This is a genomic window from Herbaspirillum sp. WGmk3 (assembly GCF_023952535.1).
Lineage (GTDB): Bacteria > Pseudomonadota > Gammaproteobacteria > Burkholderiales > Burkholderiaceae_D > Herbaspirillum > Herbaspirillum huttiense.
On sequence record NZ_JAKYWT010000002.1, the window covers coordinates 1184461 to 1242131 of the forward strand.

General features: G+C 60.6%; 54 protein-coding genes and 2 tRNA genes (1 of these 56 running past the window's edge). 13 read left to right on the top strand and 43 right to left on the bottom strand.

Annotated elements, in window-relative coordinates; all coding sequences use genetic code 11:
* The first annotated feature begins 147 nt into the window (after positions 1-147).
* Positions 148-223 (top strand) — tRNA-Lys (locus MKD49_RS11225).
* Positions 224-443: 220 nt separating this feature from the next.
* On the opposite strand, the gene MKD49_RS11230 is transcribed toward MKD49_RS11225, so the two are convergent.
* The 6 genes from MKD49_RS11230 to MKD49_RS11255 all read right to left on the bottom strand — a co-directional run bounded on the left by MKD49_RS11230 (position 444) and on the right by MKD49_RS11255 (position 6893).
* A complete protein-coding gene (locus MKD49_RS11230; protein ID WP_252696305.1) occupies positions 444-1808 on the bottom strand; it encodes a hypothetical protein in 1365 nt (454 codons plus the stop codon).
* A 54-nt stretch (positions 1809-1862) separates the two neighbouring features.
* Complete coding sequence (locus MKD49_RS11235; RefSeq protein ID WP_121039241.1) at positions 1863-3350, bottom strand: hypothetical protein; 1488 nt, start codon at positions 3348-3350, stop codon at positions 1863-1865.
* Between the two features lie 107 nt (positions 3351-3457).
* Positions 3458-3835: a GtrA family protein gene (locus MKD49_RS11240; RefSeq protein WP_039787343.1), complete on the bottom strand. Its 378-nt coding sequence runs from the start codon at positions 3833-3835 to the stop codon at positions 3458-3460.
* On the bottom strand, positions 3835-4770 hold the full coding sequence (locus MKD49_RS11245) for a WxcM-like domain-containing protein (RefSeq protein ID WP_121039238.1): 936 nt from the start codon (positions 4768-4770) through the stop codon (positions 3835-3837). Before MKD49_RS11245 ends, MKD49_RS11240 begins: the two co-directional genes overlap by 1 nt.
* Positions 4771-4782: 12 nt before the next feature.
* Entirely contained in the window at positions 4783-5727 is a 945-nt protein-coding gene (locus MKD49_RS11250; protein WP_121039235.1) for a glycosyltransferase family 2 protein, read from the bottom strand.
* Positions 5727-6893, bottom strand: a complete 1167-nt coding sequence (locus MKD49_RS11255) for a DegT/DnrJ/EryC1/StrS aminotransferase family protein (protein ID WP_252696306.1) — start codon at positions 6891-6893, stop codon at positions 5727-5729. The genes MKD49_RS11250 and MKD49_RS11255 overlap by 1 nt, the downstream gene beginning before the upstream one ends.
* A 280-nt stretch (positions 6894-7173) precedes the next feature.
* Here MKD49_RS11255 and MKD49_RS11260 point away from each other — a divergent pair, with 280 nt between their 5' ends.
* Positions 7174-8787 carry a hypothetical protein gene (locus tag MKD49_RS11260; RefSeq protein ID WP_252696307.1) on the top strand — a complete coding sequence of 538 codons (1614 nt, stop codon included), beginning with the start codon at positions 7174-7176 and terminating at the stop codon, positions 8785-8787.
* 283 nt (positions 8788-9070) lie between these two features.
* Here MKD49_RS11260 and MKD49_RS11265 read toward each other — a convergent pair whose 3' ends face one another.
* Positions 9071-9553 (bottom strand): helix-turn-helix domain-containing protein, encoded by a 483-nt coding sequence (locus MKD49_RS11265; RefSeq protein WP_227022613.1) that lies wholly within the window; start codon positions 9551-9553, stop codon positions 9071-9073.
* A gap of 56 nt (positions 9554-9609) precedes the next feature.
* On the opposite strand from MKD49_RS11265, the gene MKD49_RS11270 reads away from it, so the two are divergent.
* A complete protein-coding gene (locus MKD49_RS11270) occupies positions 9610-9804 on the top strand; it encodes a hypothetical protein (protein WP_034330238.1) in 195 nt (64 codons plus the stop codon).
* A gap of 57 nt (positions 9805-9861) precedes the next feature.
* Here MKD49_RS11270 and MKD49_RS11275 read toward each other — a convergent pair whose 3' ends face one another.
* The 6 genes from MKD49_RS11275 to MKD49_RS11300 form a co-directional block, all read right to left on the bottom strand.
* Complete coding sequence (locus tag MKD49_RS11275) at positions 9862-10668, bottom strand: alpha/beta fold hydrolase (RefSeq protein WP_252696308.1); 807 nt, start codon at positions 10666-10668, stop codon at positions 9862-9864.
* A gap of 234 nt (positions 10669-10902) precedes the next feature.
* On the bottom strand, positions 10903-11631 hold the full coding sequence (locus MKD49_RS11280; protein ID WP_034330243.1) for an ABC transporter ATP-binding protein: 729 nt from the start codon (positions 11629-11631) through the stop codon (positions 10903-10905).
* Positions 11632-11633: 2 nt separating this feature from the next.
* Complete coding sequence (locus MKD49_RS11285) at positions 11634-13601, bottom strand: ATP-binding cassette domain-containing protein (protein WP_121039223.1); 1968 nt, start codon at positions 13599-13601, stop codon at positions 11634-11636.
* Positions 13602-13605: 4 nt separating this feature from the next.
* On the bottom strand, positions 13606-14496 hold the full coding sequence (locus MKD49_RS11290) for a branched-chain amino acid ABC transporter permease (protein ID WP_039786681.1): 891 nt from the start codon (positions 14494-14496) through the stop codon (positions 13606-13608).
* Positions 14497-14672: 176 nt separating this feature from the next.
* Positions 14673-15824: an ABC transporter substrate-binding protein gene (locus tag MKD49_RS11295; RefSeq protein WP_209580973.1), complete on the bottom strand. Its 1152-nt coding sequence runs from the start codon at positions 15822-15824 to the stop codon at positions 14673-14675.
* 156 nt (positions 15825-15980) lie between these two features.
* Positions 15981-16406, bottom strand: a complete 426-nt coding sequence (locus tag MKD49_RS11300) for a thioesterase family protein (protein WP_034337696.1) — start codon at positions 16404-16406, stop codon at positions 15981-15983.
* Between the two features lie 432 nt (positions 16407-16838).
* Here MKD49_RS11300 and MKD49_RS11305 point away from each other — a divergent pair, with 432 nt between their 5' ends.
* Complete coding sequence (locus tag MKD49_RS11305; protein ID WP_121039214.1) at positions 16839-18515, top strand: electron transfer flavoprotein-ubiquinone oxidoreductase; 1677 nt, start codon at positions 16839-16841, stop codon at positions 18513-18515.
* A gap of 79 nt (positions 18516-18594) precedes the next feature.
* Here the strand turns inward: MKD49_RS11305 and MKD49_RS11310 are convergent, their stop codons facing one another.
* From MKD49_RS11310 to MKD49_RS11410, 21 genes are all read right to left on the bottom strand, one after another.
* Positions 18595-19170 carry an NUDIX domain-containing protein gene (locus tag MKD49_RS11310; protein ID WP_134135085.1) on the bottom strand — a complete coding sequence of 192 codons (576 nt, stop codon included), beginning with the start codon at positions 19168-19170 and terminating at the stop codon, positions 18595-18597.
* 110 nt (positions 19171-19280) lie between these two features.
* On the bottom strand, positions 19281-19595 hold the full coding sequence (locus MKD49_RS11315; protein ID WP_121039208.1) for a DUF2818 family protein: 315 nt from the start codon (positions 19593-19595) through the stop codon (positions 19281-19283).
* 12 nt (positions 19596-19607) lie between these two features.
* Positions 19608-21116, bottom strand: coding sequence for an NADH-quinone oxidoreductase subunit NuoN (gene nuoN / locus MKD49_RS11320; RefSeq protein WP_121039205.1), 1509 nt, complete (start codon positions 21114-21116; stop codon positions 19608-19610).
* Between the two features lie 155 nt (positions 21117-21271).
* Positions 21272-22762 (bottom strand): NADH-quinone oxidoreductase subunit M, encoded by a 1491-nt coding sequence (locus MKD49_RS11325; protein WP_039786695.1) that lies wholly within the window; start codon positions 22760-22762, stop codon positions 21272-21274.
* Positions 22763-22784: 22 nt separating this feature from the next.
* The gene (gene nuoL, locus MKD49_RS11330) at positions 22785-24875 is read right to left on the bottom strand and encodes an NADH-quinone oxidoreductase subunit L (RefSeq protein WP_034337678.1); all 2091 of its coding nucleotides are present in this window, start codon (positions 24873-24875) and stop codon (positions 22785-22787) included.
* A 114-nt stretch (positions 24876-24989) separates the two neighbouring features.
* Entirely contained in the window at positions 24990-25298 is a 309-nt protein-coding gene (gene nuoK, locus MKD49_RS11335) for an NADH-quinone oxidoreductase subunit NuoK (protein ID WP_013233782.1), read from the bottom strand.
* An 18-nt stretch (positions 25299-25316) separates the two neighbouring features.
* Positions 25317-25979 (bottom strand): NADH-quinone oxidoreductase subunit J, encoded by a 663-nt coding sequence (locus tag MKD49_RS11340; protein ID WP_034337675.1) that lies wholly within the window; start codon positions 25977-25979, stop codon positions 25317-25319.
* A gap of 144 nt (positions 25980-26123) precedes the next feature.
* Positions 26124-26612, bottom strand: a complete 489-nt coding sequence (nuoI, locus tag MKD49_RS11345; protein WP_008327661.1) for an NADH-quinone oxidoreductase subunit NuoI — start codon at positions 26610-26612, stop codon at positions 26124-26126.
* Positions 26613-26633: 21 nt separating this feature from the next.
* Positions 26634-27704, bottom strand: coding sequence for an NADH-quinone oxidoreductase subunit NuoH (gene nuoH, locus MKD49_RS11350; protein ID WP_121039202.1), 1071 nt, complete (start codon positions 27702-27704; stop codon positions 26634-26636).
* Between the two features lie 2 nt (positions 27705-27706).
* Positions 27707-30034, bottom strand: coding sequence for an NADH-quinone oxidoreductase subunit NuoG (nuoG, locus tag MKD49_RS11355; protein WP_121039200.1), 2328 nt, complete (start codon positions 30032-30034; stop codon positions 27707-27709).
* A gap of 82 nt (positions 30035-30116) precedes the next feature.
* A complete protein-coding gene (gene nuoF / locus MKD49_RS11360; RefSeq protein WP_008327658.1) occupies positions 30117-31412 on the bottom strand; it encodes an NADH-quinone oxidoreductase subunit NuoF in 1296 nt (431 codons plus the stop codon).
* Positions 31409-31900, bottom strand: a complete 492-nt coding sequence (nuoE, locus tag MKD49_RS11365; RefSeq protein ID WP_006712943.1) for an NADH-quinone oxidoreductase subunit NuoE — start codon at positions 31898-31900, stop codon at positions 31409-31411. Before nuoE ends, nuoF begins: the two co-directional genes overlap by 4 nt.
* 88 nt (positions 31901-31988) lie before the next feature.
* The gene (locus MKD49_RS11370) at positions 31989-33242 is read right to left on the bottom strand and encodes an NADH-quinone oxidoreductase subunit D (protein ID WP_034330584.1); all 1254 of its coding nucleotides are present in this window, start codon (positions 33240-33242) and stop codon (positions 31989-31991) included.
* Entirely contained in the window at positions 33242-33838 is a 597-nt protein-coding gene (locus MKD49_RS11375; RefSeq protein WP_034330585.1) for an NADH-quinone oxidoreductase subunit C, read from the bottom strand. The genes MKD49_RS11370 and MKD49_RS11375 overlap by 1 nt, the downstream gene beginning before the upstream one ends.
* Positions 33839-33847: 9 nt before the next feature.
* Positions 33848-34324: an NADH-quinone oxidoreductase subunit B family protein gene (locus MKD49_RS11380; RefSeq protein WP_006712940.1), complete on the bottom strand. Its 477-nt coding sequence runs from the start codon at positions 34322-34324 to the stop codon at positions 33848-33850.
* 3 nt (positions 34325-34327) lie between these two features.
* A complete protein-coding gene (locus MKD49_RS11385; RefSeq protein ID WP_006712939.1) occupies positions 34328-34687 on the bottom strand; it encodes an NADH-quinone oxidoreductase subunit A in 360 nt (119 codons plus the stop codon).
* Positions 34688-34806: 119 nt separating this feature from the next.
* Positions 34807-34891 (bottom strand) — tRNA-Leu (locus tag MKD49_RS11390).
* Between the two features lie 109 nt (positions 34892-35000).
* A complete protein-coding gene (secG, locus tag MKD49_RS11395; protein WP_204725295.1) occupies positions 35001-35375 on the bottom strand; it encodes a preprotein translocase subunit SecG in 375 nt (124 codons plus the stop codon).
* An 88-nt stretch (positions 35376-35463) separates the two neighbouring features.
* Complete coding sequence (gene tpiA, locus MKD49_RS11400) at positions 35464-36213, bottom strand: triose-phosphate isomerase (protein WP_252696309.1); 750 nt, start codon at positions 36211-36213, stop codon at positions 35464-35466.
* Between the two features lie 111 nt (positions 36214-36324).
* On the bottom strand, positions 36325-37302 hold the full coding sequence (locus MKD49_RS11405) for an NAD(P)H-quinone oxidoreductase (protein WP_252696310.1): 978 nt from the start codon (positions 37300-37302) through the stop codon (positions 36325-36327).
* Positions 37303-37338: 36 nt separating this feature from the next.
* Positions 37339-37911 carry a winged helix DNA-binding protein gene (locus MKD49_RS11410; RefSeq protein WP_252696311.1) on the bottom strand — a complete coding sequence of 191 codons (573 nt, stop codon included), beginning with the start codon at positions 37909-37911 and terminating at the stop codon, positions 37339-37341.
* 196 nt (positions 37912-38107) lie between these two features.
* On the opposite strand from MKD49_RS11410, the gene pxpB reads away from it, so the two are divergent.
* The 6 genes from pxpB to MKD49_RS11440 all read left to right on the top strand — a co-directional run bounded on the left by pxpB (position 38108) and on the right by MKD49_RS11440 (position 43589).
* Entirely contained in the window at positions 38108-38761 is a 654-nt protein-coding gene (gene pxpB / locus MKD49_RS11415; protein ID WP_252696312.1) for a 5-oxoprolinase subunit PxpB, read from the top strand.
* Entirely contained in the window at positions 38758-39792 is a 1035-nt protein-coding gene (locus MKD49_RS11420; RefSeq protein ID WP_252696313.1) for a biotin-dependent carboxyltransferase family protein, read from the top strand. The genes pxpB and MKD49_RS11420 overlap by 4 nt, the downstream gene beginning before the upstream one ends.
* A 9-nt stretch (positions 39793-39801) precedes the next feature.
* Positions 39802-40542 carry a 5-oxoprolinase subunit PxpA gene (gene pxpA, locus MKD49_RS11425; protein ID WP_204725291.1) on the top strand — a complete coding sequence of 247 codons (741 nt, stop codon included), beginning with the start codon at positions 39802-39804 and terminating at the stop codon, positions 40540-40542.
* 260 nt (positions 40543-40802) lie between these two features.
* Positions 40803-41528 carry a DUF969 domain-containing protein gene (locus MKD49_RS11430; protein ID WP_013233768.1) on the top strand — a complete coding sequence of 242 codons (726 nt, stop codon included), beginning with the start codon at positions 40803-40805 and terminating at the stop codon, positions 41526-41528.
* Positions 41525-42511, top strand: a complete 987-nt coding sequence (locus MKD49_RS11435) for a DUF979 domain-containing protein (RefSeq protein ID WP_252696314.1) — start codon at positions 41525-41527, stop codon at positions 42509-42511. The genes MKD49_RS11430 and MKD49_RS11435 overlap by 4 nt, the downstream gene beginning before the upstream one ends.
* Positions 42512-42584: 73 nt before the next feature.
* Positions 42585-43589 carry a DUF2891 domain-containing protein gene (locus MKD49_RS11440; RefSeq protein WP_252696315.1) on the top strand — a complete coding sequence of 335 codons (1005 nt, stop codon included), beginning with the start codon at positions 42585-42587 and terminating at the stop codon, positions 43587-43589.
* Positions 43590-43671: 82 nt separating this feature from the next.
* Here the strand turns inward: MKD49_RS11440 and MKD49_RS11445 are convergent, their stop codons facing one another.
* The 3 genes from MKD49_RS11445 to rpsO form a co-directional block, all read right to left on the bottom strand.
* Positions 43672-44964, bottom strand: coding sequence for an NAD(P)/FAD-dependent oxidoreductase (locus MKD49_RS11445; protein WP_252696316.1), 1293 nt, complete (start codon positions 44962-44964; stop codon positions 43672-43674).
* A 307-nt stretch (positions 44965-45271) separates the two neighbouring features.
* Positions 45272-47407, bottom strand: a complete 2136-nt coding sequence (gene pnp / locus MKD49_RS11450) for a polyribonucleotide nucleotidyltransferase (RefSeq protein WP_252696317.1) — start codon at positions 47405-47407, stop codon at positions 45272-45274.
* A 336-nt stretch (positions 47408-47743) separates the two neighbouring features.
* Positions 47744-48013 carry a 30S ribosomal protein S15 gene (rpsO, locus tag MKD49_RS11455; protein WP_006712917.1) on the bottom strand — a complete coding sequence of 90 codons (270 nt, stop codon included), beginning with the start codon at positions 48011-48013 and terminating at the stop codon, positions 47744-47746.
* A gap of 219 nt (positions 48014-48232) precedes the next feature.
* Here rpsO and MKD49_RS11460 point away from each other — a divergent pair, with 219 nt between their 5' ends.
* Positions 48233-48757, top strand: a complete 525-nt coding sequence (locus MKD49_RS11460; protein ID WP_121039164.1) for a hypothetical protein — start codon at positions 48233-48235, stop codon at positions 48755-48757.
* 116 nt (positions 48758-48873) lie between these two features.
* Here MKD49_RS11460 and MKD49_RS11465 read toward each other — a convergent pair whose 3' ends face one another.
* From MKD49_RS11465 to MKD49_RS11480, 4 genes are all read right to left on the bottom strand, one after another.
* Positions 48874-50226: a GntP family permease gene (locus tag MKD49_RS11465; RefSeq protein ID WP_252696318.1), complete on the bottom strand. Its 1353-nt coding sequence runs from the start codon at positions 50224-50226 to the stop codon at positions 48874-48876.
* Positions 50227-50414: 188 nt separating this feature from the next.
* Complete coding sequence (locus MKD49_RS11470) at positions 50415-50798, bottom strand: RidA family protein (RefSeq protein WP_017450656.1); 384 nt, start codon at positions 50796-50798, stop codon at positions 50415-50417.
* A gap of 111 nt (positions 50799-50909) precedes the next feature.
* On the bottom strand, positions 50910-52400 hold the full coding sequence (locus MKD49_RS11475; RefSeq protein ID WP_252696319.1) for an amidohydrolase family protein: 1491 nt from the start codon (positions 52398-52400) through the stop codon (positions 50910-50912).
* A gap of 1 nt (position 52401) precedes the next feature.
* Positions 52402-53286, bottom strand: a complete 885-nt coding sequence (locus tag MKD49_RS11480) for a MurR/RpiR family transcriptional regulator (protein ID WP_039786740.1) — start codon at positions 53284-53286, stop codon at positions 52402-52404.
* Positions 53287-53443: 157 nt separating this feature from the next.
* On the opposite strand from MKD49_RS11480, the gene MKD49_RS11485 reads away from it, so the two are divergent.
* Positions 53444-54736: an amino acid deaminase gene (locus tag MKD49_RS11485; RefSeq protein WP_252696320.1), complete on the top strand. Its 1293-nt coding sequence runs from the start codon at positions 53444-53446 to the stop codon at positions 54734-54736.
* A gap of 35 nt (positions 54737-54771) precedes the next feature.
* On the top strand, positions 54772-55695 hold the full coding sequence (locus MKD49_RS11490) for a sugar kinase (RefSeq protein WP_252696321.1): 924 nt from the start codon (positions 54772-54774) through the stop codon (positions 55693-55695).
* Between the two features lie 28 nt (positions 55696-55723).
* On the opposite strand, the gene MKD49_RS11495 is transcribed toward MKD49_RS11490, so the two are convergent.
* Both MKD49_RS11495 and MKD49_RS11500 read right to left on the bottom strand, forming a co-directional pair.
* Positions 55724-57055: a tetratricopeptide repeat protein gene (locus tag MKD49_RS11495; RefSeq protein WP_252696322.1), complete on the bottom strand. Its 1332-nt coding sequence runs from the start codon at positions 57053-57055 to the stop codon at positions 55724-55726.
* Positions 57056-57185: 130 nt separating this feature from the next.
* Positions 57186-57671 carry the 3' portion of a PLP-dependent aminotransferase family protein gene (locus MKD49_RS11500; protein ID WP_371925465.1) on the bottom strand. It continues 1017 nt past the right edge of the window, so the window shows 486 of its 1503 coding nt (coding positions 1018-1503); its start codon lies beyond the right edge, outside the window — the gene reads right to left on this strand; it ends in the stop codon at positions 57186-57188.

The window sequence follows — 57671 nt, forward strand, 5'->3', positions numbered from 1 at the left end:
GGGCGTTAGCTCAGCTGGTAGAGCAGCGGACTCTTAATCCGTAGGTCCACAGTTCGAATCTGTGACGCCCCACCAAAATTTCAAAAGGCCTCTCAACCCGAGGCCTTTTTCACTTCCCGGTTGGCCTGATCGTTTCAGGAACACCACGGGGCGTTAGCTCAGCTGGTAGAGCAGCGGACTCTTAATCCGTAGGTCCACAGTTCGAATCTGTGACGCCCCACCAAACTCAAAAGGCCTCGCTTCGCGAGGCCTTTTTCTTTTTCCAGCCGAACTGAATGCAGCGCCTCGGTTCACGCTATTCAGCTGCAGTCATCTCCCCGTCGGCACCCTCCTCATCTTTTTCGCCCAGGAAGGGCCAACCTGCTGAAATCTGGCAGCCATACGTAGCGTCGTATGGCTGCAGCATTCGATTCGATCAGCTTGACTGTGGCACGTAAAGCCGATCAACCATTGGGTAAAACGACCAGTGACGAAATCGTGTAAGACACCCATGCGGCAAAGATGAGATAGCAGCAGAACAACGACCCGTACAGGATCAAGCTACGTCTGTTCTCCCACCGGTGTCCGATCAGTGCCCAGGCTGCCAGCGGAAGCAAGATCGCAACCATGGGCAATGAGAACCTGTTTTCAACGGCGGAAATCGAGGTGACCGCACACCAGCCCAATACTGCCGCAAGAAGCAACGCCATGAACACAACGCTTGCCCTGGGCTTCGTACCACCGCGTTGCTCCCAGACCCGGATATCTCTTGCCGCAGCAAAAAAACCGACAACGCCCCAGAACAAGACGGTTTGGGAATACAAGAAAAGCACTGGACGGTATTTCGGACGCAGGTCGTAGATGTAGCAAAACAGATAGTCGAAATCGAGCGCGCTGAAGAGATGCAAGAACATCGTGCGCACACCCAGCCACGGATGGAGGAAGTACCAGGACAGGTCGGGTACCGCGTTATTGAACCAGATATTCGGGTACACCATGGCTGGCGGTCCGTTCCCGGTCATGTTCGTTCCATATTTGATCATCAATATTCCTGACCTGATCTGAAACGAACCAAGCTTGAAGACCGGAAGGAACGTAAGCTCATCGAAAAAGTGATAGTTGATGATGATCTGCGGCAGCACTGCAAGGAAGAAACCCAGCAGCAAAGCTGCGCCGAAACGCAGGAGATGCCACCCGCGACCTTGACGTTCACTCCATGCGAACAAGCCAAGCAAGACCACGGGCATGGCCAGCCAATAAAGATTGGCCGGGCGCACCATGATGCCCAATCCGAGCAGCACGCCCATCAGGAATACCCGGGCTGCACTCAACCCTGACGATTGCATGTGGACGATCAACGCGGCGATAAAGATCAGAAGGCTTACGGACATGCCGTCGGACAGAGAAATGGCGAGATACGGATAAAGAAATACATTTGCTGTCAGAGCAAAGAAAACCAGATTTCCTACCCGCAGCGAAACCAGTTTTGTCAGGTTTCCCGATAACAGAATCACCGCCGAAAAATAGACTGCCAACTGCACCGCGAACAGCGCGATTCCCTGGTCAACTGCAAGCCAGCTGGCCGCGATATCAACAGCGGCAATGAACAAGGGATAAGCGTAAAGACGTAGCTTGCTCCATTCGTGCAGCGCAAAGCCGTGCTCGGCATAGAGCTGACCTATTTTTGTATAGGCGTAGGCATCGGCGCAATTGCAAGGATCGAAAATGGCGCGGTATTGCTGAGTGAAAGCAAAATAGGCAAACCCGATCGCCATGAGGAGCACCGCAGACTTCAGCAACAGGATTTTGCTGGCAGAATTGTTTAACATCGATTTTGTATTTTTCCCAAAAGGTTCTGACGTTCCGTAAGCGCCGTTTTCAGTTCAGCGATACATGTCCGGGGATGCATATTGCCTGGTACCCATGGTCGAAGAGGTAATCGCGACTTGGGACGCCAACATCACCAGCAGCACCGACCAGACAAACCATTTCCGCAACCGCATTGTCTTCCACGCATCCGGCAGAATGACATTGAATGCAATACTGCAATAGAAAAGCAATTGGAGCGGCAAAAAGAAGCGGGTCTCGACCGCGCCCGGAATGATCGCCATTACCGGCAACAAAATGATTCCAATCCAGATCCAAGGTGATTTCTCTTGAGTGATATGGGGCAGCATCCCATCTTCGGCACTCGCGTCCGGCGCAGCACGGCAATGAAGACGGTGGCTAAAAAAACCGTACAGCGCTGCCAATACCACCAAAAAATTCAGGAGGGAAATGATATTCCCTTCGCTCTTCGCATCTCTTACATAGACTTCGCCATCGCGAAGATCGAGGCCGTTGATAAAGTGGCGAACGTAGATCCCTGCAAACTCGACAGGATACTTTCGGACAATCGCGAAGTAGTTGCTCAACGCAATCTTGTCCTTGGCAATCATTTCCAGCTCGGCAATGCGCCGCCCTGCCGGGTCAACATAAAAACGCGATGGTGTAACAGAAGGATCGATTACCGTTTCATAGCGCTGCAAGGTGATCCCCCACATCAGCTGCAGCGCAAACAATGACTTGCCGCCGTTATCGGTCAACACCATCGGTGTGAAGGTTTTCTTGGAATGCAGATTGACCAGCGCCTGCGGCAAGCTCACCAGACTCACGCCGATAAAAAATGCAGAGAGCATCCAGGCCTTGGTTTTCATTCCCTCGTGGCGGAAGAACGCAAAGGGAATGGCCACAACGACACACAACATGGAAAACAGATAGATGGTACGCGTGTTGTAAGCCGCACCAATCATCATGCCGGCCATCACCAGGCTAAACAACTTGCGTTTGCCGAATTGATTTTTCGATGTTGCAAACACCAGCCAGCTGAGCCCGCCGAAGAGCAAGAGGATGGCGGGCAAATCCGCCAGCGGATAAACGATCACACCGGGAAACAAGAGTGCGACCAGAACAGGCACGACCATTCGCCTGTAGAAATTCACCCGGCCACCGACGATACGGATGTAGAACGCTGGGAGAATGATTGTCAGCGCAAAGCCATACACCAACGAAGTCAGGATGCGAAACGCCGGGAGGGCAGCCTCCGCGCCAATATGTTGAAACCATCTTGCCGGCAGCAAAAGCAGAGGCCAGAAGTATCCACGCGTTGTCGCAGGAAAATCAAAGAAAGTGGACGGATTCGCAAGCGCCCAATATTCTCCTGCATCGTAGGGGAAAACCCTGACATTCATGCTCCAATGAAGGAACAGGAACAAGATGGCCGCGAGCGCGAATGCCCACCACTCTTGATGGCGATCCAGTGCTTCATGGATCGCCGCGCATCGACGGCAATGCAGCGACGCAAAACGCCTACCCTCGTGAAATCGGCTCATTATTCCCCCGCAGACGTTGCTGCTCTTTTTTCATGTGGAATCAGCCCAACGGCATATCACGATGAAGCTGCCATCAGACAGTTCAACAGTGAATGCCGCATCAGCTCTCAACGCTTCAGGATGCTTCGGCTAAGCAGGAAGCTGACTGGCAATGTGAGAATGATCACCAGCAAGGGAGAAACGCTTGGCGACAAACCCAGCGTTTCGACAAAGAACGCCAAAAGCACCGCACCCAAGCCGTATTGGACAACGTAGACCAATGGAAACCTGACGAACGTCCGCAATGAGACCGGTTTCTCAAAAACAAATAACGTGCTCAGGAAGTAAGCGAAAACGATCCCGCATACGTAAGAAACAAAATAGGCCACTTGATAAGCAATGACCAACTTCAACGCGAGATACAAGACATAAGTCGCAAGCGTGTTGAGCCCGCCAGTGAAGAGGAAGCGGAGAAACCGGTTCTGCCTGAGTGCGGAAAAACGCATCATCCGTTGCTGAGCAAAGCGAGGAATTCGTCGTAGTCACGGATGTAATCCGACGCATCGTAATAATCGGAAGCGAACACGAGCAGGATGGCATCTTCAGAGTACTTGTACTGTATGCCCCAGGTCATGGGCGGCAGATAGACCCCGGTAGCAGGCGAATCCAGCATCACCTCCTGGCGGGAGGTACCGTCATCGGCCACGACGGCACATCGTCCACGCACACAAATCAGAAATTGATGACATGACTTGTGCGCATGTTCGCCACGCGTCTTTTCGCTGGGAACATCAAATACCAGAAAATAACGTTTGGGAACAAATGGGATTTCCCGCTCAAACTCCCCGACCGACAAGTCGCCACGCAGATCCTTGACATGATTGAATCGGTGCAGCGTGACGCCTTTCACGTTGGTTGGCGTCACCGGGCCTTTGCTGACGACGCCGCCGCTGTCGCTTGACGTAACCTCCTCGACCGAATTGGCGTAACCAGTAATACGGGCAGGGTTGCCTACCACGATCGCGTAGGGGGGAACGGACTGTGTAACGACTGCACCTGCGCCAATCATTGCCGATCGTCCAATGACCAGCCCGGGCAAGATGGTCGCATTGGCCCCGATGGAGGCACCTTCGCAGACCAGCGTCTTCTCGAAAGACGCAGGATACTGCTTGCTTCGGGGCCTGAGATCATTGGTAAATGTCACATTCGGACCGACGAAGACATCGTTCTCCAGATGGACGCCATCCCATAACTGTACGCCGCATTTGATGGTGACCCTGTCGCCCACCACCACATCGTTTTCAACGAATACACCGTCGCAGATATTGCAGTCGCTACCAATGACAGCCTGCGGAAGGATGTGTGCAAATGCCCAGATCCTGGTGTTTTCTCCGATTTGAGCAGACTCGCACAACGCATTCGGGTGCACATAAAATGACATCAGTAATTCCTTTTATTTTTGGAGCGGACCGGCAGGGAATTTCAGATCACGCAAAACGATGGCCAGTGGACGCCGCTTGGTATTTTCGTAAGCGCGCCAGGCGTATGAGCCGACCAGCCCAAGGCCCAGTGTATTGGCTCCGCCAAAGAAGAGCACGATCAGCACCGTGGTTGCGTAGCCCGGGACATGCAGAAAACCCGATATCCGTGCAAACAGGACCACCAACCCCAGTGGAATCGATACCGCAAGTCCGGCAACGCCCAGTGCCAGCAACAGCTTGATGGGCAAATCGGTAAACGCGAAGATGCTGTCCATCAGATAGTTGATTTTTTTGGACAACGTCCATGCCGATACACCGTGCGACCGTTCGCGCCGGCTGTAAGAAATCTCCTTGCGCCTGAAGCCCAGCCAGAACAGCAATGCGATCAGTGATGTGTTCGATTCTTCGCATGAGAGCAAACAATCCCTGAATGCGCGGTTGCATCCAAACACATCCACTCCCCCGGCTGGCATTTGCGAAACCACGAACTTGCGATAAATCGACCAGAAAAGGTTGGCAGACAGCCGATTGCGCAGTGGGTCAGCCCGCCCTTCCCTGGTGCCGACAACCACATCAAACTCGTCGCCACGCATGATCTCGAAGAACTGCAACACCAGCTCGGGCGGCTCCTGCAGGTCAGCTGCCATGACGGCAAAATATTCCCCAGAGGCTTTTTGCAAGCCCACCCGGATCGCCGAAAAGGAGCCGAAATTGCGCGAAAGCAGAATCAGCTGGGATGCAAAATTTTGCGAAGGCAAAAGGGATTGCAGCAGTTCAGCAGAGCGATCAGGACTGCCGTCGACGACAAATACCACTTCCATCTTGCCATCCAGTTGTCGGTTCAATGAATCGACAACTTTCACCAGTTCTGGAATCGATTTTTCGTTTTTATATACCGGAATAATGAGTGAAAACATCACGCTTCCCACTGATTGACGTGCTGCGATACCCATTCCACTTCTTCGTCGGTCATTTCAGGGAAGCACGGCAAGGTCAACACTTCATTGCACGCGGACTCGGTAACGGGAAGAATATCAGCGGCGAAGCGTCCGTTGAACATTTCCTGGCGATGATCGGGCACAGGAAAATGAATATCATGGGGCACCTGCATCGTGCGCAAATGCGCTGACAGGGAATCGCGCTGTCCGCAGCGGATGACATACAAGTGGCCAACATGATCCGGGCCGCAAGGAGCCGGCAGCGTGATCTGCGGATGACGGAGAAGCTTGCCGTACAAATCAAAAATGGCCCTGCGGCGGGCATTCCAACGGTCAAGATACGGCAGTTTGATTCTGAGGATAGCAGCCTGTACTTCGTCCAGACGACTATTTCTGCCACCGATCACCGTGGAACGATACTTTTGTGTCCAACCGTACTGCCGCAGTTGCTTGGCGCGTTCCGCGACATCCGGGGCGTTCATGGTCAAGGCCCCCCCGTCACCCAACGCACCGAGATTTTTGGTCGGGTAGAAACTGAACGTCGCCAGATCACCCCACGATCCTGCTTTTTTTCCATCTCGCACAGCGCCGTGCGCCTGTGCGCAATCTTCGATGAGCTTGACACCCTTGTCTCTTGCGAGGCGCGAAATTTCTTCGATGTTGGCCAACCGCCCATACAAGTGGGTCACGATGATGGCACTGATGCTGGAGGCCTGCAGTGCGCGTTCCAAAGCCAGGACGTCCATATTCAAACTGAAAGCATCCACATCGACATAAACGGGTACGGCCCCTATCGCATTGACGGCAAAGGTGCCATAGCCCCCCGCGTTGGCGACCAAGGCAACGCGGTCGCCCGCCTCAACGCCTGCCGTCCGCAGCGCCAGCTCCAGGGCGTCAGTGCCGTTGGCCACACCGAGTGCATACTCCGTTCCGCAATATGCGGCGAACTCTCGCTCGAACGCAGTGACCTCTGCCCCCAGCACATACCAGCCACGTGCCAAAAAATCCTGGAAAACCTTGCTGATTTCAGGCTCAAGCGGCTCGTTGTGCCGGAATAAATCGTTGATTGCTTTTAGCGGTTTCATTCGTTGTCCAAAAAATGAATGTTTGCTCATCCGCGCAAACATGCATAGATAAGTCTTCATCTGGGCTGACGCCAGCCGAATTCTATCGCGTCATCACTGTGATGAATAAAAATTGTCTGTTGGCCATTGCCAACGCCTTGCTCTGGCGAAGAATTCGCAGGCAAGACAAAAAAAATGAGTGACTTTCCCCCGGCACGGTTTGAGAAGCTTTGGAATTCCCGCCTCTTCTTGCGTTTTGACAATGTCTCGTAGATGACAAGTATAATTCAGCGCCCCCCTTATAAGGCTCACTCTCTTGCAGTGAAGCGACTGATAACTCGCGGATTTCGATCGGACAATAATGAAAAATGTTTCCCCGACGCATGATCAGGGCCAATCCCGGCTTCTATCCATATTTTGCTCGCTGCTGATTGCCGGCGGCTTGGTTTTCGTATTGCTTGCAGGTTTCGGTGCCTACTGGGGTAACGATGACGCTGGCATGGCCATGATCGCCCATGGCTACGGAATTGCTGCATTCGGCTCACCCAATATTGTATTTTCCAACGTGCTCTGGGGGCATTTTGTCAGAGCAATACCATCAATCGATGGCCTTGACGGCTATTCTGTTGCCATGATCGGGGTGCTATTCGTGGTCACGGCGACGACGATCTACGGATTGCGTGAGCTGAAGACGAGCATCACCTTATGTACGCTGATTGCGGCGTTCCTGTTCGTGCGTCCTGTGCTTTTCCCGCAATTCACGATCAACGCCGGCCTGCTCGGTATTGCGGGCGTCATTTGCCTGTTGGTCTTCATTCGAGAGCGCAGCAGAGCGATCCTCTTGCTGGGCGCGGTGCTACTGTTTACCGGTTACCTGATACGCAGCCGCGAAGTGTTGTTTGTACTGCTGGTTTCGGCACCTCTCGTTCCATGGCGCAACCTGATCCAGGACCGAGTTGCCAAATTCGTGATCGGGGCCTTTTTTGCGGCCGTTCTGATCGCCGCGATTGTCGACTACCAAGCCTACCAAACGGCCAGTTGGGCGACATTCAATGAAACCAGCAAAGTTATCTCTCCCATTGTCGATTTCGGTGCAGGTGCTCTGCTCAGGCAGCATCCAGCCATCCTGCAAGCTCATGGTTACTCAACCAATGATATTGACTTGCTGATCAACTGGTTCTTCGTCGATCTCAATATTCTCGACGTGAACAAGCTCAAGCAAATGCTGGCCGAACTGGGTCCCTTGCCAACGCAAGCCAACTCCTTGTCAAACGCGATGACTGGAATCAGATTTCTCTGGAACAAGGAGTTGATTGCTCCGATGCTGGCCGCGTTGTTCATGTTGTTTGTCCTGCCCAGCCGTCGGGTATTCATCAGCTGGATCATCTTTTTGGCCGGGATTTTCACATTGGGTCTGATGGGCCGACCGGGGATCTTGCACGTTTATATTCCTTTGGCAGGCCTGCTGTTGACGGCTCCATTCCTGATTGGCCCCGTGCCCCCACGCCGTGCACGCATGGCGATAATCGGGCTGGCTGTAGTGCTCATCCCTTACACCATCAACCTTTGCATCGAAGCCAATACCGCAAAGTCAACCGTGGCCCGGATCCAAAAAGATTTGACCGAATTCCCCTCCACGACCGTCGTCAATTGGGCCAGCAGCTTCCCGTTTCAAGCAGCCTATCCATTCTTGGGACGACACAAGGCTGACATGCCTTTCAGGCTGTACAGCCTGGGCGGGTTGGCTCAGGCCCCTTACATGAACACCTTTGTTGATCAGAGCAAGCGCCAAGGCGTTCCAGATCTGCTTGCGAGTGAATCAGGCATGAAGTTCATTGCCATTGCACCCTATTTCGATCTTCTGGCCAAATATTGCGAGGAGCATCTGCACGGAGATCTGCAAGAAATCTCAGTTCATAAATATGGTGATGTAGAAGTCAGTCAACGCCGTTGCAACGTTCGCGCCAAGTCGTGATCTCGGACCCAAAGCAGCACTACCGTGCCGATAACCATCGCATCCTGCGCACCGCACAAACTCCACAAGTTCATTCGCAGGAAAAGCATCAGCCGGTTTGCTGAGTCATTGAAAACGAATGGTCCCAACAATGAAAAGCACCACAGCCGATCGTGGTGCTTTTTCGTTTCTGCGGCATTGTGTGAAGTTGTTGTATCAGCCCTCGAAAGGATCGCGCCCCTGGCGTTCAGGCTCATTGTCTTGCACGTCCTGCCCTGCCGACTGCCCCTTCGAAAGAACTGGCTCACTCCTTGCCATACCCGCTTACGACCGGTGTCAACTCCGAAGCAGCTGCGCTGTCCGCCGCTATCGCATTGACCTTGCGCTGCCGTCCTGGCCGGATACGCCTGGCCTCGGTCGCTGCTGGCAGATCGCGTTTCTTCTTCCCCGTCTTGGCCATCTGCGACAAGCCCGACAAGAGCTGAACCAGGGAACTGCGCAGCACCGGATCCACGGCGCGATAGCAGGCAATCAGCTCGCTCTCCTGCTGGGTCGGCGTACTGCCGCGCACACCGGTCAGCACATAGGTAATATCGATCCCGATCTCCCCCAGGCCGTGCAGGTAATAAGCGTCCGGCGCGGTCTCGCCGATCTCGTACTTGATTTGGGTACGTGCCGTGATATCGAGCTGGTCCGCTACCGATTTCTGGGTATGACCGCAGCGGCCACGCTCTTGCGCAAGGCGATCGCCAAGTACTGTCAAAAATTCACTCTTATTCGATGACATATGAAAAGGACCTCTCCTAGAATGTTGCTTTCAGCTCAACAGCGAGGAGACATCTTATGGCACCCAAGCAACAAAACGAACGCAAGCCCGCAAAAGGAACGACGCGTCTGGTGAATTTTCGATTAAATGAGGCGGAATTCGAGGAAGCTGACCTGTTGGCACAACAAACCTACCGCTCGCGCGCTCTTTTCATTCGCACGATGTATTTGCTGGGACTGCAGACGTATCGCCGCCAGCATCCTGTCGACTGAGATCGCGCACACGCATTCGCCCGACCAGGATGACGATGAACGGCGCGGCCGAACGGGTCAGATGAGGCCGTGGCGCAGCAGGAACTCCCTGGCTGCCCGCATCACCTGATCCGCTTGCTCGCGGTGCGGGACATGACCACATTGCGCCAGCACCCGCGACTCGCCCTGCCCCGGGAACGCTGCGGGCAGGCTGGCAATCATGCGCGGATGCGTGAGACTGCCAAACTCATCCAGATCGCCATGCAGCGCCAGCACCGGACAGCGCAGCCGCTCCAGCATGGGGGCCAGCGACCAGTGCGCAAAGGACGGCGAGAGCCAAGTGTCGATCCACGCCGAGAGCACCCAGCGCGCCTGTTGCAGGTCGTTGCCGTGGTACTTCGCCAGGCGCGCGAGTTGTGCCGGATCGGCAAAGCGGGTTCGCGCCTCCTGAATGCCCTGCAAGGTCCGGTCCTCCACGAAGGCTTGTGCCGATTCGGTGATAACGGCCAGCACTCGCTGCGGCCACTGTGCCGCCGCCGACACGGCCATGCCACCGCCGACGCTGTGGCCAAACAGGATCACCTTGTCCACTGCGAAATGCTGCAGGACCGCGGACAGCGACGTGGGCGCTTCAGCAGAGATGAAATCCAGCGCCAGTCCATCCGTCCTCGCCGAGGACTGTCCGAAGCCGGCCCGATCATAGGCAATGACGGGAAGTCCGGTCTGCGCCGCCAGCCGGGCAGGAAAGTCGCGCCACAAGGCGACCGAGCCCAGCGAGTCGTGCAACAGCACAATCGGCGTGCGTGCCTCGGGCGAACCGCCCCACACGCTGGCATACAGGGTTCCGCCCTCGGTCTCGATATACGCGTCCTGCCGTTCGGACATGCTCGCTCCTCTGCTTGGGTACTGACGCATTGCGTGCGGCCGCCGCCCCCCTACCTGCACACGGCACCCAAAGGGGCAAGCGGCAAATAAAAAGGCGCACCGGGGGGTGCGCCTGAATCAGCCTTCAAGGGGGTATGGCTCCCCCGCAATATACCGGACACGCTATCAGCTTGCGCGACGTGCGAGCCCCAGTATCACGCCAGGCGCATGGCTGATGCTGCTCGCTTGCAGCCCTCAGTGATGCGCACCGCCGCCCAGATAGGCGGCCTTGACCGCCGGGTCGTTCTGCAGCTTGTCGGCGGGTCCGTGTACGGAGATCTTGCCATTCTCCAACACATAGCCGTAGTCCGCAACATTGAGCGCGGCAGCGGCGAACTGCTCCACCAGCAGCATGGTCACGCCCTGCTCCTTGAGCCGCACGATGATGCGGAAGACCTCATCCACCAGGATCGGCGCCAGCCCCATCGATGGCTCGTCCAGCAGGATCACTTCGGGGTTCAACATCACCGCGCGCGCCATGGCCAGCATCTGCTGCTCGCCGCCCGACAGGGTACCGGCCAGCTGCGTCTGCCGCTCCTTCAGGCGCGGGAACAGCTCCAGGGCGCGTTCCAGGTCGTGCGCGATATCGCCCTTGGGGCGGGCCCGCGTAAAGCGCGGGAAAGCGCCCAGCAGCAGGTTGTCGGTCACGCTCATGGTGGCGAAGACGCGCCGGCCTTCCGGCGAATGCGCCAGGCCGTAGCGCGCGATGCGGTGCGAGTCCAGGCCGGTGATGTTCTTGCCGCCGAGCGTGACTTCCCCGCCCTTCGGTTTGATCATGCCGGAAATGGCGCGCATGGTGGTGGTCTTGCCGGCACCGTTGGAACCGATCAGGGTCACCACCTTGCCCTTGGGGACGTCCATCGAAATGCCATGCAGCACCTCGACCTTGCCGTAAGCGGCGTGCAGATTGGAAATGGTCAGCATGTTCAGGCTCCCGCGGGGCTGGGTGGGTTGTCGTGGGCATCGCCTGCGCCACTGCCGAGGTAGGCTTCGATGACCTTGGGGTCAGCCTGCACCTGGGCCGGCTTGCCTTCGGCGATCTTCTGGCCGAAGTCGAGCACGGTGACGGTATCGCAGATCGACATGACCACATCCATGTGGTGTTCGATCAGGATGATGGTGATGCCGGCTTCGCGGATCTTGCGGATGATGGCGACGAGCTCCTTGATGTCCGGTGCCGTCAGGCCGGCGGCCGGTTCATCGAGCAGCAGCAGGCTGGGGTTCAGGCCCAGCGCACGGCCGATTTCCAGCAGGCGCTGCTTGCCGTAGGGCAGGTTGCGCGCCTCCTCGTTGGCCAGGTTGGCCAAGCCGACAAATTCCAGGATCGCAGCGGCGCGTTCCCGTGCGGCCTGCTCTTCGCGCACGTAGCGCGGCGTATTGACCATCACGTCGACCACGTTGCTGTTGAAGGTGTGGTGCAGGCCCACCAGCACGTTTTCAGTGGCCGTCATTTCACCGAACAGCTGCACGTTCTGGAAAGTGCGCGCCACGCCGCCCAGGGCGATGGTCGAAGGCGTATTGCCGGAGATCGGGCGACCGTCGTATTCCACCACGCCATCGGTAGGACGATAGATGCCGGTCAACACGTTCATCATGGTGCTCTTGCCCGAGCCGTTCGGGCCGATCAGGCCGTGCACGGTGCCTTTGCGCACATCCAGGTCAACCCGGTTCAAGGCCTTCAGGCCACCGAACTGCATCAGGATCTGGTTGACCTTCAGCAGCGTTGCGCCCTCGTCCTTGACGGAGTCGGTGGTGATGACGGCGCGCTCCTTGTCACCGGCGATCTGCTGGGCCACGGGCACGTGCTTGGTCAGCATGCGACCGAACAGGCTGCGGCAGAAGCCGACGATGCCGTCCTGCAGGTAATACACGACGAACAGCGTCATCAAACCGAAGATGGTCAGGCGCCAGTCGGTGATGTTTTCCAGCTTGTACGAGAAGGCGGCCATGGCGATGGTCGCCACCACCGGCACCGCGATGCCGCGCGCGGTCTTGGTCCCCTTGGCCAGCTGCACGCCGGCGCCGATCACCACGATCACGGCCAATACGGTGGCGATCTGGCGGAACAGCGCGATGTCCGACAGCAGGCTGGGCAGCATCACCACGATCAATGCGCCGATCAGCGAACCGATGCGCGACTTGCGGCCACCCATGATCACCGCCAGCAGGAACAGGATGGTCAGTTCGAAGTTGTAGGTATTGGGCGAGATGTACTCTTCCGAATACGCATACAAAGCACCCGACAGACCGGCCAGCGCCGCACTGATGATGAAGGCATAGACCTTGTAGCGATACACCGACACGCCCATGCAGTCCGAGGCGATCGGACTGTCGCGCAACGCCTGGAAGGCACGGCCCAGGTTGGACTTGAGGATGCGATGCACCACCAGCATGGAGATCACCATCAGGATCGCCACCAGGTAGAAGAACTGCACTTCGTTCATCTTCTCGCCACCCAGCATCGGCTTGGCGACCTTGATCCCGAGCGGGCCTTCGGTGAGGAAGGTCATCTCGTTGATCAGGATCTGGATGATGGTCCCGAAGGCCAGCGTCACCATGGCCAGGTAAGGACCGGTCACGCGCAGCGCCGGCAGCGCCAGGATGGCACCGAAGACGGCCGTCACGGCAATGGCCGCCGGGATGGTCACGAATATCGGCATGCCCAGCTTGAAGAAGAGCACGCCGGCGGCGTAGGAGCCGATGCCGAACAGGCCCGCATGGCCCAGCGAAACCTGGCCGGTGTAGCCGACCACGATATCGAGCCCGAACAGCAGGATGGCGTAGATGAGGATGGTTTCGATCAGGTGCAGGTAATACGGGTTGTGCACCACCATGGGAATGCCGCCCAGCGCGGCGATGCCCAGCAAGGACAGCAGCAGGATTTTCTTGTTCATGGTGTCAGACCTTCTTGATCGCAGTTTTGCCGAAGAGGCCCGCAGGTTTCACCGCCAGCACCAGCAGCAGCAGCACCAGTCCCGGTACTTCCTTGTAGCCGGTCGAGATATAGAAACCGGTCACGGTTTCAGCCACGCCGAGGATCAGGCCGCCGACGATGGCGCCCATGCCCGAGGTCAGGCCACCAATGATGGCCACCGCGAAGGCTTTCAGCCCCAGTGCCGCGCCCATGGTGGCGCCGGTCAGCGTCAGCGGCGCCACCAGCACGCCGGCGAAGGCGGCGGTGGCCGAAGACAGGGCATATGAAAAAGTGATCACCATGCTGGTATTGATGCCCATCAACCCCGCCGCATCGCGGTCGTTGGAGGTGGCCACTACGGCCTTGCCGTAGATCGACTTGCGATTGAACAATTCGACCGCCGCCATGATGAGCAAGGCGCCGATCACCACCAGCACCTGCATCGGCTGCACGTTGGCACCGAAGACCTGGAAGGGCGTGCCGGAGATGGGCGACGGGAACGGCAGGTCGTCCTTGCCCCAGATGTTCTCGGCGACGTTCTTGAAGATGATGGCCAGCGCGATGGTGGACATGATCCAGCCGAATTCGGACTTGATCTTGATGGCCGGACGCACGCCGATCCATTCCACGAACATGCCCTGCAGGGCACCGAAGACCAGCACGATGGGGATCATCAGCCAGTAGTTGAGATAAGGCCCGCCGTGGATGTTGCCTACCACGGAGAGCCCGACCAGCGCGCCCAGCATCAGGGCTTCACCCTGGCCGAAATTGAGCGTGCCGGACGTGGCAAAGGTCAGTTGGTAACCGAAGGCGATCACGGCATAGATCATGCCCAGCGCGATCCCGGAGAAGACCAGTTGTAAGAGGATGTCCATTGTATTTCCCAAGAAGCGGCTACCGCCGGGTGGCGGCGTAGAGCTGCAACGATCCCGCGGCGACCGCCCCCGGCGCCGTTAGAAATTCGTCAACAGATCGTGTGAAAAAGGCCAGCCCCCGGATCGCAAGGACTGGCCTCTTCGACTGCGTTACGTGAAGTGAAGCGAGTCGGTTCTTATTTGCCGAGGATGACGCGGCCGTTCTTGACCTCGCCCATCACGACCATGCCCGCCTTGATGGCTTCGTGATCGTCATGGGTGAACGGCTTGTCATAAGTGGTCACCACGCCTTCGACCTTGGTGTTCAGGTTTTCCAGCGCGGCGCGAACCTTGTCGCCATCAGTGGTGCCAGCCTGCTTGATGGCAGCGGCCAGCAGCAGGATGGAGTCATAGCCCTGGGCAGCCGAGACGGCCGAAGGCATGCGGTCAACCTTGTAGGCCTTCTGGTAAGCCTCGATGAAGGCCTTGCGCTTGGGCGTGTTGCCGTCCTGGATGAAGGTTTGCGGCATGCGGGCACCGTTGCCGTTCTTGCCGGAGTTGTCGATGAAGTTGCCCATCGACAGCGGCCAGCTGCCGATGATGGGCACCTGCCAGTTCAGCTTCTCCATGCCGTTGGCGATCTGCGCCAGTTCCGGGCCGATGCCGTAGGTCAGCACGGCTTGCGCGCCGCCCTGCTTGGACTTGAGCAGCTGGGCTGTCATGTCCACGTCCTTGATGTTGTACTTTTCGACGGCCACCGGGGTGACCTTCTTGTCGGCCAGCACTTTTTCCAGGTCTTCACGGCCGAGCTGGCCGTAGTTGGTGGAGTCGGCCAGGATGGCGACCTTGGTGAACTTCTGCTTGTCGACCGCTTCATCGGCGATCATCTTGGCCTGGATCTTGTCAGCGGCCGAGGTGCGGAAGATGTAGTTGTCCTTTTCCTTCTCGAACTGCTTGGTGATCACGGTGCCGGTCGCCACGTTGTTGATCACCGGGATCTTGGCTTCCTGGTAGAAGCGCTGCGAGGCCAGGGCCACGCCGGTGTTGATGAAACCGACGGTGGCAACCACCTTTTCCTTGTTGATCAGTTCCTGGGCGATCTGCACGCCGCGTTCGTTCTTGGCTTCATCGTCGCGCTCTACCAGCTGGATCTGCCGGCCCAGCACGCCGCCAGCGGCATTGATCTCGGCCACGGCCAGCTTGACGCCGTCACGCATGGACACGCCCATCGGGGCAGAGCCACCGGTGTAAGGGCCGGAAACGCCGATCTTGATCGGATCCGCAGCCTGCGAAGTGAGCGCCAGGCTCATCAGGGCAGCTGCAACAAAGGCTTGGGTCTTGTAGCTCATGTCATCCTCCAGAATGTAATTGTTGGCTAGCACGCGAGCGGGCGTAGCGCTTTTGGAACCCGCTCCGTGTGAACGAATTCTCCGCTCCCCTTCGCTCTGTGGCGAATCCTTGCGGGAGTGTCGGGCCGATTCTGTCCCAGTTTCCTTGCGCCAAACTTACAGGCTTGTCAGGAGCTGTCGCAGCTTCTCAGGCAGTGCAGTGGATTTCTCTTTCTTGAAATCGACCCAGACGATTTTTGCGGCACCGTCAGCATAAATGATCTGTTCATCGGCAGCGTCGCGGATGACATACGTAGTTTCCACACTCGTGCGCCCCAGGTGCCCCGCGCCCATCTGTACCAGGATGCTGGCGGGATACTTCATCTGGCGGCGGAAATTGCAGTGCGCATTGACGATCACCGGACCCTCCTCGCCTGCGATGGTGGGCCCGAACACCTCTTCCAGCCACTCGATGCGGCACTGCTCCATGAAGCGGAAATAGAGCGTGTTGTTGACGTGGCCGAAGGCGTCCATGTCGCCCCAGCGAATGCGTTGCTGCGAGACGTACAGAGGCTTGGTGGCGGCGGCTTCGTGACTGCTCATCGTGGGTCCTTTTCCGGTTTGATTCATCAATGAATGTAATTTTTTTCATGCGCGACGCGCGAGATCTGTCGCATTTACGACGCAGCCGTGCCCCGCATCCGCTGGGGCTTTCTGCTTCACTACCGAGTCACCCTGCTCGCCAACGCGCCCTCACCGCAGCGACCGCGCATAACACAGGGTTATCAGGTCACGCCAATACGGTATGAGCCTCGCGCAGAAAATCCCATAAAATACGGCACCTCCGGCAAGCTTCCGGCGCGGGGCGATTTTCCCGCAGGACAGTCCGCTTGCAGTGCATTGTTTCAGATATGAACGCTAGAAGTTGAATAAAAAAAACGCGAAATGGCCGTTCCCTCTAGCGTTCCTTCGAAAAATACTTAACAATAGCACGATCGTTCGAAAAACAGGCAGTTCACATAACACGGGACACCCATGACTTCTTCTCAAGACTTGCTCGCACAATACGGCCCTCGCGAATCGATGGAATATGACGTCGTCGTCATCGGCGGCGGGCCCGCTGGTTTGTCGGCAGCGATTCGCCTCAAGCAGCTGGCTGCGCAACAGAACCGGGAAGTCTCGGTCTGCGTGCTGGAAAAAGGCAGCGAGGTCGGTGCCCACATCCTCTCCGGCGCGGTGATGGACCCGCGTGCATTGACCGAACTGATCCCCGACTGGAAGGAACAAGGCGCGCCCCTGAACACGCCGGTGACCGAGGACCGCTTCCTGTTCCTCTCCGAGAGCAAGGCCTACAAGACCCCCAACTGGCTGCTGCCGACCTGCTTCCAGAATCATGGCAACTACGTGATCTCGCTGTCCAACGTCACCCGCTGGCTGGGCCAGCAGGCTGAGGCGCTGGGCGTGGAGATCTTCCCGGGCTTCCCGGCGGCCGAAGTGCTGTATCACGAGGATGGCTCGGTCAAGGGTGTGGCGACCGGCAACCTGGGCATCAACAAGGAAGGCGAACCCACCGGAGACTTCCAGCTGGGCATGGAGCTGCACGCGAAATACACCTTCTTCGCCGAAGGGGCGCGCGGCCACCTGGGCAAGCAGTTGATCGCCAAGTACAAGCTCGATGCCGGACGCGATCCGCAGACCTACGCCATCGGCATCAAGGAACTGTGGGAAGTGAAGCCCGAAGTGCACCAGCCCGGCCTGGTGGTTCACACCGCCGGCTGGCCGCTGGCCAATGACACCTACGGCGGCTCCTTCCTGTATCACCTGGAAAACAACCAGGTCGCCGTCGGCTACGTCGTAGGACTGGCCTACCAGAATCCGTATCTTTCGCCCTTCGAGGAATTCCAGCGCTACAAGACCCATCCGGAGATCCGCAAGTTCTTCGAAGGCGGCAAGCGCATCTCTTACGGCGCACGTGCCATCACGGCCGGTGGCGTGCAATCGCTGCCCAAGCTGGTCTTCCCCGGTGGCGCCCTGCTGGGTTGCGATGCGGGCTTCCTCAATGCCTCGCGCATCAAGGGCAGCCATGCCGCCATCAAGAGCGGCATGCTGGCCGCAGATGCCGCCTTCGCGGCGCTGGGCGAGAACCGCCAGTCCGATGAGCTGGCGGCTTACCCGGCAGCCTTCGAGGCTTCCTGGCTGAAGGAAGAACTGCACAAGGCACGCAATTTCAAGCCGTCGATGAGCAAGGGATTGATCACCGGTACCCTGCTGGTCGGCATCGACCAGGTGCTCTTCGGGGGCAAGGCGCCGTGGACGCTGCGCCATACCCACGCCGACCACGAATGCCTGCGCCCGGCTTCGGACTTCGCGCCGATCGCCTATCCCAAGCCGGATGGCAAGCTGACCTTTGACCGCCTGTCTTCGGTCTTCATCTCCAATACCAACCACGGTGAAGACCAGCCCGCGCACCTGACGCTGAAGGACAAGAATGTTCCGGTGCAGGTGAATCTGGCCAAGTACGCCGGCCCGGAATCGCGCTACTGCCCGGCCGGGGTGTATGAATTCGTCAAGAACGAGGACAATTCCGATCGCCTGCAGATCAACGCGCAGAACTGCGTGCACTGCAAGACCTGCGACATCAAGGACCCGACACAGAATATCGTGTGGGTCACCCCGGAAGGCGGCGGCGGGCCGAACTACTCGGGCATGTAAGCGCCCTTCCCTGTCTCGCAAAAACGAAAGCCGCATCCTTGTCAGGGATGCGGCTTTTTTCGTTGGGTCAGCACAGTTCTCAGATGCCGGCCGGGCGTTCGGGCGGGGTCCAGCTGCCATTGATTATCTTCTCCAGCCAGAACACCCCGATCACGGTCTTCACATCCGTGATCTGGCCATTGCGTACCTGTTCCAGCAGCTCGGCCAGCGGGGCCTTGTAGATGTCGAGGAATTCACCTTCATCCAACTCCCGCTCGCCCTCTTTCAAGCCACGCGCCAGATACAGCACCAGATGTTCATCCGAATAGGCGATGGCATTGTGAATGGTGCACACGTACTGCCATTCGGTGGCGGTATAACCGGTCTCTTCCTTCAGTTCGCGCTTGGCGCACTCCAGCGTATCTTCACCCGGATCGATCTTCCCGGCCGGGAATTCGATGAAGACCCGGTGCAGCGGATAGCGGAACTGGCGCTCCATCAACACGCTGCCGTCCTCGAACAGTGGCAGCACCGTGACTGCACCGGGGTGCTTGATGTATTCACGGCTGGTTTCCTTGCCGTCCGGGAGCACGATGGTGTCCTTTTGGACCTTGAGGAAATGGCCGTCGTAAACCTGGCGAGTGTCTTTCTGCGTCTCTTTGAGATGGGCGTCCATGATATGTGCGAGGGGATGAGGTTGGAGAAGAAAAACGACTGGCCGCGCCCGACCGGCACGCACCAAGAAAAAAGGCGTCAGTCAGTGACCGACGCCTCTTGCAGGCTGCTTCAGGCGTGCTGCTTGCGCAGGTATCGCATCACATAGCCAGGATAGGCCAGCACCAGGAACAGACAAGCGGTGATGGCATAGAATTCCCAGCCCTGCGAAAAGACGTTGCCGATGCCGCTTTCCAGCAGATGGGCAGCGACGCCGACCAGGAAATACAGCACCACCAGTTCCAGCAGCCGCAGCCAGATCGGCTTGACCCAGGCGGCGTCCTTGTTCAGCGGAATCAGGCCGAACAATTGCTGGTTGAAGAAAGGCAAATTGGCCGCCAGGGCGGCCAACAGGATGACGATCCAGCTGAACAGGGAAACGTTCATTTCCCTGTTTCCTTACGCCACGACCTTGCTGAGGAAGGTCGCCAGGGTGCTGACGATGGCGTTGGTGCAGGCATCCATCAGGTGCCCCGGCCACAGGCCGATGGCCAGGGCGGCGATACCGTTCAAGCTCAGCACGACACGCATTTCAGGCGTAGCGACGATCTTGCTGGTGTCGGTGGGCTCGTCGAAATACATCACCTTGACCACGCGGATGTAGTAGAAGGCACCGATCAGCGAGAAGACCACGGCCAGCACCGGCAGCCAGATCTGGCCAGTGGCCATGGCGGCCTGCAGCACCGACAGCTTGGCGTAGAAGCCCACCAGCGGGGGAATACCGGCCAGCGAGAACATCATGATCATCATCACGGCGGCGAACCACGGGCTACGCTGGTTCAGGCCCTTGAAGTCGTCCAGGGTGTCAGCTTCGAAGCCCGAGCGCGACAGCAGGATGATGACGCCGAAGGAACCCAGGGTAGTGATCACATAGGTCACCGCGTAGAACAACGAAGAGCTGTAGGCGTTGACGGCCGAGAACAGGTTGCCGTCGACCACGCCCGACAGCATGCCCAAGAGCATGAAGCCCATGTGCGAGATGGTCGAGTAGGCCAGCATGCGCTTGATGTTGGTCTGTGCGATGGCGGTGACGTTGCCCAGGATGATGGACAGCACGGCCAGCACCATCAGCATCTGCTGCCAGTCCACGGCCAGCGGCAGCATGCCTTCGACCAGCAGACGGAAGGTGATGGCGAAGGTCGCCAGCTTCGGTGCGGCACCCAGCAGCAAGGTCACCGGGGTGGGCGAACCTTGGTAGACGTCAGGCACCCACATGTGGAAGGGCACGGCACCCAGCTTGAAGGCCAGGCCAGCCACCACGAACACGATGCCGAACACCAGCGGGGTGCGGTCAACGGTACCGGAGACGATGGCGCGGAAGACTTCGTTCAGTTCCAGGGCACCGCCGGTCGCGCCATAAAGCATCGACATGCCGTACAGCAGGAAACCGGAGGCCAGTGCACCCAGGATGAAGTACTTCATGCCGGCTTCGGTCGAAGCGGCGTGGTCACGGCGCAGGGCCACCAGGGCGTACAGCGACAGCGACATCAGTTCCAGGCCCAGGTAGATGGACAGGAAGCTGTTGCCGGAGATCATGACCATCTGGCCCAGCAGCGCGAACAGCGCCAGGGCGTAGTATTCGCCACCCAGGGGACCACCGGTGATGCCGCGAGCAGTGTTGTACTGGCGCGAGTAGATGAGCGTGACGCCCACACCCAGGTAGGTGAACAGCTTCAACAGGTTGGCCAGCGGATCGGACACGAACATGTTGTTGAACGTGTAGACCGTAGCGCCCGTGTTGAGGTCGGCAAAGGTCAGTACCGCACACACCACCAGCGCCGCCAGGGACAGCAGATAGGTAATGACGCGCTTGCTTTCCGGCAGGAACATATCGATCAGCAGGATCGCGGAAGTCGCGATCAGCAGAAATATTTCCGGATAGACAGGGATCAGATTCATGTTATTCATTTAGTTACTACCGCTTGTGTACGCCCGCTTGTGTCGCGACCTTGATCGCGCCGCCCGACCGGCAATGCCACACCGGCTCGTCTCGTTACTCGTTGTTGCCCAGCTTGGTTGTCGGCGGGACGCGAGCGCCCCGCCCTTCACTTCTTCTGCGCAGATCAGTTGATCTTGGAGACCGCCACGTGCTTCAGCAGGTCGGTCACCGAGGTCTGGATGCTGTCGGTGATGATGCCCGGATAGATACCCATGACCAGGGTAGCGATCGCCAGCAGGCCCAGGATGAAGAACTCGCGGCCATTCACATCCACCAGTTCGGCCACGTGATGGTTGGTCACGGCGCCGAAGATGACGCGCTTGGCCAGCCACAGCGAGTACGCCGCGCCCAGGATCAGGGCGGTGGCGGCCAACAGGCCAATCCAGAAATTGAACTTCACTGCACCCAGGATCACCATGAATTCGCCGACGAAACCGGAAGTGGCCGGCAGGCCGCAGTTGGCCAGCGAGAACAGGATGAAGAAGAAGGCGAAACGCGGCATCTTGTTGACCACACCGCCGTACTGCGAAATCTCACGGGTGTGCATCTGGTCATACAGCACGCCGATACACATGAACATCGCACCGGAGACGAAACCGTGCGAGATCATCTGCACGATACCGCCCTGCACTGCCATGTCGTTGAACATGAAGAAGCCCAGGGTGACGAAGCCCATGTGGGCGATCGATGAGTAGGCGACCAGTTTCTTCATATCCTGCTGGACCAGGGCCACCAGACCGATGTAAATCACGGCCACCAGCGACAGGAAGATCATGAAGCCCGACAGCGCATGGCTGGCGTCCGGCAGAATCGGCAGCGAGAAGCGCAGGAAACCGTAGGCACCCAGCTTCAGCATGATGGCAGCCAGCACGATGGAGCCACCGGTCGGTGCCTGCACGTGGGCGTCAGGCAGCCAGGTGTGCACCGGCCACATCGGCACCTTCACCGCGAAAGCGGCCAGGAAGGCGAAGAACAGGATCTTCTGTTCCATCATCGACAGCGGCACCTGATGCCAGGTCGGGATCTCGAAGCTGCCGCCCGACACGTAGTACAGGTAGATCAGGGCGATGAGCATCAGCAGCGAACCCAGCAGCGTGTACAGGAACAGCTTGAAGGCTGCATACACGCGGTTGTCGCCGCCCCAGACGCCCACGATGATGAACATCGGGATCAGGGTCGCTTCGAAGAAGGCGTAGAACAGCATCGCATCCAGCGAGGAGAACACGCCGATCATGATGCCGGAGAGGATCAGGAAGGCACCCATGTACTGGGCCACGCGCTTCTGGATCACCACCCAGCCGGCCAGCACCACGATGACCGTGATGAAGGCGGTCAGCGGCACGAACCACAGCGAGATGCCGTCCAGCCCGAGGAAGTAGCTGATGCTGAAGCGGTCGATCCAGGGCGTCTTTTCGACGAACTGGTAACCGTGCGCCAGCGGATCGAAGTGCTGGATCAGCGGGAAAGTAACGACCAGGCCGACCAGCGACCCGAACAGCGCCAGCCAGCGGGTCAGGCCCGGATTGCTGTCGCGGCCCAGTGCCAGGACGAGGATGCCGAAGACGATCGGTACCCAGATCGCGAGGCTCAAGATGGGAAATGTTGACTGCATCATGGTTGTTATTTACTCGGACAGCTTATTTGGCGAACGGGAACGGCATGAACCACACCAGGAAACCCAGCACCCCGATGATCATCACGAACGCATAGTGATAGATGTAACCGGACTGCCAGAGACGCGTGAATTTCGAGAACCAGCCGACGACCTTGGCGCTGCCGTTGACGAACAGGCCGTCGATGATGCCACGGTCGCCCACGGTGGACAGTCCGCTGCCCAGCAGGCGGGCACCGCCGGCGAAGACGACTTCGTTGAACTTGTCCATGTAGTACTTGTTGTCCAGGATGGTGTAGATGATGCTGAACTTTTCCTTGAACCAGGCCGGCACGCGCGGATTGATCATGTAGCAGTAGTACGCCACGACCACACCGGCGATGGCCAGCCACAGCGGCGCGCTGGTGAAGGCGTGCAGCACCATGGCCACCGGGCCGTGGTATTCGTGGGCCAGTTCTTCCATGACCTTGTGGTTTTCACCAAAGAAGATCACGCCCTTGAAGAAGTCGCCATACAGCATCGGCGAAATCGCGAAGAAACCGACGATGACCGAGGGAATGGCCAGCAGGATCAGCGGCAGGGTCACCACCAGCGGCGACTCGTGCGGCTTCTGACCCGGAGCCAGGCCGTGATGGTGCTCATCATGGCCGTGATCGTCGTGGGCATCGTGCGCATGGTCGTCATGCACGCCGTGGGCCGCAGCCGGAGCGTGGTGATCGTCATGGCCGTGCGCCTGGCCGAAGCGCTCCTTGCCATGGAAGACCATGAAATACATGCGGAAGGAGTAGAAGGCCGTCACGAAGACGCTGGCCAGCACGGCGAAATACGCGAAGCCCGAACCGGCCAGGTGCGACTCGGCCGCGGCTTCGATGATCGAATCCTTGGAGTAGAAGCCCGAGAAGAACGGGGTGCCGATCAGCGCCAGCGAACCCAGCAGCGAAGTGATCCAGGTGATGGGCATGTACTTGCGCAGGCCGCCCATGTTGCGCATGTCCTGGTCGTGGTGCATGCCGATGATGACCGAACCGGCACCCAGGAACAGCAGTGCTTTGAAGAAGGCGTGGGTCATCAGGTGGAACACGGCCACCGAGTAGGCCGACGCACCCAGCGCCACGGTCATGTAACCCAGCTGCGACAGCGTGGAGTAAGCGACCACACGCTTGATGTCGTTCTGCATGGTGCCCAGGAAGCCCATGAACAGCGCCGTGATGGCACCGATCACCAGGATGAAGGACAGCGCGGTGTCGGACAGTTCGAACAGCGGCGACATGCGGGTCACCATGAAGATACCGGCCGTCACCATGGTGGCGGCGTGGATCAGCGCGGAAATCGGGGTCGGGCCTTCCATCGAGTCCGGCAGCCAGACGTGCAGCGGGAACTGGGCCGACTTGCCCATGGCACCCACGAACAGGCAGATACACGCCACGGTCAGCAGCATCCAGTCGGTACCCGGCAGGGTCAGCTGGGCCAGCTCGGCGCGCTTGTCGAAGACTTCGGTGTAGTTCATCGAACCGGCGTAGGCCAGCAGCAGGCCGATACCCAGGATGAAGCCGAAGTCACCCACGCGGTTGACCAGGAAGGCCTTCATGTTGGCCTTGATGGCGGTCGGGCGGGTGTACCAGAAACCGATCAGCAGGTAGGACACCAGGCCCACCGCTTCCCAGCCGAAGAACAGCTGCAGGAAGTTGTTGCTCATGACCAGCATGAGCATGGAGAAGGTGAACAGCGAGATGTAGGAGAAGAAGCGGTTGTAGCCTTCATCTTCAGCCATGTAGCCGATGGTGTAGATGTGCACCATCAGGGACACGAAAGTCACCACGCACATCATCATCGCAGTCAGGCTGTCGACCATGAAGCCGATCTCCAGCTTGAGGCCGGCCACCGTCATCCAGTTGTACAGCGTACCGTTGTAGGTCGCGCCGTCCAGCACTGCGAGCAGGGTCTGGATGGAGATGATGGCGGCAATCAGCACGCCCAGGATGGTCGCGGTATGCGACACCTTGCGGCCAACCACGTTGCCGAAGAATTTGGTACCCAGCAGACCGGCGATGGCCGAGCCTGCCAGCGGCGCCAGGGGTACAGCAAGAAGAAGATGTGGGTTAAGTTGCCCAGCCATGATGAACCTTATCGCTTATTGGCTGCCCCGCCCGCAGCGCTGCTGCAAGGGGGCCTCCCATCTTTAAATGAAATTCAAACCAGAACGCAAAAACAGGACGCTGCGGATGCCGACTCAGCCCTTGAGGCTGTCGAGGTCTTCCACGTTGATGGTATCCAGGTTACGGAACAGCACCACCAGAATCGCCAGACCGATGGCGGACTCAGCCGCAGCTACGGTCAGGATGAAGAACACGAAGATCTGTCCGCCCGCGTCACCAAGGTAATGCGAGAAAGCAATGAAGTTCATGTTGACCGCAAGCAGCATCAGTTCGATGGCCATCAGCAGGACGATGACGTTCTTGCGGTTCAGGAAAATGCCGACGATCGAGATCGCGAACAGGATCGCGCCGATGATCAGGTAGTGGGAGAGCGTGATTGCCATGATTCTTGTGCGCCCTTCTTAAGATTGTTGACCGGCGGCCGGCTTGTCGGCCGCTGCAGCGGCAGCGTCGGCTGCGGGTGCATTGCGGGTGGATTCGGCCTTCATGCTGACCAGGCGCACGCGGTCCGATGCCTTGACCTTGACGGCCTGGGCCGGATCGAAGTACTTGCTGTCCTTGCGCTTGCGCAGGGTCAGTGCCACGGCGGCGACGATGGCCACCAGCAGGATCACGGCCGCCACTTCAAAGGCGTAGACGTATTCGGTGAAGATCAGCTTGCCCAGCGGCTTGGTCTGGCCCAGCGTGTCGGAGACGGCCGGCACCTGCGATTCGTAGACCCAGAAGCTGTTGAGCAGCACGGCTGCCATTTCCAGCACGATGATCACGCCGATGGTGGCCGCCAGCGGGAAGTAGCCCCAGAAGCCTTCGCGCAGCTTGTCCATGTTGATATCGAGCATCATCACCACGAACAGGAACAGCACCATCACCGCGCCGACATAGACCAGCACCAGCACGATGGCCAGGAACTCGGCCTTGAGCAGCATCCAGAGGCCCGCTGCCGAGAAGAAGGACAGCACCAGGAACAGCGCCGCATGCACCGGGTTGCGGGCCGTGATGACGCGAACGGCGGCGATTACCACCAGCACCGCGAACACGTAGAACAAGACAGTTTTAAATTCCATAATCAACCAGAAGTTGGTTCATTCAATCAGCACGGGGACCGCACAGCAGGCCACCCCATCGCAATACATCCGACACCTTGCCGCAAGCCCTGCACCACCCTGCCCGGCTGCCCCGTATTTCGCAGGGCCACCCGGCAGCACCGATCAACGGTAGGCGGCGTCGGCCGCACGTGCAGCGGCGATTTCGTTTTCGTAACGGTCGCCCACTGCCAGCAGCATTTCCTTGGTGTAGTACAGGTCGCCCCGCTTTTCACCGTGGTATTCCAGGATGTGCGTTTCGACGATCGAGTCGACCGGGCAGGACTCTTCGCAGAAACCGCAGAAGATGCACTTGGTCAGATCGATGTCGTAGCGGCTGGTGCGACGGGTTCCGTCCTCACGCTGCTCGGATTCGATGGTGATGGCCATCGCCGGGCAGACCGCTTCGCACAGCTTGCAGGCGATGCAGCGTTCTTCACCGTTGGGATAACGGCGCAGCGCATGCAGGCCGCGGAAACGCGGGGACATCGGCGTCTTTTCCTCGGGGAACTGCACGGTGATCTTGCGCTTGAACAGATAGCGACCGGTCAGGGCCAGGCCCTTGAACAGTTCGCGGAGCATCAGGCTGCCGAAAAAATCCTTAATAGCTTCCATTTTTAGCCTCAGCCTTCCAACTTATTTCCAGATATTCCAGGGCGACTGGATCCAGATCGCCACGACCACCAGCCAGACCAGGGTCAGCGGGATGAACACTTTCCAGCCCAGACGCATGATCTGGTCATAGCGGTAGCGCGGGAACGATGCGCGGATCCACACGTACAGCGACAGGAAGAAGAAGGTCTTCAAGCCCAGCCAGATCCAGCCCGGGATGAAGTCCAGCGCGGACACCGGAGCCGACCAGCCGCCGAAGAACAGCAGTGCGGTCAGGATCGAGATCAGGATCATCGCGGCGTATTCGGCCAGGAAGAACATGGCGAAGGACATGCCGGAGTATTCGATCATGTGACCGGCCACGATTTCGGATTCACCTTCCACCACGTCGAACGGGTGGCGGTTGGTCTCGGCCACGCCGGAGACGAAGTAGATCACGAAGATCGGCAGCAGCGGCAGCCAGTTCCAGGACAGGAAGTTCAGGCCCATGCCGGCGAACTGCCCCTTGGTCTGGGCCAGCACGATGTCGGTCATGTTCAGGCTGCCGGTGACCATCAGCACCACCACCAGGCAGAAGCCCATGGAGATTTCATAGGACACCATCTGTGCCGAAGCGCGCATTGCACCCAGGAAGGCGTACTTCGAGTTCGAGGCCCAGCCGGCGATGATGATGCCGTAGACTTCCATCGAGGTAATGGCCATCAGATACAGCAGGCCGGCGTTGACGTTGGCCAGCACGTGTTCCGGCGAGAACGGCACCACGGCCCAGGCGGCCAGCGCCGGCATGATGGTCATCACCGGCGCCAGGTAGAACAGCGCCTTGTTGGCCTTGGACGGGGTCGAGATTTCCTTGAAGATCAGCTTGACGGCGTCAGCGATGGGCTGCAGCAGACCGGCGGGACCCACGCGGTTCGGGCCCAGGCGCACGTGCATCCAGCCGATCAGCTTGCGCTCCCAGTAGGTCATGTAGGCCACGCACACCAGCAGCGGCACCATCACCACCAGGATCTTGACCAGAGTCCACACCAGCGTGAACAGGGTCGGACCCAGCAGCGCCGGTCCCACATTGTTGATTTGGGCGATCAGGTGATCCATTTTTACGCTTTCTCCACGACGATTGCGCCAAACATGCCGCCCAGTGCAGCGGTGGAGGCGTGCGCAGCAGCGACGCGAACCACGTTTTCCGGCAGTTTCTTATCGATGGCGGCGGTCAGCGCAGCGCTGCCCGAGCCTTGCTTGACGTTGACCTTGTCGCCTTCGGCCACACCCAGCTTGGCGGCCAAAGCAGCCGACAGCCACGCCTTGGGCGCCTGGCCGTCGCGGGTTTCCAGCAGCGGCGGTGAACGGCGTGCGATGGCGTCAGCGAAGTAGATGGGCACATCCGCCACACGCTCGACGCCACCGGCGGCGGCTTGCACAGCCTGCGCTTGCACGCTGGCGATGTTGTTCAGGCGAGCCGACAGGTCGGTTTCCTTGCCCAGCAGCTCGTCGCGGATGGATTCGGCGGTTTCGTAATCGAAGTTTTCCAGTTCCAGCAGGTTGCCCAGCACGCGCAGGACCTTCCAGCCCGGACGCGCATCGCCGGCCGGCTTGACGGTACCGTTGAAGCTTTGTGCACGGCCTTCGGCATTGACGAAGGTACCGGCGGTTTCGGTGAAGGGTGCGATCGGCAGCAGCACGTCGGCATAGTCGGCACCGTGCTGGTAGGCCGACATCACCACGACCATCTCGGCCTGGCCCAGCGCGGCACGGGCCGCTTGCGGATCGTAGCTGTCCAGTTCCGGCTCGGCGTTCAACAGCAGGTAAGCCTTGCGCGGCTGTGCGAACACGGCAGCGGCATTGGCACCCTTGCCCGGAGTCGGCACGGCGTTGGCCAGGTAGCCGCCCACGGCGTTGCCGCCATCGGTCAGCACGCCCAGCTTGGCACCGGTCTGTTCGGCGATCCACTGTGCAGCAGCATGCAGTTGCGCAGCTTGCGGATGCTGGACCGCAGCGTTGCCCAGGAAGACGCCACGGCCTTCGCCCGACAGCAGGCTGGCGGCAGTTGCCTTGGCAGCGTCCGATGCCACCACGCCAGCGTAGGCGGCGGGGGCAGCCACACCCTTGGCTTCAGCCACGGCCACGGCCACTTCGGCCAAGGCGGACAGCCATGCCGAAGGAGCGGCGATGATCTTGTTGGCGATCGGCATGAGCAGATCGTCGTCGGTGGCGTGCAGCACGCTGACCTTGGCACCGCTCTTGGCGGACTGGCGCAGGCGGGCCGACAGCAGAGGGTGATCCTTGCGCAGGAAGGAACCGATCACGAAGACGCGGTTCAGCTGCGAGAACTCGACGATGGACATGCCCAGCCACGGCTTGATCTGGCCGTCCAGGCCGAAGTCGGACTGGCGCAGGCGGAAGTCGACGTTGTCCGAACCGATACCGCGCACCAGCTTCTGCAGCAGGCTCAGCTCTTCCAGCGTGGAGTACGGGGTACCCAGCGCGGCGATCGAGTCCGCACCATGTTCGTGACGGATGTTGCGCAGGCCGTGGGCGACGTATTCCAGCGCAGTCTGCCAGTCCACTTCCTGCCACTTGCCGTCCTGCTTCAACATCGGCTTGGTCAGGCGTTGATCGCTGTCCAGCGCTTCGTAAGCGAAACGGTCCTTGTCAGAGATCCAGCACTCGTTGACTTCTTCATTTTCGAAGGGCAGCACGCGCATGACCTTGCCATTCTTGACCTGGACGATCAGGTTGGCACCGACGCTGTCGTGCGGGCTCACCGACTTGCGGCGCGACAGTTCCCAGGTACGGGCGCTGTAGCGGAACGGCTTGGAGGTCAGCGCACCGACCGGGCACAGGTCGATCATGTTGCCCGACAGTTCGGAGTCCACGGTCTTGCCGACGAAGGTGGTGATCTCGGAATGTTCACCGCGGCCCAGCATGCCCAGCTCCATCACGCCGGCCACTTCCTGGCCGAAGCGCACGCAGCGGGTGCAGTGAATGCAGCGGTTCATTTCCTTCATGGAGATCAGCGGACCGACGTCCTTGGGCTCCACGACACGCTTTTCTTCCTGGTAGCGCGAGGAGGAACCGCCGTAACCGACGGCCAGATCCTGCAGCTGGCACTCACCGCCCTGGTCGCAGATGGGGCAATCCAGCGGGTGGTTGATCAGGAGGAATTCCATCACGCCCTTCTGGGCCTTGACCGCCTTGTCGCTGGCGGTGCGCACGATCATGCCGTTGTTGACCGGCGTGGCGCAGGCAGGCAGCGGCTTCGGGGCCTTTTCAACCTCGACCAGGCACATGCGGCAGTTGGCCGCGATGGACAGTTTCTTGTGATAGCAGAAGTGAGGGATGTACGTGCCGATCTTGTTGGCAGCGTCCATGACCATGCTGCCTTCTTGCACTTCAACCTTCTTGCCGTCTATTTCGATTTCAACCATGGCTGTTTGCCCAAGCTAAATATTCTTTGCCAACGATACCGGCGGAAGGCTTATCGCATCCCGCCAGCATCCCCTGCCCTGTTCAGATGTAAGCCGGAACCAGGCAGTGTTTGTGCTCGATGTGGTATTCGAACTCTTCGCGGAAATTCTTCACGAACGCGCGTACCGGCATCGCCGCTGCATCACCGAGCGCACAGATGGTGCGGCCCTGGATGTTGTCGGCTACCGAGTTCAGTACGTCCAGATCTTCCATCTTGCCGTGACCGTTTTCGATACGCTCCACCATGCGGTACATCCACCCGGTGCCTTCGCGGCACGGTGTGCACTGGCCGCAGGATTCTTCATAGTAGAAGTAGGACAGGCGCAGCAGCGACTTGACCATGCAGCGCGTCTCGTCCATCACGATCACCGCGCCCGAACCCAGCATCGAGCCGGCCTTGGCGATGGCATCGTAGTCCATGGTGGTGTCCATCATGACGTCGCCACGGATCACCGGTGCGGACGAACCACCCGGGATGACGGCCTTGATCTTTTTGCCGCCGCGCATGCCACCGGCCAGTTCCAGCAAGGTGGAGAACGGGGTGCCCAGCGGGATCTCGTAGTTGCCCGGACGCTCGACGTCGCCCGAGATCGAGAAGATCTTGGTACCGCCGTTGTTGGGCTTGCCCATCTCGGCGTAGGCCTGCGGGCCTACCTTGAAGATGAAGGGCACGGCCGCAAAGGTCTCGGTGTTGTTGATGGTGGTCGGCTTGCCGTACAGGCCGAAGCTGGCCGGGAACGGCGGCTTGAAGCGCGGCTGGCCCTTCTTGCCTTCTAGCGACTCCAGCAGTGCAGTTTCTTCGCCGCAGATGTAGGCGCCATAACCGTGGTGCGCATGCAGCTGGAAGCTGAAACCGGTACCGAGGATGTTGTCACCCAGGAAGCCGGCCGCACGGGCTTCTTCCAGGGCTTCTTCGAAACGCTCGTACTCGGCGAAGATTTCACCGTGGATGTAGTTGTAGCCGACCGTGATGCCCATCGCGTAGCCGCCGATGATCATGCCTTCGATCAATGCGTGCGGATTGTAACGAATGATGTCACGGTCCTTGAAAGTGCCCGGCTCACCTTCATCTGTATTGCAGACGAGGTATTTCTGGCCCGGGAACTGGCGCGGCATGAAGCTCCACTTCAGGCCGGTCGGGAAACCCGCACCGCCGCGACCACGCAGGCCCGAGGCCTTGAGGTCGGCGATGACTTGTTCCGGAGTGATCTTCTCGTTGAGGATGCGCTTGAGCGAATCGTAGCCGCCGCGCTTGACGTAATCCTCGAGATGCCAGTTCTCGCCATTCAGGTCGGCGAGGATCAGCGGTTTGATGTGGCGGTCGTGCAGGCAGGTCATTTCTTCAGTTCCTCCAGCAGCGCGTCGATCTTTTCGTTGGACATCCAGCTGCACATTTGATGGTTGTTGACCAGCATGACCGGTGCGTCGCCGCAAGCGCCCATGCATTCGCCTTCCATCAGCGTGAACTGGCCGTCGGCCGTGGTTTCGCGATAATCGATGCCCAGCTTGTGCTTCAGGTGATGGGCAGCACGCTCGCCACCCGACAGCAGACACGGCAGGTTGGTGCACACGGTGATCTTGTGCTTGCCCACCGGGCTGGTGTTGAACATGTTGTAGAAGGTCGCGACTTCCTGCACGGCCACGGCGGGCATGCCGATGTAGTCGGCAATTTCCTGCTGCAGCTCGGCCGGCAGCCAGCCATGTTCCACCTGGGCGATGCGCAGCGCGGACATGACCGCAGACTGGCGCTGGTCCGCCGGGTATTTCGCGAGTTCGCGATCGATTTTCTTAAGGGCTTCTTGACTTAACAGCATATCGTTGGCCATCCATGCGCATCAGTACTGCGCGGTTATTGGATATTCCCCAAACTTGACGGGCTTCCTGAGAAGCCCGCCTTGACTCTTACACTTCGACTTATCGGTCGATTTCCCCGAACACAATGTCTTGCGTACCAATGATGGTGACCGCATCGGCAATCATGTGGCCCTTGGCCATTTCGTTCAGGGCTTGCAGGTGGGCAAAGCCCGGGGCACGGATCTTCAGGCGGTACGGTTTGTTGGCACCGTCGGAGACCAGATAGATACCGAATTCACCCTTGGGATGCTCGACGGCAGCATACGCTTCGCCGGCAGGCACACGGAAGCCTTCGGTGAACAGCTTGAAGTGGTGGATCAGGTCTTCCATGTTGGACTTCATGTCCGCACGTTTGGGAGGCGCGATCTTGTGGTTGTCGGTGATGACCGGGCCCGGATTGTTGCGCAGCCACTCCACACATTGCTTGATGATGCGGTTGGACTGGCGCATTTCGGCCACGCGCACCAGGTAACGGTCGTAGCAGTCGCCGTTCTTGCCGATGGGGATGTCGAAGTCCAGCAGGTCATACACTTCATACGGCTGCTTCTTGCGCAGGTCCCAGGCGATGCCCGAGCCACGCAGCATCGGACCGGTGAAGCCCATCTGCAATGCACGTTCCGGCGAGACCACGCCGACGCCCACCAGACGCTGCTTCCAGATACGGTTGTCGGTCAGCAGGGTTTCGTATTCGTCGACATAGGTCGGGAAACGATTGGTGAAATCTTCGATGAAGTCCAGCAGCGAACCCTGGCGATTTTCGTTCAGTTCGCGGATGGCCTTCTCGTTGCGCACGATGGACGCCTTGTACTGCGGCATGCTGTCCGGCAGGTCGCGGTAGACGCCGCCCGGACGGTAGTAAGCCGCGTGCATGCGGGCGCCGGAGACGGCTTCGTAGCAGTCGAACAGGTCTTCACGCTCGCGGAAGGCATACAGCAGCACGCCCATTGCGCCCACGTCCAGCGCGTGCGCGCCGATCCACATAAGGTGGTTCAGCAGGCGGGTGATTTCGTCGAACATCACACGGATGTACTGCGCGCGCAGCGGCACTTCCAGACCCAGCAGGCGCTCGATGGCCAGCACGTAACCGTGCTCGTTGCTCATCATCGAGACGTAGTCCAGGCGATCCATGTAAGGCACGGATTGCAGGAAGGTCTTCTGTTCGGCCAGCTTTTCGGTACCACGGTGCAGCAGGCCGATGTGGGGGTCGGCGCGCTGAATGACTTCACCATCCAGCTCCAGCACCAGACGCAGCACGCCGTGCGCGGCCGGGTGCTGGGGACCGAAGTTCAGCGTATAGTTTTTGATCTCTGCCATTATTTGATCCCGTAGTTTTCTTCACGAATGATGCGCGGGGTGATTTCGCGCGGCTCGATCGTTACGGGTTGATAGATGACGCGTTTCTGTTCGGCGTCGTAACGCATTTCGACATAGCCGGACACCGGGAAGTCCTTGCGGAACGGGTGGCCAATGAAGCCATAGTCGGTCAGGATGCGGCGCAGGTCGGGGTGGCCATCGAAGAGGATGCCGTAGAAGTCGAACGCTTCACGCTCGTACCAGCCAGCCGAATTCCAGATCGGATCGACCGAGGCCACGATGGGCAGGTCGTCATCCGGCGCGAACACGCGCACACGCACACGCCAGTTGTGCGAGATCGACATCAGGTGCGACACCACGGCAAAGCGCGGACCGTCCCAGGCACCATCGCCATAGGTCGAATAATCCACGCCGCACAGGTCCAGCAATTGTTCGAAACGGGTGTCGGCATGGTCGCGCAGCACGCGCATGGCCGACAGGTAGTCAGCGGCCTTGACCACCACGGTGACTTCACCGAGGGCCACGGTCAGGTTCTGAAGATACCCTCCAAGCGCATTACGCAGGGCGGCTTCGAGAGTTTCCAATTTTGTCGTCATACTGCCCTCTTAGCGCGCGATGGTGTTGGTGCGCTTGATCTTGTTCTGCAGCTGGATCACGCCATACAGCAGCGCTTCCGCCGTCGGCGGGCAACCCGGCACATACACGTCGACCGGCACGATGCGATCGCAGCCACGCACCACCGAATACGAATAGTGGTAATAGCCGCCACCATTGGCACAGGAGCCCATGGAGATCACCCAGCGCGGTTCCGGCATCTGGTCGTAGACCTTGCGCAGCGCCGGCGCCATCTTGTTGCACAGGGTGCCGGCCACGATCATCAGGTCGGACTGGCGCGGCGACGGACGGAACACCGCACCGAAGCGGTCCAGGTCGTAACGCGACGCACCGACGTGCATCATTTCAACCGCGCAGCACGCCAGACCGAAGGTCATGGGCCACAGGGATCCGGTACGGGTCCAGTTGATTACCTTATCCAGCGAGGTGGTAACAAACCCCTCATTCAATACGCCTTCAATAGACATGGCTTACTCCCAATCCAGGGCACCCTTTTTCCAGATGTACCAAAATCCGACAACAAATTCAGCGATGAAGACCATCATCGTGACGAAACCTTGCCAGCCCAGCTCACGCATGGACACGCCCCAAGGGAAGAAGAAGGCGGTTTCCAGATCAAACAGGATGAACAGGATGGCGATCAGGTAGTAGCGCACATCGAACTTCATGCGCGCATCTTCGAATGCTTCGAAACCGCATTCGTAAGGAGAAGTTTTTTGAGCGTCCGGCTTGTGCGGACCAAGAAGACGACCGAGGAGCTGGGGAGCGACACCGACACCGATGCCGACAAGAATAAACAGGAGGACTGGGAAGTAATTTTCGAGGTTCACGATTGGCCGCTATGCGTTGGTTTATCGATGGGAATGATTCTCAATATCAATCAGAAACTTCCTCGACAAAAAGCCAGCTCAGGCACTAGGACCTTCGCTGGCTTTTCATTTCATTTCTATGGTGCCGACGACGAGACTCGAACTCGTACAGCTTTCGCCACTACCCCCTCAAGATAGCGTGTCTACCAATTTCACCACGTCGGCTTGAAGCAGCTATTGTACCTTCATTTGTTACTCTTGTTCAATGCACAATCAGCGAAAAAGAAAGATTCTTCCTACTTTATTCTTCGATTATTTCAGTATCCGCAAAGGCTTATTTCGGAATCTGGTTCGACTGGTCGCCCGGCTTCGCAGCTTCGGTCGGCGCAGCAGGTGCAGCAGGTGCAGCTTGCTGTGCAGGAGCGGCCGGCGCCTGCAGATTATCCATCACGCTGCCGCTTTGTGCAGTGTGATGATTGCCGATGAAGGTCAAGCCCAGGGTTGCCACGAAGAAGATGCCGGCAGCCACCGCGGTCGACTTCGACAGGAAGTTCGACGAGCCGGTCGCACCGAAAAGACTGCCCGACGCGCCGGAGCCAAAGGCCGCACCCATGTCAGCGCCCTTGCCGTGCTGCAGCAACACCAGACCGATGATCGCCAGCGCTGCCAGCACCTGAACTACAACCACTACCAAAAACAAAGTATTCATTTAAACAAGTCCACTCTTGATGTTTCAATCGCCTGCTGCATCTGCGTCAAAGTATCGCTTCCGCAACTGACAAACCCCTTACTTCACTTCAGGCCGCTGCCTTGATGATGGCCAGAAAATCTGCCGCCTTCAATGCCGCGCCGCCGATCAGGCCGCCATCGATGTCGGCCATGGCCAGCAATTGCTCGGCGTTGTCCGGCTTCATGCTGCCGCCGTACAGGACGCGCACCTTGGCCGCCGCTTCCGCACTCTTGGCGCCGAGACGCGCACGCAGCATCGCATGCACTTCCTGGGCCATTTCCGGCGTGGCGGTCTTGCCGGTGCCAATCGCCCAGACCGGCTCGTAGGCCACCACGATGCGGGCCGCTTCTTCCACGCTCAGCGCCGCGAGTACGACGTCGAGCTGGCCACCCACGATTTCGTTGGTCTGGCCGGCTTCGCGCTGTTCCAGCGTTTCGCCCACGCAGACCACCGGCACCAGGCCAGCCTTCAATGCTGCTACCGTCTTGGCCGCCACCGCTGCGTCGGTCTCACCATGATAGGCGCGACGCTCGGAGTGACCCAGAATGACATATTGCACACCAAATTCCTGCAGCATCGCCGCAGACACCTCGCCGGTGAAGGCACCGGAAGCGTGCGCGGACATGTCCTGCGCACCCAGCGCCACGGCCGAACCGGCCACCGCGCCCTGCACTTGCGCCAGATAAGGCGCCGGCACACAGACAGCCACATCACATGCGTCAGCCGGCAGGCCTTCCTTGATACCAGCCACCAGGGCTGCATTGGCAGCCAGGCTGCCGTTCATTTTCCAGTTACCGGCTACGAGTTTGCGACGCATAGGCTGATTTCTACGAGATGGGTGTCAATTTGGATAACCTCGCATTGTAGCCGGTACAGGCGCTTGGCGCAAAGCCGGACTGTCTCGGCCGTGCGCCCTGCGCTCATCCGGTCACAGTTCCAGCATGATCTTGCCGATGTGGGCGCTCGATTCCATCATGGCGTGCGCCTGTGCCGCCTGCTCCAGCGGGAAGCGATAATGGATCACCGGCTTGATCTTGCCCGCCTCGATCAGCGGCCACACGTGCTGGCGCAAGTTCGCTGCAATGGCGGCCTTGAAGGCGATCGGGCGCGGACGCAGAGTCGAGCCGGTGATGGTCAGGCGGCGGCGCATGACCTGCCCCATGTCCAGCTCGCCCTTGCTGCCGCCCAGCTGGGCGATGAAGACCAGGCGACCATCGTCGGCCAGGGACTTGATCTCGCGCGGCAGGTAGTCGCCGCCGACCATGTCCAGAATCACGTCCACACCCTTGCCGCCAGTCAATTCCTTGACCACCGCCTCGAAATCCTCGGTTTTGTAATTGATGGCGCGTTCTGCGCCCAATTCTTCACATGCACGACACTTGTCAGCGCTGCCGGCCGTGGCAAACACGCGATGTCCCAGCGCACGGGCGATCTGGATGGCCGTCACGCCGATGCCGGAAGAACCACCTTGCACCAGCAAGGTCTCTTCACCTGACAGCTGGCCACGGTCGAAGACGTTGCTCCACACGGTGAAGTAGTTTTCCGGCAGGGCCGCTGCCTCCAGCGCGCTCAAGCCCTTGGGCACCGGCAGGCACTGGGCCAGCGGCGCCGCGCAGAACTCGGCATAGCCGCCACCCTGTACCAGCGCACAGACCAGGTCGCCCAGCTTGAAACCGCTGTCGCCCAGATCGCCGGCCACGATCTCACCAGCCACTTCCAGGCCCGGCAGGTCGGATGCGCCAGGCGGCACCGGATAGTTACCGGTGCGCTGAAACACGTCCGGGCGGTTCACGCCCGCCGCATGTACCTTGATGAGCACTTCACCTGCCTTCAACTCCGGCACGGGCCGCTCACAGGCCTGCAATACCTCGGGGCCGCCAAATTGCTTGATTTCGATTGCGCGCATGTGTCCTATCCTTCAATTCAATGGGGTGTGATGGGCTCAAAGCGAAGCCGCTGCCCGCGCCGCCGTGTCGTACAACCCGGAAGCATTGCGCAGCAGCTGGGCTGCCTCGCCGATGGCCTGGTTGGGGATGCCGCTCTCGACCTGCACCTCAATCAGGCAGCGCTCGCGCACCTCGCGGTACTTCATGCACAGCGCCTGCCCGGCTGGAGTCGTCGAAAACAGCAGTTCCTTGCCCGCCTTCTCGCTCTTGACGTAGCCGGCCTTCACCAGCTTCTTCAAGGCATAGGTGACCACGTGGGTGTCCTCGACGTTCAATACGAAGCAGATATCGGCCAGCTTTTTCTTCCGGTCCCGGTGATTGACATGATGCAGCAGCGAAACCTCGATGGCCGTCATGTCCTTGGCACCGGCGGCGGCCATGCAGCGCACCATCCAGCGGTTGAAGGCATTGCTGGCCATGATGAGGGCGTATTCCAGCTCGGAAAGCTCGGCACTGCGTTCGGACACCAGGTGCTGCGACGACACGATCTTGGTCGGGCGCGGTGCCGCGATGGCCTCCGGCAATTCAGTCAGGACGGGCTTGGACGTCTCGTTATTCTCTTGGCTCATGGGAAGCGTGGGGCTCAGGACGACAGAATGGCAACACTATAGCGCAAAGATTAAATAAATAATTTATCGACATATTGTTTATATTTTCTTTGAAATGTAATATCCGCAAAAAAGCAGGGCATCACCAGACGCACCTTGACCCCGGCAGCGGCACGACCGGGTTCTCAACAAAAATCTCAGCCGAGGCGAGAGACACATGCAGCCACCCCAGCTCCACCCCTTGGGCGACCGCGCACTGCTCTGCAGTTTGCCGGCCCCTGCCACCCTGCCCCAGCAGCAACGCATCTGGGCACTGGCCACGCTGGCCAGTGAATGGGAAGAAGTCAGCGAAGTCGTGCCCGGCATGAACAACCTGACCTTGATCACCAAGCGCCCCGTGGCCGACCTGGACATCCTGACGCAACGCGTCCTGAAGAGCTGGCCCAAACTCGGCACCACAGCCAGCGAAGGCCGCACGGTCGAGATCCCGGTGGTCTACGGCGGCAGCGCCGGTCCTGACCTGGACAACGTGGCCCGTCACACCGGCCTGTCGACCAGGGAAGTGATCGAACGCCACAGCCATGCCGAGTACGTGGTCTATTTCCTCGGCTTCCTGCCCGGCTTCGCCTACATGGGCGGGCTCGACGCCAGCCTGGCCACGCCGCGTCACACCACGCCGCGGGTGAGCATTCCGGCCGGGTCAGTCGGCATCGGCGGCGAACAGACCGGCATCTATCCGATGGCCTCCCCCGGCGGCTGGCAACTCATCGGCCGCACCGCCCTGCAACTGTTCGATCCTTCCCAGCAACCGCCGACGCTGCTGCGTCCTGGCGACCGTGTACGCTTTACCGTGGAGCGCGTGGCCTCATGATCGACATCATCCAACCCGGCATGCTGGCCTCGGTGCAGGACATGGGCCGCACCGGCCATCGCAGCCTCGGCATCCATCCCGGCGGCGCCCTCAATACGCTGGCCCTGGCCAGTGCCAACCTGCTGGTAGGCAATCCGGTTGATGCAGCCGGACTTGAAATCACCATGGGCGTGGCCGAACTGCGCTTCACCCGCGACACCCGCATTGCCCTCGGCGGTGACGACATCGGCGCCACCCTCGATGGCAAACCCGTCGCCGCCTGCTGGAGCATTCCGGTGCGCGCCGGCAGCGTGCTCAAGCTCAGCCTGGCGGCCGCCGATTCCCCCGAGCAGGCCCCGCGCCACAGCATGCGGACTTATCTCGCTGTAGCGGGTGGCATCGATGTCCCTGTGGTGCTGGGCTCACGCAGCACGGACCTGAAGGCCGGTTTCGGCGGCCATCAGGGACGCGCCCTCAAGCGTGGCGACAAGCTCCCCATCGGCGACACCAGCTCAGCCGCTGCAGCGGTCCACGGCCCCGCCTTCGGCGTGCGTTCTCCGCGCTGGAGCGGCCTGGCCCTGCGCGCCGATGAACACAGCCAGCACGTCACCCTGCGCGTGCTGCCCGGCCCCGAATTCGATCAGTTCAGCAAGACCTCGCGGGAAGCGCTGTGGTCCGACACCTGGCGCGTCACGCCCAACAGCAACCGCATGGGCTATCGCCTCGAAGGCCCGGAGCTCAAGCGCAAGCAAGGCCGCGACATGCTTTCGCATGGCGTCGTGCCGGGCGTGATCCAGGTGCCGCCCTCGGGCCAGCCCATCATCCTGATGGGCGATGCCCAGACCACCGGCGGCTATCCCAAGATCGGCGTGATCATCGGTGCCGACCTGTGGAAGCTGGCACAAGCGCCGCTGAACGGCACCCTGCGCCTGGAACCCTGCGAGCTGGCCGATGCCCTGGCCGCCGCCGAAGAACAGCAGCGCTATCTCGATTCCATCCGCGCCACGGTCGCTGCTCTGGACTGGTCGCGCGCCACGCTCTACAAGAAATAAGGGAACGTCATGCATATCGATCTGAATGCCGACCTCGGCGAAGGCTGCGACACCGACGAACAACTGCTGACCCTGGTCAGCTCCGCCAACATCGCCTGCGGCTGGCACGCTGGCGACGCCAGCACCATGCGCCGCAGCGTGCGCTGGGCGATCCAGAACCACGTGGCCATCGGCGCCCACCCCAGTTTCCCCGACCGTGAAAACTTCGGCCGCAGCGCCATGCAATTGCCGCCTGAAGAGATCGTCAGCGGCATGCTCTATCAACTCGGTGCGCTCGATGCCATCGTGCGCGCCGAAGGCGGCCGCATGACCCACGTCAAGCCGCACGGCGCGCTCTACAACCAGGCCGCCAAGGATGCCGTGCTGGCCAATGCCATCTGCGCCGCCATCCGCACCTTCAATCCGGAACTGAGCCTGTATGGCCTGGCCGGCAGCGAACTGATCGCCGCCGCCCGCCATGCCGACCTCAATGCGGTGGAAGAAGTGTTTGCCGATCGCGCCTATGAAGCCGACGGCAGCCTGGTCGCGCGCAGCAAGCCCGGCGCCATGATCGAGAACGATGCCGACGCCATCGCCCAGACCCTGATGCTGGTCAAGCAGAAAAAGGTCAAGGCCATCGACGGCAGCCTGGTCGAAGTCAATGCACAGACCGTATGCCTGCACGGAGATGGCGCGCACGCTCTGGATTTCGCGCGCCAGATTCGGGCACGCCTGCACGCCGAGCAGATTGCCGTGCGCGCGGCGATATGAAGGATTTTTCCGGCGTCGTCGCAAGACGCAGGAAAGTAGGCACCCGCAGTTGAACACGGGGTGCTGCAAGCTGTAGTTCCGTTCCGAAAACAACAAGAAAAGCCGTCAGCCTGAGGCCCGCGAGGTCGCAGGAAAAGTCACGCCCCTACTCTTTGCAGATTCCCGCAAAGCCAATACGGGCGCGGCTTTCCGCGACATCGCTGGCACGGACCTTGCACCATGGCGGCAGGATTTTTCCTCATTCACATAGGGAGTTTTTCATGGAGAGTACGACACTGTTGCCGCTGATCGGGATACCGATCGTCGTGGCCGGTTTTGCCTTGCGTTTCAACCCGCTGCTGGTGGTCACGGTCGCGGGTCTCACCACCGGCCTGTCGGTCGGCATGGACTTCGGCATGCTGCTGGAAACCTTCGGCGAGAAGTTCGTCAACAGCCGTTCGCTGGCGACCTTCCTGCTGATCCTGCCGATCATCGGCCTCTTGGAACATTACGGTCTGAAGGAACGCGCCCAGGCGTGGATCTCCAGCATCGCCAGCGCCACCTCGGCGCGCATCCTGATGCTCTACTTCATCCTGCGTGAAGGCACGGCCGCACTGGGCCTGATCTATCTCGGCGGCCAGGCGCAGACGGTGCGTCCGCTGCTGGCACCGATGGCCGAAGGCGCAGCAGTGAACGCCTATGGCGAAGACCTGCCGCAGCACATCCGCGACAAGATCAAGGCCCATGCCGCCGCCTGCGACAACATCGCCGTGTTCTTCGGCGAGGACATCTTCATCGCCTTCGGCGCGGTGCTGCTGATGGATGCCTTCCTGAAGGAAAACGGCATCACCAACATCGAGCCGCTGCACATCGGCCTGTGGGCCATCCCCACTGCCCTGTCGGCACTGGTGATCCACATGTTCCGCCTGACCCGTCTCGACGCTTCCATCCGCCGCGACGTCGATGCGTGGAAAGCTACCCAATCCGCTGCCAAGGTGTCCGCATGAATACGCTTATCTCGATCAACCGCATCTACTACCTCATCGGCATCATCGTCATGATGCTGACCGTGATGACCCTGCGTGACAAGGGCAACCCCAAGCGCTTCACCACGGCCCTGTTCTGGTTCCTGTTCGGCGCCGTGTTCCTGTTCGGCGACCTGCTGGTGGAAAGCCTGGGCAAGTCCATGGCTCACCGCATCATCGGCGGCACCGTCATCATCATCTCGCTCATCGCCGGTACCGGCATGCTCTCCATGGGCAGCTATGCGACCTCCACGCATGACGAACGGGTGGCGTCGGCCAAACGGCTGGGCAACTGGCTGTTCTTCCCGGCGGTGCTGATCCCGGTCATCACGGTGGCCTGTACCGTCCTGCTCAAGGGCGTCTCGGTCGGTGGCCTGATGCTGCTGGACCAGAAACAGCTGACCCTGGCCGCCCTGTGCGTGGCTTGCGTGTGTGCGCTCATCGCCGGTTGCGTGCTCACCCGTGGCACGCCGCTGCAAGCGGTACGCCAGTCGCGCCGACTGGTGGACTCCATCGGCTGGGCCGCGATCCTGCCGCTGATGCTGGCCATGCTCGGTGGCGTCTTCGTGGCCGCCAAGACCGGCACCTCGGTGCAGCAGGTGGTGAGCCTGTTCGTCAATCCGGACAATCGCTTCCTGGTGGTGGTGATCTACTGCGTGGGCATGGCGCTGTTCACGATGGTGATGGGCAATGCCTTCGCCGCCTTCCCGGTGATGAGCGCGGGCATCGCCCTGCCCTTCCTGATCCTGGGGCATCACGCCGATCCGGCACCGCTGGTGGCCATCGGCATGTACTCCGGCTATTGCGGCACGCTGATGACGCCCATGGCCGCGAACTACAACATCGTGCCGGCCGCGCTGCTGGAACTGAAGAACAAGTACCAGGTCATCAAGGTGCAGATCCCGACTGCACTGGCGCTGCTGACCGTGAACGTGTTCCTGATGTACTTCCTTGCCTTCCGCTGATCTGAACGGAAGGCCTGACCTGGCCGCATGCGCTGTTGCGGCCAGGTCGCCCCACTTGCTTCAAGGAGTCCCCATGCAACTCACTCTCGACCGGGCGGAACAATTTGCCCGCATGCCGCTGGCCTATCTGCGCCAGGAATATCCCAACCACATCATGCATCTGCTCAACGATGAGGGCGATGTGCTCTCCCCGCGCGCGATGCATCCTGTCTTCTACGGCTGCTATGACTGGCACTCGGCGGTGCATGGCTACTGGCTGCTGTTGCGCTGCCTGCGCCTGTATCCGTCGATGGCGGTCACTGACGAGATCACGGCGATCTTTGACGACCATTTCACACCTGAGCTCATGGAGCACGAAACGGACTATTTCCGTGCGCCCAATCGCGCCCCCTTCGAACGCCCCTACGGCTTCGGCTGGTTGCTGGCACTGGACCAGGAACTGTTGATGTCGGCCCATCCTCGTGCGGCCGAATGGCATGCTGCGATGAAACCGCTGACCACCGAGATCAGGCGTCGCCTGTTCGACTATCTGTCGAAGCTGAGCTATCCGATTCGCGTCGGCACGCACTTCAACACGGCGTTTTCACTTGCCTTGGCATTGGATTACGCGCGTCACGTCACCGATACCGAACTGGAAGCGCTGATTGTCGACTGGTCGAATCAACACTACGGCAAGGACACCGACTATCCGGCTCACTATGAACCGGGTGGTGACGAATTCATCTCTGGTGCGTTGACCGAGGCCTTGTTGATGAGCAAGGTGCTCTCGACCGATGCATTCACCGCATGGTTCGATCTGTATCTGCCCCGCATTGCCGAAGTCACCCAGATCACGCATCCCGCCTACGTCTCCGACCCGACCGATCCGAAGGTTGCGCATCTGGATGGTCTGAACCTCTCGCGCGCCTGGTGCATGAAGAACGTGCTGCGTCATCTGCCCGCCCATCACGCGGCACGCAGTGCGATCGAAGCGGCGATCCAGCGCCACATCGCGGCCTCCATCGACCAGGTGGTCGGCAGCCACTACAGCGGTGGCCACTGGCTGGCCAGCTTTGCCATGCTGGCGCTGGAAGACTGATCCACACGCCGTCCTCCCGCAAAACAAAGCCCTCGCTCCCGATCACGGAAGCGAGGGCTTTTTGCTGGAATGCAGACCGAATCTACTCAGCCACTTCCTTGCGCAAGGGCGTCTGCTCGGTGTGCGTCGGCATGGTCGCCGAGATCACTCGTGCACTGCGCTTGAAGGTGAAATACGCCCAGGCCCAATCAGCCATCACCATGATGCGGTTGCGGAAACCAATCAGGAAATACACGTGCACGAACAGCCAGAACAGCCAGGCCGGATACCCCGAGAACTTGAGCTTGCCGACCATGGCAATGGCCGCGCGGCGACCGATGGTGGCCAGCGATCCGTAGTCCTTGTAGACGAAGCTCTCGGCCGGCTGTCCGGCAATGTGATGCTTGATGTTGCGCGCGGCCACGCGGCCCATCTGCTTGGCCGCCGGTGACACGCCCGGCACCGGCTTGCCGTCCGACTGTGCGGCAGCCAGGTCACCGATCACAAACACTTCGTCGTGGCCACCGATACAGAGCTGCGGCGTGACCGGTACACGACCAGCACGGTCCACCGGTACACCCAGTTGCTTGCCCAGCGGCGAGGCCGCTACACCTGCCGACCAGATCACGGTGCGCGTGGCCAGGCTCTGCTCGCCATCGAAATTGGCATAGCGCACGCAGGTCTCATCGATGTGTACCACACGGCAACCGGTGCGCACGTCCACACCGAGCTTGTGCAGCTGTTCGCGGGCTTTCTCGGAGAGGTCCTCGGGATAGGCCCCCAGCACGCGCTCCGAGCCTTCCACCAGCACCACGCGTGCCGAATGCGGATCGATATTGCGGAATTCGCCCGAGAGCGTATGGCGCGCGATTTCCACCAGCGTACCGGCCATCTCGACGCCCGTGGCCCCGCCGCCGATGACGGTGAAGGTCAGCCATTCCTGGCGACGGCGCGCATCGGTCTCGCGCTCGGCATGTTCAAAGGCCATCAGGATGCGCTTGCGGATCTCGAAGGCATCCTCCAGCGTCTTCAGGCCCGGCGCCAGCGCGCTCCATTCATCGCGGCCGAAGTAGCTGTGCGTGGAGCCTGCGGCGACGATGAGGTAGTCATAGGACAGCTCGCTGCCGTCTTCCAGCGTGACGGACTTGCCGGCGGTATCGATCCCGGTCACCGCCGCCATCAGCGTGGTGAGGTTGCGCTGCTGCGCCAGGATGGCGCGGATCGGCGCGCTGATGGCCGGGGCCGACAGCCCGGCCGTGGCCACCTGGTACAGCAAGGGCTGGAACAGGTGGTGGTTGCTGCGATCGATCATGGTGATGCGCACATCGGCGTGGGCCAGTTCGCGCGCAGCGGCCAGACCGCCGAAGCCGCAACCGATGATGATGACGTGGGGCATTGCCTTCCTTTCAAAAGTAACGTGTTGTTCTGTCCGCGCAGGCCGGTCATGTGAATCTGGCCTGGCCGCACGGCTGTCCCCTACTCTCTATTCGGATCTGCGGATCTGCCTGTTGGCAGTACCACGCCCTCCCCTGATGAGCGCGGCACACCGGAACCTTGATGTCCCTCAAAGCAGACGGACAGAATCGCATACTTTTGGTTCTAAATCACTTGGGCAGATTGTCCGCATCCTCTTGCGCGCACAAAAAAATCCCCCGGCCTTGCGGCACGGGGGATTTCCTTGTTGCCTGTTCAGGCAGAAGGGATTACTGCGCTTCTTGCGGAGCGGCAGCGTCGCCTTCTTCGGCCTGGGCAGCCTTCATCGACAGCTTCAGGCGGCCGCGGTCATCGGTTTCCAGAACCTTGACGCGCACTTGCTGGCCTTCCTTCAGGTAGTCGGCCACGGCGTTGACGCGCTCGTTGGCGATCTGGCTGATGTGCAGCAGGCCATCCTTGCCCGGCAGGACCTGGACGATGGCGCCGAAGTCCAGCAGCTTCAGGACGGTGCCTTCGTAGATCTTGCCCACTTCCACGGAAGCGGTCAGCTCTTCGATGCGGCGCTTGGCTTCCTGGCCAGCCGACGCATCCACGGAGGCGATGGTGACCACGCCTTCGTCGCTGATGTCGATCTGGGTGCCGGTTTCTTCGGTCAGCGCACGAATGACGGCGCCGCCCTTGCCGATCACGTCACGGATCTTTTCCGGGTTGATCTTGATGGTGATCAGGCGCGGTGCGAAGTCGGACAGCTCGGCACGGCCGGCCGGAACGGCTTCCTGCATCTTGCCCAGGATGTGGTGGCGGCCTTCCTTGGCCTGCTCCAGCGCGACCTGCATGATTTCCTTGGTGATGCCCTGGATCTTGATGTCCATCTGCAGGGCGGTAATGCCGTTGGCAGTACCGGCCACCTTGAAGTCCATGTCGCCCAGGTGATCTTCATCGCCCAGGATGTCGGTCAGCACGGCAAACTTGTTGCCTTCCTTGATCAGGCCCATGGCGATGCCGGCCACGTGGGCCTTCATCGGCACGCCGGCGTCCATCAGTGCCAGGCAGCCGCCGCACACCGATGCCATCGAGGAGGAACCGTTGGACTCGGTGATTTCCGAGACCAGGCGCACCGAGTAGCTGAACTCGTCAGCAGCCGGCAGCGCGGCGATCAGCGCGCGCTTGGCCAGGCGGCCGTGGCCGATTTCGCGGCGCTTCGGGGTGCCCACGCGACCGGTTTCGCCGGTGGCGAACGGAGGCATGTTGTAGTGGAGCATGAAGCGGTCGGAGTATTCACCCAGCAGACCGTCGATCTTCTGTTCATCGCGTGCGGTACCCAAGGTCGCGATGACCAGGGCTTGCGTTTCGCCGCGGGTGAACAGGGCCGAACCGTGGGTACGCGGCAGCACGCCGGTACGGATCGAGATCGGACGCACGGTGCGGGTGTCGCGGCCGTCGATGCGGGGCTCGCCTTCCAGGATCTGTGAACGCACGATCTTGGCTTCCAGGTCGAACAGGATGGAACCGACTTCGGCAGCATCCGCAGCCACGCCGTTGTTGGCAGCGCCTTCAGCGACCAGGGCTTCGTTGACCTGGGCGGTCACGGCCTTGAGCTTTTCGGTACGGGCTTGCTTGTCCTTGGTCTGGTAGGCTTCGCGCAGCGGGCCTTCGGCCAGTTGCGAGACGCGTGCGATCAGGGCTTCGTTCTTGGCCGGGGCGGTCCACTGGACTTCCGGCTTGCCGCCGTCACGCACCAGGGCGTGGATGGCTTCGATGACAGCCTTGGACTGGTCGTGACCGAACACGACAGCGCCCAGCATGACTTCTTCGGACAGTTGATCGGCTTCCGATTCCACCATCAGCACGGCGGTTTCGGTACCGGCCACCACCAGGTCCAGCTGCGAGGACTTGAGCTGCGAGGTGGTCGGGTTCAGGACGTACTGGCCGTCGATGTAACCGACGCGGGCTGCGCCCACCGGGCCATTGAAGGGGATGCCGGCCAGCGACAGGGCTGCCGAGGCACCGATCATGGCGGGGATGTCCGGATCGATTTCAGGGTTCACCGACAGCACGTGGATGATCACCTGCACTTCGTTGAGGTAGCCTTCCGGGAACAGCGGGCGGATCGGACGATCGATCAGGCGCGAGGTCAGGGTTTCCTTTTCGGAAGGCTTGCCTTCGCGCTTGAAGAAACCGCCGGGGATGCGGCCGGCTGCATAGGTCTTCTCGATGTAGTCGACCGTCAGGGGGAAGAAGTCCTGGCCGGGCTTGGCTTCCTTGCGGGCCACCACGGTGGCCAGGATGACGGTGTCTTCCACCGACACCACCACGGCGCCAGAAGCCTGGCGAGCGATTTCGCCGGTTTCCAGGGTCACTTGATGCTGACCGTACTGGAAGGTCTTGGTTACTTTATTGAACACGGTATTTCCTTTCTTTTATGGAGCCGGCCCCGACTGTGTCCGCGGTGCACGGCTTCCTTTTGCCGACAGATTTTCAGGCGCTGTCGTTCACCTCACCACAGTGGCCGGCGAAACCGGTCACTCACGACGAACGCGGCATTGATCACACAAACAGCCTGCCGCGATGAAACGATGATGCATTCCTGCCCCGAGGGAGGGCGTTTTGCGAGGATACTTGCCCCGGCTTATGCCTGAGCTTGCGGAATCGCAAAAAACAAAATGCCCGCGTCAACGAGTGACGCAGGCATTTCGTGGTGGTCCGGGGCGCAAACCCCGGGACCCAGACGCGGAGTCAAATTACTTGCGCAGACCGAGTTTCTCGATCAGGGCGCGGTAACGATCAGCGTCCTTGTTCTTCAGGTAGGACAGCAGGCTCTTGCGACGGTTGACCATCTTGATCAGGCCACGACGGGAGTGGTGATCCTTGACGTGGGCCTTGAAGTGGCCGTTCAGGTCGTTGATGCGTGCGGTCAGCAGCGCGACTTGCACTTCCGGAGAACCGGTGTCGTTCGTGCCGCGGGCGTTTTCGGAGATAATGGCAGCCTTGGCTGCTTTTTCGATGGACATTGCTTTTACCTTTCACAAGCGGTGTGCGGAGCGTCGAAAACTGGCCTGCCCTGCATACCGTGAACAAAAAATGAGAATCCGGTCAAACCGACCGGACGCGAAATTATATAGCAAAAAACCATTCCGACCAACATCGGCAAGCACAGCCGCACTGTTTCTGCCGATGACGCTGCGTCCCTGCCACAGCCGGACGGAATGACAACTTACTCAGGAGTCGACATGCCTTCCCCCGTTTCCCTCATGCAACGCGCCCGCCCCAGGCTGGCTGCCGCCCTGCTGGCCGCTGCCGCCCTGTCCGGCTGTGCCTCGCTGCTGCAACCGCCGGTGCAGCCGGGCGAGCCCGAAGAGCAGGTCGTGGCCCGCTTGGGCGCGCCCACCAATGTGTATCCGGATGGCAACGGCCGCGTCTTTGAATACGCTGCCGGTGCCTTCGGCCAATACCAGTACATGGCCCGCATCGGTCCCGATCATCGTTTGATTTCCTACGAGCAAGTGTGGACGCTGCAGAATTTCCACGCCATCCGCGCCAAGCAGGACACCAAGCTGGATGTGCTGCGCCGCGTCGGCCGTCCCACTGAGGTGACGCGCTATGCCCGCATCCCCTTCGAGGCGTGGAACTACGGCTTCAAGGAAAGCGGCGTCTGGAATTCGCAGATGACCGTGTATTTCAACGATCAGGGCATCGTGGAGAAGATCGAGAACGGTCCTGATCCGCGTTTCGATGATTCGCGTTTCCGCAACTGAGCACGCGCATCCCCTGCCCGGCACCTGCACCTGCACCTGCACGATGAAGAAAGAAGAAAGGCTGCCCGGATCGCTCCGGGCAGCCTTTCTTTTTCAGCGCAAGCACTGCAGCGTACTTACACCACTGTCGCCAGCGCCAGCGTGAACAGCAGGGCCAGCACCGAGACCAGCGTTTCCATCACGGTCCAGGTCTTGAAGGTTTGCGGCACGGTCATGTTGAAGTATTCCTTGACCAGCCAGAAACCGCCGTCATTGACGTGCGACAGGATCAGCGAACCGGCACCGGTGGCCAGCACCATCAGCTCGGGACGCACGCCACCGACGGTGGAGACGATGGGCGCCACGATACCGCAGGCGGTCGTCATGGCCACCGTCGCCGAACCGGTCGCCACGCGGATCAGCGCGGCCACGAACCAGCCCAGGATCAGCGGCGACAGATGCGCATCGGTGGCGATGCCGACGATGGCCTTGGAGACGCCGCCATCCATCAGGATGCGGCCAAAGCCCGCACCCGCACCGACCACCAGCGTGATACCGGCGATGGGCGCCAGGCACTCGTTGGTGAATTTCAGGATCTGGTCGGCACCGAAACCACGGGCGCGGCCGAAGGTCCAGAAGCTCACCAGGGTGGCGATCAACAGCGCGATCACGGAGTTGCCGATCAGGCGCAGGAAATCATTGGCGAAGGTCTTGGGGGCGAAGAACAGGTCCGCCCAGCTGCCGATCAACATCAGCGCCACCGGCAACAGGATGGTGAAGAGCGTGATGCCGAAGCCCGGCAGTTCACGATCCTTCTTGCTCTCATCGACGAATTGCGAGATCAGCGGATTGTCCGGATTGGGAATCACCACCTTGGAGATCAGCTTGCCGAAGATCGGACCGGCGATGATGGCCGTAGGAATACCGACGATCAACGCATACAGGATGGTGCGGCCGATGTCGGCGCTGTAGGCGGTCACCGCCAGCAGCGCGGCCGGGTGCGGCGGGATCAGGCCGTGCACCACCGACAGACCAGCCACCATGGGAATGCCCACCAGCACCATATTGGTCCCGGTGCGCTTGGCGACGTTGAAGGCGATCGGCACCAGCAGCACGAAACCGACTTCGAAGAACACCGGCAAACCGACGATGAAAGCCACCGTCATCATGGCCCAGTGCACGTTCTTTTCACCGAAGGCCTTGATCATGGTGTTGGCGATGCGCTCGGCGCCGCCCGACTCGGCCATCATCTTGCCCAGCATCGTCCCCAGGCCCACCACCAGTGCGATGTGGCCCAGCGCATTGCCGACGCCAGTCTCGAAGGCCTTGACGATATTGCCCATGGGCATGCCCACGGCCAGGCCCAGCACCAGCGACACCACGATCAGCACGATGAACGGGTTCATCTTGAATTTGGCGATCAGCACGATCAACGCGATCACCGCTACCAGTGCATAGACCAGTAGCACACTTCCTTGTACAGCCTCCATCTGTTGCTCCTCTTCAGAAGGTAAAAGACACCGCCGGCGATACGACACCCCTGCCGGCAAATTGGTACTGCGAAATCGGAAAATCTTTTAAATCTTTTATATCGTTTATTCTTTTTGTTCTTCTTGTTCCGTCTTGCCCGGCAACGGGCAGTACAAGGCAGTTCCAGAACTGCCCTGCCCCTGCTGCATCAGCGCTTGAAGGCGACGCAATCGACCTCGACCTTGCAGTCCACCACCATGCTGGAGACCACGCAGGCACGGGCCGGCGGGTTGGCACCGAAGTATTCCTTGAAGACCTTGTTGAAGGAGGGGAAGTCGCGTGCATCATCGAGCCACACGCCACAGCGCACCACGTGCTCGGGGCCGTAGCCGGCTTCCTTCAGGATGGCCAGCACGTTCTGGATGGCCTTGTGCGACTGCGCCACGATGCCGCCGTCGATCACCTCGCCGTTTTCCATGGGCACCTGGCCCGACACGTACAGCCAGCCATCGGCGGCCACTGCGCGTGCGAACGGCAGATGCTGGCCACCGGTGCCGCTGCCACCTTCCACACCAAATCGTTGAATGCTCATTGCTGCTCCTTTACTGAACTTGGATTGAACTCGGATACGAATCTGAAAAATGAATCTGATAAGCGATTTGCAACTTGAAGTTGATAATCGCCCGCTGACGTTTTCTGCAACTCAGGCTGACGTTTTCTGCACCGTGCGCGCCAGGAAGCGTCCGGCACGTGCACTGGTGGATTGCTTGTCCTGGCCGCGATAGGCCAGCTGCCCGTTGACCCACACCGCCTCGATGCCATGCGCCGGCTGCATGGGATCAGTAAAGCTGGCGGCATCACGAATGGTCTCGGGATCGAACAGCACCAGGTCGGCGTGATAACCCTCGCGCACGAAACCGCGCTGTTCCAGGCCGAAGCGCTGGGCCGACAAACCCGTCATCTTGTGCACGGCGGCGGCCAGCGAAAACAGTTTCTGCTCGCGGCTGTAATAGCCCAGCACACGCGGGAAAGCCCCCCACAGGCGCGGATGCGGCAAGGGATCGTTGGGCAGGCCATCGGAACCGACCACCGTGGCCGGATGCGAGAGGATGCGATTGACGTCGTCATCCGACATGCAGTGATACACGGCCCCGGCAGGCATCAGGCGCGCGGCAGCGGCGTGCAGGTCCACGCCCCAGTCGGCGGCGATCTGCTTCAACATCTTGCCGCCCTGCTCCGGATGCGGCTCCGACCAGGTGACCTGGATGTCGTAATCGGCGGTGACCTGCTTCAGGTCCAGCGTGGACGAGCTGGCGGTGTAGGGATAGCAGTCGCAGCCCACATGCTGGTGGCGCGAGGCGGCTTCCAGTGCCTGCAGCACTTCACTGCTGCGGCCCCAGTTCTCCACGCCCGCGCACTTCAGGTGCGAGATCACCACCGGTACCCGTGCATGCTTGCCGATACGGAAGGCTTCCTCCATCGCATTGAGGATGTCGGCGAATTCGCTGCGCAGGTGTGTCGCATAGAGCCCGCCGAACTCGGCCAGCGGCTCGGCCAGGGCCAGCACTTCTTCCGTGGGGGCGTTGATGGCATTGCCGTAGGCCAGTCCCGTGGAAAGACCCAGCGCACCATGCTCCAGCGCCTCGCGCAATTGCGCGCGCATGCCGTCGATTTCCGCATCGCTGGCCGCACGATCGAGACGGTCCATGTGGTTGTAGCGCAAGGCCGTGTGACCGACCAGCGCAGCCACGTTGATGGCCGGCTGCGCGGCATTGACGGCCTCGACATAGCTGGCAAAGCTCGGATAGTGGAACGCCTCGGACTTGCCCAGCAGGTTCATCGGGTCCGGCGGATCACCCTTGAGCGTGACCGGTGCGGCACTGATGCCGCAGTTGCCGACCACCACCGTGGTCACGCCCTGCGACAGCTTGGGGAACATCTCCGGCGTGCGGATGACGTTGGTATCGTCATGCGTGTGCGCATCGATGAAGCCGGGCGAGAGCACGCGCGCGGTGCCGTCGATTTCCTGCTCGGCCTGCCAGCCCGCTAGCTGGCCGACGGCGACGATGCGGCCATTGCGCACGGCGACGTCGGCTTGGACCGGCTCGGCCCCGCTGCCATCGATGACAAGAGCGTGGCGGATCAGAATGTCGCAGTGCCGGGGGCTGCCCGACGATTGCTGCGTGGATGTCATGTCAGTCTCCCAGTGGCTGGTGCAAGTCGCCGCCGCCGCGATGGGCATCGAGCACGTACTTGAGGCGGCGCAGGCGTTCCTGGCTGCTTTCCTTGTGCAGCAAGGCCAGCTCCAGCACCAGCATGTCCAGCGTCGCCATCATGGCGTAGCGCGACGAGGACGGTTTGAAAATCAGGTCGGTTTCCAGCGTCTTGATGGGCAGCAGCACATCGGCCATCTTCGCAAGCGGCGATCCGAGGGCGGTGATGGCGATCAGCTTGACGCCGTATTCGCGCGCCACCTCGCAGCTGGCCAGCAGCTCGGGCACGCTGCCGGTGGTCGAGAAGACCAGCAGCACGTCGTCCTTGTCGAGGGTGGCCGCCACCATCTTCTGCAGCACCGCATCGTGATAGGTCGCCACCGGACGGCCCAGGCGCACCAGGCGATAGCGCGCCTCGTCGGACATCATGGTGGAGCCGCCGCCCATGCCGAAGCAGTAGATCATGCGCGCGCCCAGCAGCAGGTGCGCGGCTTGCATCAACATGTCGGGGTTGAGCATGGCACGGTTCAGTTCCAGCACCGCGTGGATGTCGCGGTAGACCACGTCGGCCAGTTCCGGCGGCTGCTCGGAGGGCACCGTCTTGGCACCATCGAAGAAGCGCTGCCCCACCGCCACCGCCTGGGCCAGCAGGAACTTGAATTCGCGTACGTCGCGGCAGCCCATGGCTTTGGCAAAGCGGGTCACGCTGGCCACCGAGACGCCCGCCTTCCCGGCCAGCTCGCCGATGCTGGCGCTGGCAGCCGCGGCCAGATCGCCCAGGATCGCTTCAGCCACTTTCTGTTCAGCCAGGCGCAAGGTACTGCTGCGCTCGGTGATGCGGGAAATGATGTCCAATGTCTGCGCCATGGGAAGGAAAATTCAGTCTGCGGGAATGGGCGGGCCATGCAACCAGCGACCCCGGAAGGTGCCGCGCAAACAATTTATGTTATTTACTAACACGGCGTAAACATAGTAAATTCAAGGCTATTATTACGTCAATCCTAATTTCACAGGAATTAAAGCGATGAGTGATACAAACTACCAAAGCCAGTTTCAGGCCGGCATGATCGACCCGCTCAACAAGGGCCTGGGTGCGCTGGCGCAACCCCTCACCCCGCAACAGGCGGGCAAGGTGCGCTGGAACCTGCTCAATGAAGACATCAGCCTGCCGGCCGCGGTGTTGTATGAAGAAAAGATCGCCCACAACCTGAAGTGGATGCAGGACTTCGTCGGCCAGTACCAGGTCAAGCTGGCCCCGCACGGCAAGACCACCATGGCCCCCAAGCTCTTCGCACGCCAGCTCGACACCGGCGCCTGGGGCATCACCCTGGCCACCGCCCACCAGACCCTGGCCGCCTATCACCACGGCGTGCGCCGCGTCATCATGGCCAACCAGCTGGTGGGCAAGCGCAACATGACCATCATTGCCGAGCTGCTGGCCGATCCCTCGTTTGAATTCTTCTGCCTGGTCGATTCGGCTGCGCTGGCCGATCAGCTGGGCCGCTTCTTCGCCGAGCGCAAGCAGAACCTGAACGTCCTGCTGGAACTGGGCCCCGCAGGCGGCCGCACCGGCGTGCGTGACGACACGCAACAGCAGGCGGTGCTGGCCGCCATTGCGCGCTGGGACAGCCTGGCTCTGGCGGGTGTGGAGGTCTATGAAGGTGTGCTCAAGGAAGAGGCCGACATCCGCCGTTTCCTGCAGCGCGCGGTGGCCTGCCTGAAGGATCTTTCCGCGCAAGGCCAACTGGCACGCCGCCTGGCGCAGGGCCCGGCGATCCTGACCGGGGCCGGTTCGGCCTGGTACGACGTGGTCGCCGAGGAATTCGGCCAGGCCGACATCGGTGCCGCGCTGGACGTGGTGCTGCGTCCGGGCTGCTATCTCACCCATGACGTGGGCATCTATCGTGCCGCGCAATCGCAGATCCAGGTCCGCAATCCGGTGGCGCACAGCATGCGCAGCCAGCTGCAGCCGGCGCTGCAGCTGTGGGCGTACGTGCAATCCATCCCCGAGGCCGACAAGGCCATCATCGCCCTGGGCAAGCGCGATGCCGCTTTCGATGCCGGCCTGCCGGCCCCGGTCACGCGCTTCCGCCCGGGCCAGGATACCCAGCCGCAAGCCACCCCGGCGCACTGGGAAGTGACCGGCATGATGGACCAGCACGCCTACCTGAAAATTGCCGAGGGCGATGATATCCAGGTCGGCGACATGATCGCCTTCGATATTTCCCACCCCTGCCTGACCTTCGACAAGTGGCGTCACCTGGTCGTCGTGGACCAGCGTTTCGATGTGACCGACATCGTGCAGACCTTCTTCTGATCGATGCCCGGGAAAGAAGAGCGAAAGAACAGCACATGAACAAACCCATCCTCGCCTACGGCGAAGCCATGGTCGAATTCAACCAGCGCATCGACACGCCGCGCCAGTACCTGCAAGGTTTTGGCGGCGACACCTCCAACTTCGCCATCGCGGCAGCCCGCCAGGGTGCCGCGTCGGGCTATGTCAGCGCCGTGGGGGACGACCACTTCGGCCAGGACCTGCTGGCGCTATGGCAGCGCGAGCAGGTCGACGTACAGCACGTGGCGGTGCAAGCCAATGGCAGTACCGGCCTGTACTTCGTCACGCACGACGATCAGGGACATCACTTCCACTATCGCCGCGCCGGCTCGGAAGCCAGCCGCTACACCGTGGGCGACTTGCCTTTGCAAGCCATCGCCGCAGCGGGTGCCCTGCACCTGTCAGGCATCAGCCTGGCCATCAGCGAGAGTGCCTGCGACGCCGGCCTGGCTGCGATGGCGCATGCGCGCGCCGCTGGCGTAACCACCTCGCTCGATACCAACCTGCGGCTGCGTTTATGGCCGCTGGAACGCGCACAGGCGAAAATGGCCGAGGCCTTCCGCCTGTGCGATGTCTGCCTGCCGAGCTGGGAAGATGTATCTATGCTGACCGGACTCAATGACCGGGACGCCATCGTCGATCACCTGCTGGATTACGGTGTGAAGCTGGTGGCCTTCAAGCTGGGCCATGAAGGCTGCTATGTAGCTACCCGCCAGGAGCGCCGCATGGTCTCGCCCTATCCGGTGCAGGCGCTGGATGCGACGGGTGCGGGGGACTGTTTTGGCGGGGCCTTCATGGCCGAGCTGATGGCCGGGCGCGATCCCTTCGCGGCGGCACGCTATGCCAACGTCGCGGCCGCCCTCTCCACCACCGGCTACGGCGCAGTGGACCCCATCCCCCGGCGGGAGCAGGTGGAAGCGGCGCTCAAGGCCGCAGTCTGACCGATGCCGTCCCTCGTGGCGCGTCGCTTCACTGCCGGCGCGCCACGAACAGCATGCCGGCCACTGGCTGGCGCACTTCCTCGCGCAATACTTCATCACGCTGATGCAGCGGCTCCATGCCCTGTGCCTGCAGCAACGTGCGCACATAATCGCGGCCATGGCGGTAGCGTCCGCTGGCATGCAGCCGATGGCCTTGCTCCACCCCGTCCTGGGGCGTGAGCACCTCCACCGTGAAGACGAAGTACCCGCCCGGTTTCAAGACAGCAGCAACCGCCTTGAACACATTCTCCAGATCCCCGAAATAGATCATCGTATCCGCCGCCGTGACCAGGTCGCAGCTTTGCGGATGACGCAGGAGGTAGTCGGTGATCTCGGCCTTTTCCAGTTGATCGTAGTGGCCGGTGGCCGCGGCCTTTTCCAGCATCTTGCCGGCCAGGTCCACGCCGGCCAGATGCTGCGAATAAGGCCGCAAATAGGTCCCGCACAGCCCGGTCCCGCAACCGATGTCGATGGTGGCAAACTGGCGCGCCGCCTGCGTGACCAGGGCCACGCCCTGCCCGATCAGGCTGGGGCCACGATAGCCGAGGCTGTGCAGCAGATTGGTTTCAAACGTCTCGGCGTAGCGGTCGAAGTGCGATTCGAGGTAACGATCCGAGGCGCGCGTGGGCACATCCAACTGCGAGCAGGCGGCCAGCATGTGGGCCGCAATCGGATTGTCGGGTTCGCTGGCCAGCCAGGCGCGATAGGCTTCTGCGGCTTCTTCCAGGCGGCCGAGGAAGTAGAAGGAAATGCCGACCATCTCCCAGGACTTGCCCTCCATCGGCGGTAACACGTAGGCGCGGCACTGGTAGTGCGAAGCCTGCATCTTGTCGCCGGCAGCCTCGAAGAGATTGCCCAGGTGCAGCAGCGCCGGCAGGAATTCGGGGGCGATCTCCACCGCGCGCTGGAAGGCGGTAATGGCCTCCTCATTGCGGCCCTGCTGCATGTGCGTGGCCCCCAGGTTGTTCCAGATCGTGTGATCTGCGGGCGCGGCTTCCAGCGCCGCACCATACGCCTGCGCAGCACCGTCCAGCTCGCCCAGCGCAAACAGGACATTGCCCAGGTCGTTGTGCCAGGCGGCATTTTCGGGTTCCAGCGCACTGGAGAGCTCCAGCTTGTCCAGCGCCTCGGCATGGCGTCCGGCCTGGTGCAGCCAGATGCCGTAGAAGTGCAAGGCGACCGGCTCGATGGGATCGTCTTCCAGCACGGCTTCGTAGATGGCGCGGGCTTCTTCCCGGCGGCCCGCCATGTGGGCATCGATGGCCGCGTTCAGGCGGACTGCGTGCGGTGGCTGGATCTGCGTAGTCTGCGGCTCAGGCATGAACGGCTCCCCTCGTAAAGCGCATGGAGGCACCGGACGAAAAGTCCGGCGCTCTTTACATTGTCTTTACAAGTCTGCAGCAGACTGCCCTTTCGGGCAATGCCTGATTCTCCTGAAAGCTTGCCAAGCTCTACAAGAAAGCCAGGCTGTGCCCGATGCTGCCCAGGCGGCGCAGGGCCTGGTCGAGTTCGCGGGTGAAGGGATGGCCGCAGCAGATGCGCAGGAAGTGACCGTAGCGGTTGGAATTGGAGAAGATGGCCCCCGGCGATACCCCCACGCCCTCCAGCAGCGCCCGCTCGAACAACTGCTGCGAGCAGACCTGCGCCGGCAGCTCCACCCACAGCCCGACGCCACCATTGGGCACATTCAGGCGCGTACCTTCCGGGAAATAGGCTGCGATCGACTCCGCCATGCGTTCGCGCTGTTCCTTGAGCAACTGGCGCAGCCGGCGCAGATGGCGGTCATAGGCGGGGCTGGCGATGAAGTCGGCGGCGGTGACCTGGGTCCATTCCTCATTGGCGCGGGTGTGGGTGAACTTGAGCATCTTGACCCGCTCATGCCAGCGCCCACCATTCATCCAGCCCAGCCGCATGCCGGGGGCCAGCACCTTGTTGAG

Coding starts and splice junctions, on each gene's coding strand:
- MKD49_RS11230 (WP_252696305.1), bottom strand. CDS start 1,808: ATGTTAAACAATTCTGCCAGCAAAATCCTGTTGCTGAAGTCTGCGGTG.
- MKD49_RS11235 (WP_121039241.1), bottom strand. CDS start 3,350: ATGAGCCGATTTCACGAGGGTAGGCGTTTTGCGTCGCTGCATTGCCGT.
- MKD49_RS11240 (WP_039787343.1), bottom strand. CDS start 3,835: ATGCGTTTTTCCGCACTCAGGCAGAACCGGTTTCTCCGCTTCCTCTTC.
- MKD49_RS11245 (WP_121039238.1), bottom strand. CDS start 4,770: ATGTCATTTTATGTGCACCCGAATGCGTTGTGCGAGTCTGCTCAAATC.
- MKD49_RS11250 (WP_121039235.1), bottom strand. CDS start 5,727: ATGTTTTCACTCATTATTCCGGTATATAAAAACGAAAAATCGATTCCA.
- MKD49_RS11255 (WP_252696306.1), bottom strand. CDS start 6,893: ATGAAGACTTATCTATGCATGTTTGCGCGGATGAGCAAACATTCATTT.
- MKD49_RS11260 (WP_252696307.1), top strand. CDS start 7,174: ATGAAAAATGTTTCCCCGACGCATGATCAGGGCCAATCCCGGCTTCTA.
- MKD49_RS11265 (WP_227022613.1), bottom strand. CDS start 9,553: ATGTCATCGAATAAGAGTGAATTTTTGACAGTACTTGGCGATCGCCTT.
- MKD49_RS11270 (WP_034330238.1), top strand. CDS start 9,610: ATGGCACCCAAGCAACAAAACGAACGCAAGCCCGCAAAAGGAACGACG.
- MKD49_RS11275 (WP_252696308.1), bottom strand. CDS start 10,668: ATGTCCGAACGGCAGGACGCGTATATCGAGACCGAGGGCGGAACCCTG.
- MKD49_RS11280 (WP_034330243.1), bottom strand. CDS start 11,631: ATGCTGACCATTTCCAATCTGCACGCCGCTTACGGCAAGGTCGAGGTG.
- MKD49_RS11285 (WP_121039223.1), bottom strand. CDS start 13,601: ATGAACAAGAAAATCCTGCTGCTGTCCTTGCTGGGCATCGCCGCGCTG.
- MKD49_RS11290 (WP_039786681.1), bottom strand. CDS start 14,496: ATGGACATCCTCTTACAACTGGTCTTCTCCGGGATCGCGCTGGGCATG.
- MKD49_RS11295 (WP_209580973.1), bottom strand. CDS start 15,824: ATGAGCTACAAGACCCAAGCCTTTGTTGCAGCTGCCCTGATGAGCCTG.
- MKD49_RS11300 (WP_034337696.1), bottom strand. CDS start 16,406: ATGAGCAGTCACGAAGCCGCCGCCACCAAGCCTCTGTACGTCTCGCAG.
- MKD49_RS11305 (WP_121039214.1), top strand. CDS start 16,839: ATGACTTCTTCTCAAGACTTGCTCGCACAATACGGCCCTCGCGAATCG.
- MKD49_RS11310 (WP_134135085.1), bottom strand. CDS start 19,170: ATGGACGCCCATCTCAAAGAGACGCAGAAAGACACTCGCCAGGTTTAC.
- MKD49_RS11315 (WP_121039208.1), bottom strand. CDS start 19,595: ATGAACGTTTCCCTGTTCAGCTGGATCGTCATCCTGTTGGCCGCCCTG.
- nuoN (WP_121039205.1), bottom strand. CDS start 21,116: ATGAATAACATGAATCTGATCCCTGTCTATCCGGAAATATTTCTGCTG.
- MKD49_RS11325 (WP_039786695.1), bottom strand. CDS start 22,762: ATGATGCAGTCAACATTTCCCATCTTGAGCCTCGCGATCTGGGTACCG.
- nuoL (WP_034337678.1), bottom strand. CDS start 24,875: ATGGCTGGGCAACTTAACCCACATCTTCTTCTTGCTGTACCCCTGGCG.
- nuoK (WP_013233782.1), bottom strand. CDS start 25,298: ATGGCAATCACGCTCTCCCACTACCTGATCATCGGCGCGATCCTGTTC.
- MKD49_RS11340 (WP_034337675.1), bottom strand. CDS start 25,979: ATGGAATTTAAAACTGTCTTGTTCTACGTGTTCGCGGTGCTGGTGGTA.
- nuoI (WP_008327661.1), bottom strand. CDS start 26,612: ATGGAAGCTATTAAGGATTTTTTCGGCAGCCTGATGCTCCGCGAACTG.
- nuoH (WP_121039202.1), bottom strand. CDS start 27,704: ATGGATCACCTGATCGCCCAAATCAACAATGTGGGACCGGCGCTGCTG.
- nuoG (WP_121039200.1), bottom strand. CDS start 30,034: ATGGTTGAAATCGAAATAGACGGCAAGAAGGTTGAAGTGCAAGAAGGC.
- nuoF (WP_008327658.1), bottom strand. CDS start 31,412: ATGACCTGCCTGCACGACCGCCACATCAAACCGCTGATCCTCGCCGAC.
- nuoE (WP_006712943.1), bottom strand. CDS start 31,900: ATGGCCAACGATATGCTGTTAAGTCAAGAAGCCCTTAAGAAAATCGAT.
- MKD49_RS11370 (WP_034330584.1), bottom strand. CDS start 33,242: ATGGCAGAGATCAAAAACTATACGCTGAACTTCGGTCCCCAGCACCCG.
- MKD49_RS11375 (WP_034330585.1), bottom strand. CDS start 33,838: ATGACGACAAAATTGGAAACTCTCGAAGCCGCCCTGCGTAATGCGCTT.
- MKD49_RS11380 (WP_006712940.1), bottom strand. CDS start 34,324: ATGTCTATTGAAGGCGTATTGAATGAGGGGTTTGTTACCACCTCGCTG.
- secG (WP_204725295.1), bottom strand. CDS start 35,375: ATGAATACTTTGTTTTTGGTAGTGGTTGTAGTTCAGGTGCTGGCAGCG.
- tpiA (WP_252696309.1), bottom strand. CDS start 36,213: ATGCGTCGCAAACTCGTAGCCGGTAACTGGAAAATGAACGGCAGCCTG.
- MKD49_RS11405 (WP_252696310.1), bottom strand. CDS start 37,302: ATGCGCGCAATCGAAATCAAGCAATTTGGCGGCCCCGAGGTATTGCAG.
- MKD49_RS11410 (WP_252696311.1), bottom strand. CDS start 37,911: ATGAGCCAAGAGAATAACGAGACGTCCAAGCCCGTCCTGACTGAATTG.
- pxpB (WP_252696312.1), top strand. CDS start 38,108: ATGCAGCCACCCCAGCTCCACCCCTTGGGCGACCGCGCACTGCTCTGC.
- MKD49_RS11420 (WP_252696313.1), top strand. CDS start 38,758: ATGATCGACATCATCCAACCCGGCATGCTGGCCTCGGTGCAGGACATG.
- pxpA (WP_204725291.1), top strand. CDS start 39,802: ATGCATATCGATCTGAATGCCGACCTCGGCGAAGGCTGCGACACCGAC.
- MKD49_RS11430 (WP_013233768.1), top strand. CDS start 40,803: ATGGAGAGTACGACACTGTTGCCGCTGATCGGGATACCGATCGTCGTG.
- MKD49_RS11435 (WP_252696314.1), top strand. CDS start 41,525: ATGAATACGCTTATCTCGATCAACCGCATCTACTACCTCATCGGCATC.
- MKD49_RS11440 (WP_252696315.1), top strand. CDS start 42,585: ATGCAACTCACTCTCGACCGGGCGGAACAATTTGCCCGCATGCCGCTG.
- MKD49_RS11445 (WP_252696316.1), bottom strand. CDS start 44,964: ATGCCCCACGTCATCATCATCGGTTGCGGCTTCGGCGGTCTGGCCGCT.
- rpsO (WP_006712917.1), bottom strand. CDS start 48,013: ATGTCCATCGAAAAAGCAGCCAAGGCTGCCATTATCTCCGAAAACGCC.
- MKD49_RS11460 (WP_121039164.1), top strand. CDS start 48,233: ATGCCTTCCCCCGTTTCCCTCATGCAACGCGCCCGCCCCAGGCTGGCT.
- MKD49_RS11465 (WP_252696318.1), bottom strand. CDS start 50,226: ATGGAGGCTGTACAAGGAAGTGTGCTACTGGTCTATGCACTGGTAGCG.
- MKD49_RS11470 (WP_017450656.1), bottom strand. CDS start 50,798: ATGAGCATTCAACGATTTGGTGTGGAAGGTGGCAGCGGCACCGGTGGC.
- MKD49_RS11475 (WP_252696319.1), bottom strand. CDS start 52,400: ATGACATCCACGCAGCAATCGTCGGGCAGCCCCCGGCACTGCGACATT.
- MKD49_RS11480 (WP_039786740.1), bottom strand. CDS start 53,286: ATGGCGCAGACATTGGACATCATTTCCCGCATCACCGAGCGCAGCAGT.
- MKD49_RS11485 (WP_252696320.1), top strand. CDS start 53,444: ATGAGTGATACAAACTACCAAAGCCAGTTTCAGGCCGGCATGATCGAC.
- MKD49_RS11490 (WP_252696321.1), top strand. CDS start 54,772: ATGAACAAACCCATCCTCGCCTACGGCGAAGCCATGGTCGAATTCAAC.
- MKD49_RS11495 (WP_252696322.1), bottom strand. CDS start 57,055: ATGCCTGAGCCGCAGACTACGCAGATCCAGCCACCGCACGCAGTCCGC.